Genomic DNA, 57,153 nt, shown 5'->3' on the forward strand with positions numbered 1-57,153 from the left:
CGCGGAGCGGACCGGCGTGCCGGAGCGCCAGCGTAGGCGCGTCCGACAACAGCCACTGGTTAAATACTTGAATGCGCATTGCCGTGCGCATAAACTAAGGCCGGGGACTAAACAGCCACTTGGAGGCTCCGATGGCCGAACTCTACAACGCAGCCGCACCCAAAAAAGCGACGAACCTCTCCATCAATAGCGATCTGCTGCGTAAGACTCGGGAACTAAACATTAACTTGTCTGCTACCCTGGAACGAGCCCTGAAAGAGGAGCTCTCCAAACGCGAAGCCGCACAATGGATTGAAGAAAATCGCGCTGCGATAAAAAGTTACAACAATTTTGTCGAACAACATGGATGCTTCGGCGACGAATTCAGGGAGTTCTGATGGCGCAGTTCGATGTGTACCCCAATCTAAGCAAAACCAGCAAGGTACAATACCTTTACCTTGTCGATATTCAGAGCAGCCTGCTGAGCGAACTGGCAACTCGCATCGTCATCCCTTTAGGAAAACGCTCCGCCTTTGGTGGTGAAGCCATGCAAGGGCTCACGCCGGAAATCAGTTTTGCCGACCAGGAACTGCTGCTGTTAACCCCGCAAATTTCCTCTGTGCCTGAAAAGTATCTCAAGCGCCCCATTGGCTCCCTCTCCCACTTTAGAGACCAGATTGTCGGAGCTCTGGACCTCGCCATCACCGGCCTTTAACGCCCGCCATCACCGGTGGCAAAACCGGAGCGAAGCGGAGGTTTTGGCATCCGGTGCATGGCCTGGTTACACCTCACGTTGGTCAATGAAGCTGACTAAAAACTTCCGGATGTTGCTCAGCAATACGCAGAAGCGCAACCGCAGGGCCCTGCGGCTCACGCCGCCCCTGTTCCCAGTCCTGAAGGGTTCGTATACTCACGCCCATAAGACCGGCAAATGCTGACTGCGACATGTGCAATTTCAACCTGATCACTTTGGGCGGTGAAGGTTCTGAAAGCTCATGCGTTCGCAGGGCCAATTTACCCTTCTTGAATTGTTTGATTTCATTGATACCGTCAAGAATCTCTGCCCCAAGGTTTCTGTCACCCATTTTTGATTGCCTCCGCTATCTGCTTGAGCGTGTGGCCAGGAATACTGGCGCGCTCTGATTTACTGTACAGCGTGAGCATCCATATCTCGTGGTCAGATTTCTTCCAGTAGTAAATGGCTCTGATACCACCGCTCTTTCCCGAACCCGCTGGTGCCCATCGAACTTTACGAACACCTCCCGAACCTTTAATCAGATCCCCTGCATCTGGCTTCTGCAGAAGGTAGGTTTGAAGCCCACGGTATTCCTCATCCGTGAGGTAGTTCGGCAATAACCTGGTGAACGTTGAGGTTTCAATGAATAGCATTGCCAAAATATACGGCGTTGCCGTACTATCGTCAAGGCCGGATCAGTGAGGTGTAATCGGGATAGGGAGGCACCTCACGATGCCCCTCCTCCCACATCACCGGGCATACGGATCACGTACCACGGCGATTCAGTGACTTGATTCAACCCGTTACCGTACTGCCAGTTCCGGCAGTCCATAGCTCCGGAACAACCGGGCCGGTAAGGCTTGCCGCAGTGCCGGCGAATGACTCAGCCGCCACGGGCCGTGGGCTGATTTTGCGGTGTTCCAGGCCAACTTGACCGAGACACCCCGCTTTCTCAGCTCACGATACCCCCTTCTGCCCCATTGCTTCCACACGTAACTTCTCATTCTCCGCCGTATCCACTTGTCCAGGTCCCGCAGCGGGCTCAGTACTTCGGCTGCGTCGAAGTACGCTTTCCAACCAAGCAGGGTCTCTTTCAGATCTGCGATCACCTGGGCCAATGAGTGGCCCCGTGTTCGGCGGCTCAGGTTCCGGATCTGGGTTTTCAGCTTGGTGATGGCTTTGTCAGCCACTTTCAGTCGCTGCCCTTTCCGGCTGAGGGTGAAGCCCAGAAAACTGCGATTCCAAGGCCGATCTACCGCGCTCTTTCGTGTATTCACTGTGAGCCTCAGCGAGTCCTCGATAAAGCGCGTCAGACTCACCATTACCCGTTCTCCTGCGCAGCGACTGCCAACGTAGATCTGGCAATCGTCCGCGTAGCGGGCAAATTTCAGGTTGCGCCGTTCCAGCTCCCAGTCCAGTTCGTCCAGCACCACGTTCGCCAACACCGGAGACAGTGGCCCGCCTTGCGGTACGCCTTCGGGTGTGAGCTCTTTGTGATGGTCAATCTGGACACCTGCCTTCAGGTACCGGTTGATCAACCTGAGCAGCGGCTTGTCCGGCGTATGCCGTTTCAGCCGCGCCATCAAACGGTCGTGGTTTACCCGGTCAAAGAAGGCTTCCAGGTCCAGATCCACTACCCAATTACGGCCTTCCCGAGCGCACTGTTGTCCGTATCGGACCGCTTGATGCGCAGAGCGCCCCGGACGAAAACCGTAGCTGCGGGGATGGAAGCCGAGTTCCCAGTCCTGTTGGATAACTTGAGCAATCGCCTGCTGGATAAAGCGATCCAGCACCGTCGGGATACCCAGAGGTCGGGAACCGCCGTTGGCTTTGGGGATGGTGACCCGCCGAACCGGTTTTGGTCGGTAGGTCTGCTGGAGCAACTGTTGCCGTATCTCTGGCCAGTGTCGGCACAGGTAATCCGGCAGTTCATCCACGGTCATGCCGTCGATGCCCGGCGCTCCCTTGTTACGTCGAACCTGTTTCAGGGCGCGATTGAGGTTGTCCTTGCTCAATACACGCGCCATCCACGGTGAGGGTTGAACGGAGTGCGAGCTTTCCAGATTTCCGGCAACGGGTTCATCCCCTGGTTGCTCCAGGGGCAGCGCAAGCTGCTTTGCGGATGCCATCCCGTTTCCCTGCACGGACACTCGACTCCTGTCTCTGTTCGGGCCTTCGGTTCACGGGCGAACCTACTACGCCCTCGGCTGATTTCTGCCACGCGGTCAGAGGCGATCGCTCGTCTCTCAGTGGGTCCGTCCACACGTGGCAGACCTCCCGGGGTAAGGCACAGAGCTTTCACGGCGTAGACGCCCGATTTATAAAGCACATCCCAGTCGCAGAAGGAGGGCTTCGCGGTCACGTGCCCGCTCGCCCCGGATGTACCACACCTCGTATCGGGTTCCTGTTCGTCGCCCCGCCGCTTTGGATTGGGCTTACTTCCGGCCGGCGCTCCGGAGACCCCACCTCGCGATGACGCCCTTGCCCTTCTCCTAGCCTTCGGCTCTGCGAACACCTGGCAGGAGGACTTTCACCTCCCTAGTTCTGTGCCATGCCCGGCACACACGCCAATATTCAGCGGCGCCCTGACAAGGGCGTCCGGTGGAGGCCCATCAGGGCCGGAGCGAACTGGAATGACTGGTTAGGCATTTGCATGGAGCTTGGCCCTAAGACGTTCTTTCCCAGCTTCACCTAGGCTATCCCAATCGTCGAAGAGCCCGAACCAATACAGCCGTTCGTTCACTGTCATGCCGCCAAGCCCATCGATGGCCTGCTGCTTAAAGGACTGCAAATTAGCCCAGAACCCATCTTGCGCTGCTTGATCGACGAACCAAGTATTACCGTGCCATTTAGCAATTAATTCATAAAGCCGGTTCACATCGGACGAATCTTTCTTCCATTCATCAACCCACTGAGAAAGCTCGGCTTTGAGATCGGCTTCAGGGATAGATGTGACCAGTTCGTCGAGATTCATAAATGCCTAACGCGGAGCGCAGCGGCGGCCCGTCAGGGACGTCCGGCGGCCATCGGCCGCGTACTGACGCGGTTGGTTAGGTGGTGACAACAGCCTGACTCCGACTAAAGGCATAGTCTAGACTACTCAGTGGACGGTTAAACCGCTCTAGAATGTATTTGCTCCACAGCCACTCACCAGCATTACTCGCAACACGGACGTGGCCATTGAAATAGCTCTCTGATAAAAAGTAGACGTTCAGTGAGTCATCATATTCGGACTCATTTTTTGTGCCGAATGTATCCATCAGGAGTGTGCAATACGCTCGTTCTTTGACCGCCACCAAAGCAAAGGTGCACTCGCTATTCTCCAATAACGAGAAAGCGATGCCTATATCCCTACTGCCTAGCTGCTCGACACCGTTCCTGATAACAAGCGTCCGCCCGAAAAGAGCGAAATCATCGTAGGGCAACCATTGAACCGGCTCGTAGATTCCTTTCTGCCTGAGACGAGCGAGGAATTGAGTTTCGGCCTGATCATAGTCGCGCATACAAACCACCTAACGCTAGTGGTAATGGGCGCCAACGGAGCGCAGCGTAGTTGGCGTCCCGTTGACCACCTGGTTAGGAATCACGATGCTCGCCCCTGTCAACAGTACCGAAGTTTGACCGCTTTTCATCAACCTAGATTGTCCGGTTTTCATCAGTTTTCAGTGTCCGGTTTTTGAGCGTCAGTGTCGTCAGAGTCCTCCTGTTGTTGGCTAGTACCGGGAACGAGGCCGGCCTTGCGTTTGTCCTTCAGCCGGTAGCTCTCGCCTTTGATGTTCAGAGTGGTTGAGTGGTGCAGCAGCCGATCCAGTATCGCAGTGGCGATGACCTGATCGCCGAACACCTCGCCCCAGTCCATAAAGCTCTTGTTTGAGGTCAGGATGGTGCTGGCCCGCTCGTAGCGCCGGTTGATCAGGCGGAAGAACAAGCTGGCTTCCTCGCGGGTCATGGGCAGGTAACCGATCTCATCGAGTACCAGCACTTTCGGATACGTCAGTTGTTGGAGTTGCCTATCCAACCGGTTTTCCTGGCGGGCTTTGACCAGCGTGCTCACTAGACGGTCCAAGGTCATGAACAGAACCCGGTGGCCGGCCTCCGCAGCCTTTACGCCGAGGGCGACCGCCAGGTGGGTTTTGCCCACGCCAGGGGGTCCCAGCAGGATCACGTTCTCGTTGCGTTCCACGAACCCAAGGCCGGAGAGTTCTCGCACCAGCTTGCGGTCAATGCTCGGCTGGAAGCTGAAGTCGAACTGCTCCAGGGTTTTGATCCAGGGTAGCCGAGCCTGTTTGAGACGCGTGTCCAGGCCTTTCTGGTGCCGACCACCCCACTCCTGGGCCAGGGCCTGTTCCAGGAATTCCCGGTAGTTCAGGTCCTTCTTGCTGGCATGCTCGCACAGGGTATCCAGAGAGGCTTGCAGGTGGTCCATCTTGAGCCGGTCGAGGAGTTGGTCCAGATTCATTGGAGCACCTCCTCATACACAGCCAGGCTCCGGTGTTGCACCGGCATCACCTCTTGCCACAAGGGCTCGTGGTGTTCAGCCACCGTTTGCCAGCCTTGCTGACGATGGGCCATTCGGTGGCGGGCGACTTCCTGTCCCCGGAGGTCGTAGACGGTGAGTTCACCGTCCAGACTGATGCGGATGTTGACCCGTTGACCACAACACTCGGCCGGTACGCTGTAACGGTTGCCTCGCACATCGATGTAGGCATCCCAGCCCACATGGCGGATGTCGTAATAGCGGGTATCGAAGTCCGTTGCCGGACAAGGGCTGAGTTGATGGCGCTCTTCCTCGAAGCGCTGAGCCGGAGATTGCTGGAACTGGCGTAATGTCCGCTGACTGGCATAGCTGCTCAGCCACTGCTCCAATAACTGATTCAGGTGCGCGTAGCTGTCGAAGCTGCGATACCGCTGGAAGAAGTGGTGCTTCACATAGCCCACCATGCGCTCGGTCTTGCCTTTGGTTCTGGGGCGCTGGGGCCGACAGGCCCGGGCGGCGAAGCCATAGTGATTCGCCAGTTCCAGGAAACCTGCGTTGAACACCACACGACCACCGCTGTCATGCCTGATGACGGCCGCTTTCTGGTTATCTACCAGGACACGCTTGGGTACGCCATCAAAGTACCGGAAAGCCTGTACCAGGGACTCGTAGGTATGCTCCGCGTCCTGGCTGGGTCCAGCCCAGACATGGAAGTGGCGGGAGTACCCGAGGATGTTGACCGCGAAGTTGACAGTGCACAGGCGACCAGCGACCTCAGTCCGGATCTGGCCCCAGTCGTGCTGGAGTTGCTCTCCCGGGATCGTTTCATAGCGCACCGTTTGTTTACTTGCCCTCAGGCTGCGCTTGGGCTGAACGTAGCGACGAATCAGGGTCACACAGCCGTCGTAGCCCCGTTCCTGGAGCAGCTGACGGATGACCTCTGCGTTCCAGACTTCCTGGCCCAGAAGTTCATCAATGTATGGCTTGAAGGGATCCAGCTTGCTGCCACGTGGGGTCTTGGGTTTACCAGTCAATGGTGCCGGCAGGGCCAGGTAACGGCGTACGGTGCGCTCGGAACAGCCAATCTGGTGCGCGATGTCCACGATGTACGCCCCCTGACTGCGAAGTTGTTTTATCATGTGAAAGTCCTCTCGGCTTTGCATGATTCGATTCCTGTTCGGTTTGGTCACCTTCAAGAAAAGATCATGCGGGTCGGGAGGACAATCTACGTTGCTGATTTAAGGTCTTTTAGCAGTACTGTCGACACCCCGTTGACCGGTTTTAGCGATCTCCCCACGACACAGCCGGTAGAGAAAGAATGCGACAGCTGTAGCTAGGCAAGCCCAAACAAGTGGATCCCATCGAAGGTTGGGGTACCTGACTACTTTTTCCGTGCTATCTGGCAGTGGCTCGAACGAGTACACCGCAAAGACATTCATCGAAAATTCATATACCTGATAGGTCGCAACTACAACTGCCAGGGCCGTTCCAATTCCCAGTAAGACGGCCATGACTGATTCCGTTCTCATGTAATTTCCTAACGCCAAAATTCAGCGGCGGCCTTTGCGTAGCGAAGCGGAGAAAAGGCCGTCCGGTGGAGGCCCTTCAGGGCCGGAACGAACTGGAATGACTGGTTAGCGATTTCGCGCGGTCTGAATTGCACCACGAACCCCTACGCCTAAAAGAATTACACCCGTGAGGCAGCTCAGAACTCCAACACTGAACCAAATGCGCTTCATGGTTTGAAAATGCTGTGTCAGCCGCATCGTTTTCTGACTTTCAACCATTGCCTGGTGCGCCCGGGTATTCCACTCTCTAGACTCCGGCTCGAGAGTCAGAACCTCGTCTCTCATTTTTTCACGATCGCAGTCAGAGCCTTCTTTCAGGCATGAATTATATAGCTCTATTTGACGATTAACCCTGCGAGCATATTCGCCATAAGCGAATGCAAACTTTTCAGTCTCAGCCTTGAACTCAATGGCTTGAAGCTCAGCTTCATGGTAGGCCGTCCAAGGCTGATTAAAACCGTAAGCGAGCAACGAAAGGCCTACAGCAATGAGAATTTCGTTTAGATATTTCAATAGTTTCCTATATCGCTAACGCTGAGCTTAGCGGCGGCCTTGTAATGGAGGCGTAGCCGCAATGAAAAGGCCGTCCGGCGGCCATCGGCCGCGTACTACAGCGGCTGGTTATATTTTCTTGATTCGCTGTACAAACTTTCGCCCCACACCGCAACGATGCACGTTGCCATCAGTGACGGGAAGACTGGTCTCCCCATTTTCCTTGGCCACTTTTAACCGTATGCCAAACAACAGTGATCGTGATTCTCTGAGCAAATCCAGAAGAATCTCGGTTCCAATTTGGTGTTTGGGAGCCGGATTTTGGCCGGTAATGGTAGCTTTATTGTTATGCGCAATTACTAGGTTGCGGTACTCCTTAACGTTGATCTTTTGTTTCAATTGCGAAATTTTATTCCGCTGCTCGTGCAACTCCTGATCAATGTGCTCTTCATAATTGCACACCAAGTTGTACAGACTGAGATTTTCGTATGTGGTCCCGGACGACTCAAAGCCTTTACCGTCGAATAACAGGCGTGCAGTTGATAGAACGATGTCGTTGTGAACGGAAAGCTGAATTATCTTTGCAGCTTCCAAGGACAAGCTGCTAATCGCATTAACACCTTCGTTGTTACAGTAAACCTCGTCGTAGAAATGGACTGTCGTGATTAGTCGATCCAATTCAACGATAAACCTATCAAGATCTAGCACTTAATGCTCCCGTTCGGGGAAATATAACGCTCCGCTAATGTGCGCCGCCTGCGGCGTCACCATTGAGCGGCTTGTTAGCAGATTCTGCCTGAAGACGCTCCACCAGCCACACCTTGATGATCGATTGGCGGGTAACGCCAATGCGCGCAGCCTCACGATCCAGCGACTCCACAACCCAAGCCGGGAAATCGACGTTGATTCGCTTCTGTTCCTGATTAACGCGACGAGCAGAGGACAGATCCAGGTCATCAACAATATCTTCCTGACCTTCCTCAAATTTTTTATCGAAGTCTTTAGCTTTCATAGAGCTCAACCTCCTTCTTCCGGGAACGCCTGACTGAAATCAGACGAATACGAGCATCCCTGTAGGTGACGACAGCCGACCAGTGCTTTTCACCAATCTTGCCTACTAGCAAAAACCTCGGCTCATCCTCTGATTTTGCGCGGATCTCCAGCAGGTACGGATCTTTCCACAGCCTTTGGGCAGCAACGAAATCGATACCGTGCTTATCCAGATTAGCCTGGCTTTTGGCATCGTCGAATTCAAATTCATCCATGAGTACAAATTATTCCTTTTTTACTCACGCCGCAAGATCTGAAAGGAGGCTATAGCAACTAACGCGGAGCTTTTCGGCAATTTTGGAACCGCGCAGCGGTGGAAGAATTGTCCGGCAACAGTAGTGGCTCCAGAGACTGAAAACTTTCAGCGCTCGACCTGTAATGTGGGTATGTTCTCACCATCCTCATCCACATAATGAATCGCTTCAGAAACCATTTGATTCCAGAAAACAGACCAGTACCCACTCAAAAACAGCGCCGGCGCGATAAAGACTGCAAGGAATGCGGCAATAAAGAACGAATCTGACCCCACACCAGACTCGAACCGAAGGAAGCTACTGAGCGGAATTGCCACAAATACAATGAGAGAGGCTCGCCGAACAAACGCCAGCTTCACGGATCGAGCCAAAGACAGTTTCTTCCCGAAAATCCCCCGCACCACGGCACCCAGAACATAAAGTACCAGGGAGATTTTCGCCACGACCGAGAGCGCAGCTTGCACGCCACCTACGTCGTTGTCGCCCCGCGGGATTTGGTCGGTACCGAAAACCAACAGTCCACCTTCTTTCATCGGCGAAAAGACATCACCACCCCATTCCACAAAGACTTCCAGAATGACGATGACAGCGTTTTGCGAGAACAGAGCAACGACAAACATACCGAGAGCCATCCAGACAGCGGCGGCCATCGCAGTCATAAAATAGCCTGTGTAGCCAATAAACTGCTTCAACAATATCCGCATAGCTGCTGACTTGGGCACGCTAAACGTGAAGTCAAAACGGAAACTAGCCAAAAGTGCTTCTCCTCGGTGTGCCGGTAATTCACCGCATAACGCTAGTGGTAGTGGGCGACAACGGAGCGCAGCGTAGTTGGCGTCCCGTTGACCACCTGGTTATGCCAATTGCTGCAGCCAATCACAAAACCACTCCGTAGGCATTTTTTCTTCTTCAAAATTTTTTGCCCGAAGTTCCTCAAGTGAATAGGTGTTCGCCAAATATAGGTCCCACTGGGTTTCAACATCAGTGAGCACTGGCATCAAGGACTCAATCTCCGGCTCCGCGTCAACATCAAGGTATTGGCACCAAAATCTGTCGCACCACTCCGCAATTTGTTTGTGGGAGTATGGAGACTTTTCCGGCTCTGCACCCCACCTCAGCATTTTGATCGCGGCTTCCCGCGTAAATGGCATATCTACCGGAGCGCTCAATTCCATATCAGATATCCTCGCCTACGAGGGCATAACGCCGGCCAGCATGCGCGGCTACGGAATGGAGGCGAAGCCGCAATGCAGTAGCCGTCGCCGTGCCTGGCTTGGTTATAAATCAGTTACTCCGGTGCTCATGAGAGCACTATTTCCAGAGAATCCAAACCGCTCATACAGACCGTGCGCATCGCGGGTTTGCAACACCATTTGGGTTCCCTTGGTGGCCGGATGCTCTAGCAAACATTTCATGATCCAGGTCCCCAGCCCGATACCCCGGAACTCAGGCTCAACAACAATATCCGCCACCCAAGTAAACGTAGCACTATCGGTGACTGCCCGCCCAAAACCGATCTGTGTAGGACCCCGGTAAAGACTAAAGCAGATAGAGCCTGCAACCATGCGCTCTACGATTTCTCGCGGACGGCGGCCACCCCAATAGGTTGCCGCAAGCAGGCGGTGGACAACATCCAATTGCACTTTGGATGGGTCATCGGTGATTAGGTAATCGTCCTTGCGCCATTCCATTGATGGCTACTCCCTGATTTATAACGCCAAAATTCAGCGGCGGCCTTTGCGTAGCGAAGCGGAGAAAAGGCCGTCCGGTGGAGGCCCGTCAGGGCCGGAACGTACTGGAATGATTTGTTATGCATTTACCAGTTTACGAGAACATCTTTAACTTTGTGCGTTGCGGCATCAAAACCAACGGCCCAAAAAACTTCATCCTCACTGGCAGAGTATTTCGCCTTCCAAAGGGTAAGCTGGGAACCAGCTCTTCGAAGGCAATCTATAAACTCAACCTCACTCAACTCTCCCAGTTCATGTTGAATGCTTTCGCACGATGAAATGTAGGCATGTTCAGTAATAGTACCGTCGCTCTCTTCGCGAAGTGATGGGGCCGACATTTCCTGCAAGAGAGCAAAACTCTTCCCGTCATGCAGCTCTATTACCTGCTTCGCAAGCTTCCTTTCCATATCTGAAATCATGTTTCCTCCTTAGTGCATAACGCAGAGCGCACCGGTGGCCTTTACAGAGCGGAGCGGCGTAAAGGACATCCGAGTGACGCGTATTGTTATGCACTGTCAAATATCCCGCCGTTGCCCGATACACAGCAGTGCTGTTGGCTCCAAGTCTGAGGGTAACCTCAATGCTTGCTTGACCATTGAATCATCAAACCCAGCCACCAGAACACAACCAACCCCGAGAGCCGTACTCTGGAGATGAACATTTTGAGCTAAAGCCCCAGTTTCCATATAAACATAGCGAGCACCGCGCTTTCCCTGAGGTAACTGAAATTCAAAGTGGCGAACCACATCTCTGAGTTTCGCTGAAACCCCGATGACAACGGCCGCGTCTTTCAACCACGGTTGATCACCAATCCCTAGCTCGTGCATTGCCCCTTCCGGAATACAGCCACCGACTAGCTTCAACGAATGGCTATCAGCGTCATACTCATAAGTACCGGGCTCAAGCTCCGATACCCGCTGCACCACAATTTTTAGATGCAGCGGGTATAACTCACCCGCCGATGGAGTGGATCTTTTCTGTTCGGCACCAGTTACGCCTTGAGCCGACCAAAGCAATTGGGACAAAGCACCTAAAGGTAGCGGTGCCTTCGAATATTTTCTTGAGCTGCGCCGAGACTCAATACAGCCAACCAATGACTCAGAGCTTTGCAATTCCGGTGCAGGTAGCTCGAAAACCATGCATTTACTCCCTATGCATAACGCTAGCGGCAGCGGCGCGACGCAAGGAGCGTCCGTTGGCCGTATTGGTTAGGCTAAGTATTGCTGCGGAATTGATCCAACTCGTCGCGATACGTTATGAAAACATCACGAACTATGGATAGCATCTCATTGAAGCATGCAACCACCTCAACCCAGCTATCTTCAGGAAAACCAAAGCCCTCTCTTGTTACAGCAAATTCAATCGTTTCTAATCCTTCAGACCCTATCGACTGAATCGAGTCAAAGACTTGCCTCTCCGAAAAATGAACATAGCCAGAAGTATACTGATAGACATTTTTCACCCATGGATACTGCTCAGTCATTCGATCGATAAGATATCCATCACGAAGGTTCTTTCCGTCTCTGCACTTAAACTTATTCAAAGGTTTCCCCGCCATGACCTGTTGTGCCACGTCTGAGGGGTTATCGACATACGTGTACGCCAGCAATCGACTTAGCGTATCCAACTGCATTCGGACCATGGCCCTCACACAGGTCATGTTCTTATTATCGACAAGAGTTTTGACCCCCATTGCGAGGCTCATCGAGCGCTTCAGCACACCAATGAAAATCAGGTCGAGGACGTACATGGGACGATTTCCGTGCCCCATTGTCTCTTTGCCCAAGTTTGGAAGATGGGCGATCCATTCCTCCAATTTGCTTAATTCAGACTCGAGTTTCATATCTGCCTAACGCCAGCGCACAACGGCGCCCTTGGAATGGAGGCGCAGCCGCAATGTAAAGGGCGTCCGGCGGCCGCAGGCCGCGAATTGATGCGCCTTGTTAGGCACAGTTACTTTCCTGCAAGCCAAGACCTTATACTCGATACTTGTTTTCGCGCCTCGGCCGCCTCGCTTTCTAACTTAGCAGCCCTCGCATTCTCTGCCTCTATAGTTCTAATGCTAAAAAATACATCAAGGGCTGCACCAACTGCCACAAGAGCACCGCCGATATACATCATGTTCGTTGACATAACATCACTAAACTCGAATCCGCGAAAAGTGACCCCTTCCGCGAACTCAGCGGTTATAGCTACAATCAAAAGCAAATACCCCAGCCACGAAGCCCTTTTTGCCGGGGATTTTTCCGCAAACCTCTCAGAGGCGGCGCTCAGGCTTTCGGCTCCTCGCTGAATCCCATCAATGGCCTTTTCGAGGCGAGCTGCTGCAGTATCGACCTGTTCGTGTAATGAATCCTCTGTTTCAATCTTCATTGGAGCTTCTCCTTGCTTACTGTTTTTTTGCCTAACGCTGAGGTAACCGGCGCCGGAGCGCCAGCGGAGGGAACCAAAAGCGGTACGCTTTTGGCGTCCGGTTGACCGACTGGTTAGAGCCTGATGATCTCAACGTCATTGCTGCCACCGCCCTCGACAACCCACATGCTAGCCATGTTCTGAACATTCTCCAGTGACTCATCCGCGTGGCTGGTCGTTGTTATATGATGCTCTCCGATACGATCAGGATCGGTTACAAACACGTCCATTGCTGACTCCCACTGCTCACAATGCGTTCCCCATGCGCAAAACAGCTCTATGCGCCGATTGAATAGTTCTTCCAACAGCGGCTCGTACTGCTCAGAGTATGGGCTGTTGGTGGCTAGAATAACCTTTCTCGGCTTCATGGTTCGTGAGCTCTAACGCGAGCAGCATGCGCACCCTTGGAATGGAGCCGAAGGCGCAATGGAAAGGGTGTCGCCGTGCCTGCTTTTGTTAACTCATTGTCTCGCCGCTTGCCTAAGCTCCACGGCATCTGAAAATTTTGACTTGAAAGCATTCGCAAGCTTCGAGTTCAAGCCTATTAAAATGGTTGCGCTGCTGTCCCAACAGGCGATTTCGAAATTCGCTCCTTCAAGCTGAGGCCTTGGGTCGGAACCATCCCAGTAATCAGGGTTACCCTCAACATAGGGGACCTCGTGCACCTCGGTCCTGATTCCTCTGGGAAATGCGCTAAACACTGCCCAGATGAACTGAATATTACCCCCTACGATATGAGATTCCAGTTCTTCACCCGAATGCCAACCCTCTTCAAATGGGTAACCGTTGGTCTCTACATCGCTCACGTACCAATCATAATCAGAACACTTGATGCCCAGCGCTTCTAGGACTTCACGCATGTTTGTGAAGAATGTTACTTGGCTCGTTTTTTCTAGGATTAAGTTCATAGGTGATCTACGAGTTAACGCTGAGGTAACCGGCGCCGTAGCGCAGCGGAGGGAACCAAAAGCGGTACGCTTTTGGCGTCCGGTTGACCGACTGGTTAAGGGCCGGTTACCCGTTGTTTTGTTTTGGCAGTCAATACCGAATGCCGGCTCCCGATACCTTGTACCAACTTGACCCATTGCGCCAGGAACCGGAGCACTGAGTGGGCGGGCTTGGTCCGAGGTTAAACCGGATGGCCCCGCGACCTCTACACCAGATTACCGGCCAAAACCGTTGCCCGACTGAGGGCTGTTTTCCGCCTGCGGGCAACCACTGAAACCGAAGCCAAACACCATACCCAAGAACACGACAGCCAGGCCTTTAACGCAGAGCTTTGCGGCAATTTTGGAGCCGCGAAGCGGTGGAAAAATTGTCCGCCAACAGCGTCTTGTTAGGCATTGTTGGGCTCACATAAATCGTGTTCTTTGAATAAAATAGCCAACTTTTCGAAAGATACCTGATAGCGGACATCGCCGTTATCCAACATTGCTCGGACATTATCTATGAAGTCCCATAACACTCGCCTCCAGCTAAAAGAGCTGTGATTCAATGAATCCTGAAGAATCAGCGTAGAGGTCAAAATAGTGTTCGAGATTACCGTGATCTGCGAGGGAAACCTCGGCGATGGCTGAAGCTTTGTAATGGTGTAAAAGTCTTGCTCACCATCATTGGCCATAGGATGGACGTGACTTGAGGCATAGTCGTAGCCGTATTTGTAAAGAAATTCCATTCCCATATCTTTAGCGACATCCTCCGCCCTCGGACGCCGCCACTTAGGCTTGTTTTTTTCGAGGGCTTTGATGCGTGCCTTTTTCTCCTCACTAATTTCATATACCCAGCCGACAGCCTGATCCTTAAAGATGGCATCGCTTTTTACACGGTTTTGGCTCTTAAATTGTTCGAAAAAAGACCAGTCATCGAAAGCTTGAAAGTCGTCATTCACTCCGAGGCTGTGCAAATGAAACATTCTATCGACCAAGGCTCGATGAATAACCCAAGCATTTTGAGTGTCGCCGTTATCCCAAAGAGAAAAAACGCTTTTAAGCGTCATGGCTGAGCGGGCAACGAAATTCCTGATAATTATGTTCTTAGTGTCACAATCGTGTTTGGCGAATGAGAAAAGCAGCATTCCACTGACCGCATAGAGCGCATCTGCGGCAGCTCGGTACACCTCAATGGTTTGAGACTGCTTCTCAGCCATGATTTTGCCTAACGCTGATGGTAACCGGCGCCGGAACGCAGCGGAGGGAACCAAAAGCGGTACGCTTTTGGCGTCCGGTTGACCGACTGGTTAGAGCCTGATGATCTCAACGTCATTGCTGCCACTGCCACCGCCCTCGACAACCCACATGCTAGCCATGTTCTGAACATCTTCCAGTGACTCATCCGAGTGGCTGGTAGTGGTGATATGATGCTCTTCCATACGATCAGTATCCGTTGCAAACAGGTCCATTGCCGACTCCCACTGCTCACAATGCGCTCCCCATGCGCAAAACAACTCTATGCGCCGGTTGAATAAATCTTCCAACAGTGGCTCGTACTGATCAGAGTATGGTCTGTTGGTGGCTAAAATAACCTTTCTGGGCTTCATGGTTTGTCAGCTCTAACGCCCGGCTCACGCGCCGGTTTGGAGCCGCGAAGCGGCGGAAAATCGGTCGCTGTGCAGCCGATTGTTAGAGATTACTGTCATCCCTGTTTAGCTTCCCATGCGGACAGGAGACAACAAACAAAGATGCAACCAACGCTAAAAAGCAAAGCCATCGCCAAAATAAGGAAATTTGGAAGTGTTGGCTCAATCATCACCGCGGGAATCATGAGAAATGCAGAAAAGCCTGCGGCAGAGCGATAGATGCCATGCAATGACTTACTGGCCTCTTTGGCTGCATCTTGAAAACGAGTCCTTGGCGTGGAGTCCTCCAGGCTATCATCGGGCACTTGAAGGACGAGAAACCCGACTGCAGATGGCAACAACAAGAGCCCGATAAAATAGAGCATGAGCGCCCATGACGGATTTAAAGCATCTGCTGCTAGCATTACAGCCTCTATGCTTCCGTACTTTGCGATCAACGCACAAGGCACGCTGCCTACTAAAACAGAGCAGATTACCTCACGGGTGTAGAAACGCTTGATGAATTGCACCTAAAAGACCACCTCTAACGCCAGCCAGCATGCGCGGCTGCGGAATGGAGGCGAAGCCGCAATGCAGTAGGCGTCGCGTGCCTGGCCTTGTTATACCTGACCCAAGACACAATCGATCTCCGTTTCTACGAGCCAGTCCAGATTGATGAAGCGGCTTACTTCAACAAACGTACACGCGGGCCTTATTGCAGAAAATAGCTCACCATGTGCTTTGGCGGCTTCCTCCCAACGAGAAATGTCAGTGAGCATGATGCGAGTTCTGATTATATCTGTCGGTTTTCCTCCAGCCTCTTCAATAGCCCGAATAGACAGTTCCAGGCAATACTTGGTCTGCCCATAAACATCCCCAACGCAGGTAGTTTCACCATTCTCTATGGGTGCCGTGCCGGAGACAGAAATCATGTTTCCAACTCTGCATGCTCTGGAAAACCCAATCGGTTCTTCCAACGGAGACCCTGAACTTACCAGCTTTCTCATATGCTCCTCCTTGAGGTATAACGCAGAGCTTTGCGGCAATTTTGGAGCCGCGCAGCGGTGGAAAAATTGTCCGGCAACAGCGACTTGTTATAAATTTGCTCGATTTTCGCTCCTGATTTTCTTCACCATTCTTTGCATCCGCCAAGGAGCGAGTAACACGTGTAGGTAGCCGAGAAAACAGATTAGAAACCCCAAACCAAAAGTTAAAGACAAGCCTCCAAACGTAAAGGTGCCAAAGTTTTTCAACCCCCTATCAAAATGAACCTCATTGAATCCTGCCTTGATGAACATGTAGCTAATGATCGCACAAGCTATGGTGCCAATGAGACAGAATGCACCTTTAAGGTGAAGCTTTAGCCGAGCTTTTACCATTTATCAGGTTTACCTCAATTTATAACGCCAATATTAAGCGGCCGGTTTGGAGTGCAACGGAAAACCGGTCCGGTGGAGGCCCGCCAGGGCCGGAACGTACTTGAATGACTGGTTAAGTGTTTTTGAAGTTTGACTGCCCTCTGAGTTCTGAACAGCTACGGTATTGGCTAGAGTCGCTACTAGCACTAACAGTGTGGCTATTGATACACCTAACAACCAACGATGCCGTTTTTGCGCCCTTTTGGAAGCGATCAGTTCACAGACATGCCGATGGGCCGAGTTGAAGGTATCTAGGAGGGCTCGATTCTCCATTGGCTCGTACCCGCCCTCTCCATTTTCAGTTTTCGGAAAGTGTCGGGAGAGCATTTTCAGGAAGCTCTTCAGCTCCTTTTCCGAGGCATCCAATAGGTCAGGCGAAAAGGCGTAACAGATGACATCTGCCTGCTGCTTCACCGATCCATCGTACTCATACTTTCTCATGCAACTCCCTTCACACTTAACGCTAGTGGTAATGGGCGCCAACGGAGCGCAGCGTAGTTGGCGTCCCGTTGACCACCTGGTTAGGAATCACGATGCTCGCCCCGTTGACCGGTTTTAGCGATCTCCCCACGACACAGCCGGTAGAGAAAGAATGCGACAGCTGTAGCTAGGCAAGCCCAAACAAGTGGATCCCATCGAAGGTTGGGGTACCTGACTACTTTTTCCGTGCTATCTGGCAGTGGCTCGAACGAGTACACCGCAAAGACATTCATCGAAAATTCATATACCTGATAGGTCGCAACTACAACTGCCAGGGCCGTTCCAATTCCCAGTAAGACGGCCATGACTGATTCCGTTCTCATGTAATTTCCTAACGCGGAGCGCAGCGGCGGCCCGTCAGGGACGTCCGGCGGCCATAGGCCGCGTACTGACGCGAATTGTTATATGCGGCATCAATCACCAAGCTCCTGACCCCAAATATTGAATTTACTAGCAACGGGAGGATCGGGGTGTCGAACCCAGTTATCTGGATCTGCCTCACAGTACAAGATTTCATTTACCCAACGGTAAGAAAAGGTACCGAATGCATCTGCGCACGCAGACTCGTATTTCTCGCTGCTATAGAACGGAGGCAAATGAATCACTAAGGCATAAATAATTGCCAGAATACCCACAAGGGCTAGAGTGCTTTTTATTGACTCAGCAGCGCTATCTTTCAAAGATTATTCTCCAAAAACTGACCGATGGCTGACCATATAACGCTGAAGCACAGCGGCGACCTTGGAGTGGCTACGAAGGAGCCACGGAAAGGGCGTCCGGCGGCCACCGGCCGCGAACTGCTGCGCCTTGTTAAATGGCCCTGGGCACACGGTCCGCTTGAGCCACTGTTTGATTGAGTTGCCGGAGTTTGTTGAGAGAGACTTGAAACTGGCCATTACTCGGGAGCCGTTTACCTTTGAATTGCTCCCAAACAAGGGCTCCTGGCCCGTTATAGATTTCCTCGAATGTGCCGTCACGCAGGATCTGATGATGATCGTATGCTGCGGCTGACTCCGAAACGCAACGGAGTTGGATTGCGTAGCCTTGATCTCAACTTCTAAGCCGGTTTCGGTGACAGCGTCAAAACCTTTGTTGGACGCTGCCTTCAACTCCAAATTGTATGCGTCAGCTACGAGGCATTCACCCAAACTGCCAACCATATGACCATCCGGGGTAAAGTGCCTCCCCGGGAACATGGCTTCCAACTCATTGACCGTTGCATAGAGCTGCTTGACCAAGGCACGGAATTTATCGTGATCGATCATAGACATTTAACGCTTTTGTTCAGCGGCGACCTTTTTGCAGCGAAGCGGAGAAAAGGGCGTCCGGTGGAGGGCCGTCAGGCCCGGAACGAACTGGAACTATTGGTTAGGCCCATGCTCAGCAGTAAGCACAAAGCCACCAACCTTCCCCGCGAGTCTTGGCAGCAATCTACCTAGCCAAGCCTCGTGATCATCCGGATGCTCTTTCTTTACTTCTGTAAACCAAGGCCGCTGTGTGTCGCCGAATTTTTCGATTACTTCTTTGCTGAGGCGTGCTTCCAGTTGGTGAGCACAATTATTCCGGATGTCGTTCAGTTTCCGGATGCCTGCCACAGTTTTTTCGTCAAGAATCTCGAATGACTCGACTAGCAGCAATTTTTGATTAAATGTCAGTCGAGCCTTCGTGAGAAGCTTTTCCGGCTGAGGAAGCCGAGCACGAATAATCCGCTCAAGCCCTTGTTCTATGAACAAATGCGTTCGCAAAAGGGCTGACAGTGGATCTCGAACATCGGCCAGGGATTTTTGAAATTTTTCCTTCTCGACTTTTGCAATTTCCTGAACGTCCAAAGGGGCTTCCTTCTATGCCTAACGCTGAGCGCAGAGGCGCCCTGAACAGGGCGTCCTGCGGCCTTTGGCCGCGTACTGACGCGACTGGTTAGCTGGGGGTAATTGCGATGCCTGTTCCCTGGCTAACAACATGACGGCCTTCTGCGCTGACCTGGCACCGGCAAACGCCGATGCACTTTGATGAAATCACCGCCGTCGATGCGGTGAAAGAACCTGAACCTCAGACTAGCAGATCACAACCGAGTTATCGGCGGATTGCCCCGCACGGCGAACACAGGTGTTGCCAAAAATGCCAATAATCGATTTGGCTGCGATTATGACGCCGCTTTGAAACCCATGGGCACACAGCCAACAAAAAATTACGCCAAACCAAACAGATAACGCCGAAGCACAGCGGCGACCTTGGAGTGGCGACGAAGGAGCCACGGAAAGGGCGTCCGGCGGCCATCGGCCGCGTACTGCTGCGACTTGTTAAAAATTGGTCCAACTCCGAGGGTAGCGCAAACGAAAGATTACCGAAGTAACTTCAGCTAACCTCAAACGGCCAAGTAAAACCAGAGACAAAAAAGCTCCCTGGACGCAAACGATTAGCGCCGCTACCAACAGCAAAACCATTGCACCTGCAAAGAACGCGGTCGGATCGCCAGGTTGGGCAGAGCCAGCAAGATCAATTCCTACCGAAGCGGCTAAGATGGGAACCAAAGCGAAGTACCAGATGCCGATGCCTATCCCTACGCCCAACCCCGTGGCTACATTTGAACATACTCTGTAGTAGGGCTTTAGCCTTGCCGCGTCATGAAAGAATTTCCGTATATGCCCCATACTCTCCCGATTTTTAACGCCCGCCATAAACGGCGCGAGGAACGAGCGTCCGGCGACCGAAGGGAGCGAATTTAATGGCCTGGTTATATGTTGGCATGTTGCAGCTCCAGAATACCGAAAGCCGCTAGCGCCGAGATACCCACGCTGCAACCCAGGCCAAGGATGATAATTTGAATCTGCCATCTCTTGAACGTTGACACCTGATAAACAGATGGCACCAGACATGCAGCTGACAGAGAAACTACCAATGTCAAAAAAATAAAAGGATACTGAATTTTCGTGCCATCGCCATAAACCTGCATTACAAGGGAGACCGCAATGGCCGATAGCGCGATCAATGACAATTCCACACAATGCCAGACGCGCTTCCATTTCCTGCCTTCAGGTTCTCTGTACCACTGGATCTTTTCAGGCAACGTCTTCATGGCTCACTCTGCACATATAACGCTGAGCGCAGAGGCGCCCTGTCAAGGGCGTCCTGCGGCCTTTGGCCGCGTACTGACGCGACTGGTTAGCTGGGGGTAATTGCGATGCCTGTTCCCTGGCTAACAACATGACGGCCTACTGCGCTGCCCTGGCACCGGCAGCCGCCGATGCACTTTGATGAATCCACCACAGTCGATGCGGTGAGCGAACCTGAACTTCAGACTAGCAGATCACAACCGAGTTATTGGCGGATTGCCCCACGCGGCGAACACCGGAGTTGCCAAAAATGCCGATGATCGAGTTGCTGCGATTATGACGCCGCTTTGAAACCAATGGGCACACAGCCAACAAAAAACTACGCCAAACCAAACAGATAACGCCAATGATAAGCGGCGCCCGACTAGGGCGTCCGGTGGACGGCCGCAAGGCCGGGAACGTACTTAATTGACTTGTTAACTTTTCTCACTTGCTATGCAAGATTTAGTTAGCTTGCTAAAACCCATTACGAGTGACAAGAACGCCAGTGAGGCCACAATTTCTATACACGCAACAATCAGATCTAGCGAGTTGAAAACCATGAAATTCTCAGTGTAAGCAGAGAGCACCGAAAATGAGACATACAGCATGAGAGAGATAAATATCTGCTTACTCCCAGGGCGATGGGAACCAACAAAAAGCCTTAAGGAGCAGTAGGAGAAATACAAAAAACCCGCAACAACCAACAGCATCGAAAAGTAGTAAACCACCATTTCGATATCAACACCCACCATATGCCCCCTCTAAGTTAACGCCTGCATAAACGGCGCCCGACTAGGGCGTCCGGTGGAGGCCCATCGGGCCGGAACGAATTTAATGCACTGGTTATGTGATGGTTCACGTTGGCAGACCCTCGAACTTCGGTACCTCCGCCAACTGCTCATCCCAAACGGCTTTGCTGGATGAGAATATGTGCGCCGTTGGCAACATCGTTAATTGAGAATCCAAACACCCTGCGGGGACAACGACTAAACCCGCGACTGTTGAATTCGGCAATGCTGAACCACACAACTTACAAAAGCTCCGGCTATGACGGGTACCTGGAAGCGTAAAGGAAGCCACGGCATCTGCACCCGATTGCCAAACCAATTCAGCAGAATGCGAGAATAAATTTGCCGCATGGGCCGAACCCGTATCTTTTTGGCAATGCCGACAATGGCAGAGGTAGAAGCTATCGAATTCACCTTTGACCTGAAAGCTCACCGTGCCGCACAGACAAGAACCGAAATGATCAGTCATGAGAACCTCTTCCGTGCCCTAGAGGTGAAATGCACATAACGCTGAGGTAACCGGCACCGGAGCGCAGCGGAGGGAACCAAAAGCGGTACGCTTTTGGCGTCCGGTTGACCGCCTGGTTAATCGCCGTTCACCACCATGGTTAAGCCTGGAAACCCAGGCCGCATGCCCTCTCCCGAACAACTTGCACCAACTCAACGGATGCGACAGGGACCAGAACGCAAAAGCCGCCGGCCCGATTACCGTTTAAGACGGACGGCCCCGAGACTGGGGCACGCCATGAATACCAATACCGCAGACTATTTTGGCAACCAAACCCGACAGCGAATTTTCCGGCCTTGGCGATCACCAGCATGAGCGGGCTTTGCACCAAACCTGATGCCAAGGCCTTTGCACCGCACCCGCCAAAAACCCACAAAAGCCGGGCCATTAACGCTGCCAGCATGCGCGGTTACGAAATGGAGGCGAAGCCGCAATGTAGTAGGCGTCGCCGTGCCTGGCCTTGTTATGGCTTGATGAATTTAGATTCTTCGAACCCACAGCCAGAACATTTATAATCTCTTTCCTTAGCGCCCATGTCACCAAACGTCGGATGGGGGCGAGTAGATACAATTTGAAATGTCCTATTATTGCACTTGGGACACGACTCGCCAGTGGCGCTCGTAAGGGAGTCCAATTTTTCTTTCATTTCCGCGTTTTCAGATATCAGATCAGCCATCTTCATCTTGGCATCTGCTAGCTCAAGGTTCAGATCTGCAAGAAGATTCTTGAACTCAGCATCTTCAATATTCTTGCTTATTTCTCTGAGTCTTGTCGCCAAGCTTATAGCGGTGGAGACGGTTGTTACCAGATCTGTCATTTTAGATACCCTCTATCGATTACAGCCATAACGCTTTTGTTCAGCGGCGACCTTTTTGCAGCGAAGCGGAGAAAAGGGCGTCCGGTGGAGGGCCGTAGGCCCGGAACAAACTGAAACAAATTGTTAAAACAGCACTCCCACCAATGTTACGGATTCTTGGAAAAAAGCTGCTTGAACAGTCGCTCTGATGCCTGAAGTCCGTCCTCTGTCAAAACAACTGACTTCGCTTTGTTGACGGGATCAGTGATAAATCCTTTTTCGTGAAGCCTATTCATCGAATCCCAATCAAAAGACTTCCATGCGCGAGCACCATCATGCAACGTCAGGTAGAGCAGAGCCAAAACAGTCTCGTCGATTTTGTTCTCATCGATCTCCACGGTGTCACCCCCACTTATGCTAAATCCCAGCGACCAGTTTAGGAAAGGAACTAAACCTCCGCTATAGCTCTTTCAATACGCGCACTGAAGCGGGTGAGTGCTTCTGAATCCAGCTCAACTTTGAATGCTTGAGTCAAAACGAGGGCAACTGCGTCCCGTACGGGCTTCTTGGCTATTGAGGCCGTGGAGATGATGTCCATAGCCTCGTACCTGTAACCCTCGAGGTCGCTCATTGACGACGTGCTTTCTCCTAGTGGATTCCACTGCTGGAGAATTTCTGCGACAGATTCGATTACATGCTCTTTCATAGTACGATTAGTGACTTTTTAACGCTGAGGTAACCGGCGCCGGAGCGCAGCGGAGGGAACCAAAAGCGGTACGCTTTTGGCGTCCGGTTGACCGCCTTGTTAATGGCCGTTCACCACCGTGGTTGAGTCTGGAATCAAAGGCCGCATGCCCTCTCCCGCACAACTTGCACCAACTCGACGGATGGCGAAAGGAACCAGAACGCAAAAGCCGCCAACCCGATTACCGTTTGAGACGGACGACCCCACAACTGGGGCACGCCATGAATACCAACACCGCTCGCCATTGTGGCAACCAAACCAGACAGCGCATTTTCCGGCCTTGGCGATCACCAGAGTGAGCGGGCTTGGCAGCCAACCCCGGTGCCAAGGCCTTTGCACCGCACCAGCAAAAAACTCACAAGCGCCTGGCCGTTAACGCCAGCCAGCATGCGCGGCTACGGAATGGAGGCGAAGCCGCAATGCAGTAGGCGTCGCGTGCCTGGCCTTGTTATGGGCGGCCAACAAAGGTAACCCTGATAATTCCACCGTCAATATCTTCACCCTCAATGGTCTCGATTGCACGGTGCGCTGTCTGATATACCAAAAAGGCATGGCCCATGCTGGGTACACCTCGTGAGACCCACATTAGGGAAACTTCGGCGTAAAAACTGTAAATGAGTGCCCATTTTTTCCCGAGCCAACCAGTGTTTTGCCTAAGCATGATGAGAGACCTTTTCTGCCTCTGGATGTTTAGGGCAAACTGCTTTTTTCTGGCTGCGGGCATATCGAACGACAAACTTCCGCGACCACTGAGTGCAGCCAGAACTTCAGTGTGAGTTTTCGGAATGTCATCTCTCATACGAGAGCCCCATAACAGCTAATTCAATGACAAAAGACATCTATGCAAAATACGCTTATTACAAGCAACCCCAAACACCAACTTAGTTTTCTCTTTTGTCAACAACAAGTTATCTGGCACCAGCAATACCAGCCGGGAAATATGCGTCAAATGTCGCTGATCCCGCAAGGAGCTCGTTCGCTTATCTGCATTTCACTGATACCAACTCTTCCATATTTTTCAGTGGTTTGTAAGACCGTTATATCAAAAACACGAAATTTTGCGACAGATGTCGTATAGCACCACTTTTCATCGTGCAATTACACCAATCAAAATTTAGAGTACTGTATATCCAAACAGCACGGAGGCTATAAGCATGATTCTGGATGTACCACCAAAGCTACCAGAGAACCCAACCCGCTTCATGGATCAGCTTCGCTCTTTGATTCGAAGCCGGAACCTGGCCTACAAAACCGAACAAACCTATTGCCACTGGATCAAACGGTTTATCCGGTTTCATGGCATGCAACACCCCTCCACCTGCGCCACAAAAGAAGTGGAACAATTTCTCTCTCATCTCGCGGTTCAGCGCAACAGCAGTATTAGTACACAGCGAACAGCGCTGAATGCCATCGTATTTCTTTTTCGTGAATTCCTTCAACAACCTCTGGATGAGTTGTCTTTTGAACTAGCAAGAAAACCTCGGCGACTGCCAACGGTGTTTACGCACGACGAAGCCAAAGCTGTGATAAGCAATCTAGAAGGTGCCTCCCAACTAGTGGCACGCCTGATGTATGGCTCAGGACTCCGGATTAACGAAGTGTTGAGGCTTCGAGTAAAAGATATTGATTTTGGCATGCAGCAGATTATTGTTCGCAGCGGCAAAGGCAATAAGGACAGAACAACCCTGCTCCCGGAGTCATTGCTAAAACCACTGGAATTACAGATCGAGCTCTGCCTTGTACAACACAAGCAAGATTTGGCCAGTGGTCATGGTGAGGTTTACATGCCCTCTGCACTAAATCGCAAGTTTCCGGAGGCGGCCAAGGAACCAGCCTGGCAATACCTGTTTCCAGCTGGCAAGCTATCCAAAGATCCACGTAGCAATACCCTGCGTCGACACCATCTGTTGGATCGCAGTGTTCAAAGAGCCATTGGGGCGGCCATTCGAGAAGCCGGCATCTACAAGCAGGCAAACAGTCACGTCCTACGTCACAGCTTTGCAACCAGGCTGCTTGAAGCCGGCTACGACATTCGCACCATCCAGAAGCTACTCGGCCATTCCGATGTCCGTACCACCGAAATCTACACCCATGTTGTCCGTAAAGGCGGCTTTGGTGTGCGCAGCCCGGTGGACGAGGCCTTTTAATAAAGCTCGTCTGTTCTGGCGGCCATGATGAAATCATTTTTGTGCAAACCGCCGATTTTGTGGGTCCACCAGCGCACGGTGGCTTTGCCCCACTCCAGCAAAATCGCGGGGTGATGGTTTTCAGCCTCCGCCAGGTCCGCCACTTTGTTGGTGAAGGCTTGCGCTTCCACAAAGTTCTTGAAGGTGAAGACCCGGCGTAGCTGCTCCTCGCCGTCCACCATCACATCTTCCCAGTCTGGGATCACGCTCAGCAGTTCCTGCTTCTCCTGGCCGGTCACTTTCGGTGCGTCTGAACGGCAGGCTTCACAGGCATGTTGGCTTAGTTTTGTCATGGCTATTTCTCCTCTTCTGGTTACTGTGTCCAGCGTGGGTGGCGTGAGCGGTTTTATCAAGTGGGTAGTTGAAATTCCGCCCTCACAATAATACTGTATATATAAACAGTATTCAGAGATTTCCCCATGAGTGACCTTCTCAGCAGTCTTCTGCAGGATGCCCGCGTATGGCAGGGCCACAAGCATAGAAAAACTACGCAGCCAGCAGAGCCGACAGGCTATCAGGTTCTGGATAATCAACTGGGCGGCCTGGGTTGGCCCCGGGGCGCGTTGAGCGAATGCCTGCTGGATGCCCTCGGCATTGGTGAGTTGCACCTTGTTTTGCCATTAATGCAGCGCTTGTCTGAGCAGGGCAAGACCGTTTTCTGGCTGAACCCGCCACACACGCCCTATGCCCCTGCCCTGGCCCGGGAAGGCGTGAATCTGGACCATCTGGTGGTGATCAGCACAGACGATCAGGGCGATTTCCTGTGGACACTTGAAAACTGCCTGCGTTCACCGGTAACCGGTTTGGTGCTCGCCTGGCCTGGCAAGCTTGCCAGCCGGGATATCCGGCGGCTACAGCTGGCATCAGAAGCCGGCGGCAATGTGTGCGTGCTGTTCCGTAGCCGCCGGCAGGCGGATCAAAACTCACCTGCGGCTTTGCGCCTGGAACTGGTGCCAGGGGATCACCAGGACCTCAAAGTAAACATCATCAAGCGCCGTGGCAGCTGGCCTGGCCAGCGTTGTTCCCTGGCGTTAGGGCACCGGGCAGACATCACCACTCAGGATTCATCCCGTGTGGTTCAGGGGCCATGGCCCCGCTCGCAAGGGTAAGCTGCATGCTCTGGCTTTACCTGCACTTCCCGCATTTGCTGCTTGACCACATCCACCGGAATCAGCCATCCACAGGAGCCCTGGCGATTGTGGACGGTGCCGGGCATACCGTGGTTCAGGCCTGCCCAAACGCCAGGGATCTTGGTATTGAAGCTGGTATGCGCCTGAAGACTGCCCTGGGCCTGGCACCAGAACTGAGTATCATGCGTACCGAAGCCAGGCAGGAAGCCTGGCTTTTGGAAGACCAGGCGCGCTGGCTATATCGCTATGCAGCACACATTACCCTCTCACCGCCAGACGGTATCTGGGCAGAAGTCAGCAGCCTGCAGAAACTGTATGGCGGTTTGCCTTCTATCTGGCAAACCGTGGAGCAGGCGCTGGCCGAACGTAAACTGAACGCCTGGGTCGCCATTGGCCATACGCCCCTGGCCGCACAATTACTGGCCCGGGCCGGCAAAGGGGAATGCACGGCAGACAAACGCCACATTCTTACATCGGTGGGAAGCCTGCCCTTGCCAGCCACAGGGTTTGATGAAAAGTCCTGCACCCGTTTACAACGCCTGGGGCTGAACACCCTGGCAGAAGTGTTTGCCCTGCCCCCCACAGAGCTGGCCCGGCGACTGTCACCAGAACTGCTGGCCATGGTCCAGAAAATCCAGGGTACCCGGCCAGACCCAAAAGCCCCCTGGCAACCCCCCTACAGCTTCCGGCAAAAAGCCGACTTCATTCACGAAGTGGAGCACACCGAGGGGCTGCTGTTCTCACTACAGCGGATTCTGTCAGAACTGGAAGAAGACCTGTGCTGGCGCCAGCAAGACACGGATACCCTGTTACTGATTCTGCAACACCGGCATCAGCAAGCCACCCGTTTACGCATTCGCACCACCGGGCCAGAACACCGGGCCGAGACGTTTCTGAAACTGATACGCCTGAAGCTGGACCAACACCCCCTGAGCGCACCCGTCACCGGCCTGATTCTGGCAGTCAAACGCTTCACCGGCCGGGAGGCCCCCGTAGGCCGGGATCTGTTGGGCGAAACGGAAGACCTGGACGAAGCCTGGCACACGCTGATCAGCCGCCTGCAGGCACGCCTGGGCGAACAGTCCCTGAAACGGCTTGCGGCCAGGGCTGATCACCGGCCCGAGTGTGCCTGGTCTGCCAGCAATCCGGGCAAACCCGGTAAACCCCGGCCACAGGCTTCAGTGACCCTGCCCCGGCGCCCCTTGTGGCTCCTGAAGGCTCCCCGGCCTCTGGCTCAGCCCCCGGAGACCTGGCATTCCGGCCCGGAGCGCATCAGCGGTGGCTGGTGGGATGGCCAGCGGGTTCACCGGGATTACTACATCGCCCAGTTGCCGGGCGGCGAACTGGCCTGGGTGTTCCGGGACGTTCAGGGTGGCTGGTTCATACACGGATGGTTTGGCTGATGACTACCGGCTACGCAGAGTTGTTCTGCTTCAGCAATTTCACTTTTCTGACCGGGGCTTCACACCCCCACGAGCTGGCCGAACGTGCCCTGGAACTGGGCTACAACGCTATCGCCATCACCGATGCCTGCTCCGTTGCCGGCATTCCCAGAGCCTGGGCTGCTCTGAAAGACAGCCCGGTAAAGCTGATTACCGGCAGCTGGTTTGAACTGGAGGATGCTCCGGCCGGTGCGGCCACGCCCCGCTTCATCCTGCTGGCCCAGTCCCGCAAGGGCTACGGCCAGCTGTGCCAGTTGATCACCACCGGCCGGCGCCGGGCAGAGAAAGGCCAATATCAGCTGTTTACCCGGGATATCGAAACCCAAGAGCTGGATAACTGCCTCTGCCTGTGGCTACCACCGGCATCGTCGGCTGCCAGCTACGAGCAAGCCGAGGCTTGTGGCGAATGGTTGCAACGGTTGTTTGAGCAACGCCTGCGCATTGGCGCAACCCGCACCCTGGAAGCGGGCGAAGAGCAACAGCTGGCTCGTGTACGCAAGCTGGCCGATCAGCTCAAACTTGCCATTGCCGCAACCGGCGAAGTACACATGCATGCCAGGGAGCGCCAGCCCCTGCAAGATGTACTCACGGCACTGCGCCATCACTCCACGGTCGAAAACGCCGGCCACTGCCTGTTCCAGAACGGCGAGCGTTACCTGCGGCCGCTCCCGGTACTGCAACGCCTGTTCCCCCAAGCCTGGCTTCAGGAAACCGTCAACATTGCCAACAGCTGCCGTTTCGAGCCCGGCAGCCTGCGCTATGAATACCCGCCTGACCTTGTACCGAAGGGCGAAACCCCGGCGGCCTACCTCCAACGCCTGACCCGGGACGGCGAACGCCGCCGCTACCCCGAGGGCACGCCTATGAAGGTGCAGGCATTAATCCGCAAAGAGCTGGGTCTGATCTCGGAGCTCAACTATGAGCATTACTTCCTCACCATCCACGACATCGTGGCCTTTGCTCGCGGCCGCGGTATCTTGTGCCAGGGGCGAGGATCGGCCGCCAACTCGGCCGTCTGTTACTGCCTGGGCATCACCGAAGTGAACCCCGCCAAGGTGGAGCTGCTGTTCGAACGTTTCATCTCGAAAGACCGGGACGAGCCACCGGACATCGATGTGGATTTTGAGCACCAACGGCGGGAAGAAGTCATCCAGTACATCTATCAACGTTATGGCCGGGAACGGGCGGCCCTGGCGGCAACGGTTATCCGCTACCGCCCCCGCAGCGCCATCCGCGATGTCGGCAAGGCGCTGGGATTCGATACAGCTCTGGTAGAAAAACTGCTCGATGGCATCGACTGGCGCGACAAGGCCACCAACTGGCGGCAGCAGATTCTGGATAAAGGGCTCACCCGAAACCCGAAAGTAGCAGACCAATTCTTTACCCTGGTCAACACGATACTGGGTTTCCCCCGGCACCTGTCCCAGCATGTGGGTGGGTTTGTGATCAGTGCCGGACCATTGGCTGAATTGGTGCCGGTAGAAAACGCTGCCATGGAAGGTCGTACCGTGATCCAATGGGACAAAGACGACCTGGAAAGCCTGGGATTGATGAAGGTGGATGTACTGGCCCTGGGCATGCTCACCGCCATCCGCAAGGCGCTGGCATTGATCAGCGAGGAAAAGGGCCAAACCTTCACCATCCAGGATGTGCCCCAGGAAGATCCGGCCACCTACGCCATGCTACAAAAAGGCGACAGCATCGGCGTGTTCCAGGTGGAATCCCGGGCCCAGATCAACATGCTCCCGCGTCTGAAACCGGAAACCTATTATGACCTGGTGATCGAAGTCGCCATCGTCCGCCCCGGCCCTATTCAGGGCGACATGGTGCACCCTTACCTACGCCGAAAACACGGCCTGGAAGCGGTGGACTACCCGAACGACGCCGTCCGCCAGGTGCTGGAGCGCACCCTGGGCGTGCCGATCTTCCAGGAGCAGGTCATTAAACTGGCCATGGTGGCGGCAGGCTTCAGCGCCGGCGAAGCCGATAAACTGCGCCGCGCCATGGCCGCCTGGAAACCCCACGGCGACCTCACCCCGTTCCGGGACAAACTGATCAGCGGCATGCTGGAACGGGGGCACGACCCGGATTTTGCCGAGCGGTTATACCAGCAAATCTGCGGTTTCGGCGGCTACGGCTTTCCGGAATCCCATGCCGCCAGCTTCGCCTTGCTGGTGTACGTCTCCGCCTGGATCAAACGCCACCACCCAGCCGCCTTCTACTGCGCCCTACTCAACAGCCAGCCCATGGGGTTCTACACCCCAAGCCAGTTGGTACAGGATGCCCAGCGCCACCAGGTAACCGTGCTGCCACCGGATGTGAACCACAGCGCCTGGGAACATACCCTGCAAGGCAAGGAAAAACACCTGCGCCTCGGCCTCAGAATCATACAGGGCCTGTCGTCCAGCGGTGCCGAACGCATCCACCAGAACCGCCCCGCAAACGGCTACCAAAGCGCCGCCGAACTGCGCACCCGTGCCGGCCTCAACCAGCGCGACATGGAACTCCTCGCCGGCGCCAACGCCATGCCCAGCTTCACCAGCAACCGCCACCAGGCTTACTGGCAGTTACTCGAACACGAAGAACCGGCAGAACTCTTCGCCCACGAAGCCATGGCCGATTACACCCCGGAGCCCTGCCGCCTGCTCCCCGAACCCACCGAAGGCCAGAATGTACTGGCCGACTACAGCAGCCAGGGCCTGACCCTGCAAAGACATCCCCTAGCCCTGCTCCGCGAACAAGGCCACCTGCGCTACTGCCTCACCGCCGACCAACTCAAAACCACCCGCCCCGGCATCCCCGTACAAGTAGCCGGCCTGGTCACCGGCCGCCAACGCCCCGGCACCGCCTCCGGCGTTACCTTCGTCACCCTCGAAGACGAAACCGGCAACGTCAACGTCGTCGTCTGGCTAGACACCGCCCGCCGCCAACGCAAACCGTTACTCACCGCCCGGTTGTTACATGTGAAGGGAATTATCGAAAAAGAGGGGGATATCGTGCACGTGATGGCCGGAAAGCTGTCTGACCTGAGCCACCTGATTAACGCGTTACCGGTTAGTTCCAGAGATTTTCACTGAACAGCCAAAACACCAAAAAGCACATTTTTCGCCATTCTTGATGCTGACAACTCGGAGCTTGGAGGCAGCGGTGGGGTGGGGCCTTCCAAAAATGTGCGGAGCCATGGATGGCGGAGCAGAAGCGCCACAGGGACGTGCCGAAGGAGCGGTTTTTGGAAGGCCCCACCCCACCGCTGCCCGCCCTAAAACTAGCAGGCTAAAAAAAGAAAACCCCGCCGAAGCAGGGTTCTCTCAATACAGCAGTGAACAACAATCAGCCAAGCAGCTTGATCATCACACCCGCTGCCACCGCAGAGCCGATAACACCAGCCACGTTCGGGCCCATAGCGTGCATCAGCAGGAAGTTCTGCGGGTTTGCCTCCAGGCCAACCTTGTTGGATACCCGCGCCGCCATCGGCACCGCAGACACCCCGGCAGAACCGATCAACGGGTTGATCGCTTCCTTGGTCACCTTATTCATCAACTTGGCCATCAAAATACCGGCAGCTGTACCAACCGCAAAGGCCACCATGCCCAGCACCAGGATACCCAGAGTCTGGCCATCCAGGAACTTGTCCGCTACCAGCTTGGCGCCAACAGACAGACCCAGGAAGATGGTCACAATGTTGATCAGCGCGTTCTGGGCCGTGTCGCTCAAACGCTCAACCACGCCACACTCACGCATCAGGTTACCGAAGCAGAACATACCCAGCAGCGGAGCCGCATCCGGCAGGAACAGAACCACCGCGATCAGTACCACGATCGGGAAGATGATCTTCTCTTTCTTGCTCACCGGGCGCAGCTGCGACATCTTGATGGCGCGCTCTTTCTGAGTGGTCAAAGCCTTCATGATCGGCGGCTGGATCATCGGCACCAGCGCCATGTAGGCGTAGGCAGAGACCGCGATAGCACCCAGCAGATGCGGAGCCAGAACGCTTGATACGTAGATCGACGTCGGGCCGTCCGCACCACCAATGATACCGATGGCTGCTGCTTCAAGAATGGTGAACTCCAGAACACCGGTCCAGTCCAGCAGCGCCGCGCCGATCACGGTACCGAAGATACCGAACTGAGCGGCAGCGCCAAGCAGCAGCGTCTTCGGGTTAGCCAGCAGCGGGCCAAAATCGGTCATCGCGCCAACACCCATGAAGATCAGCAGCGGGCCAACGGTAGAACCGATAATCACCATGTAGAAGCTGTGCAGCATCCCGTGGCTGTAACCAAGGCTCTGAGCAATGGAATCCGCGGCACTCACCGTGCCGTAGCCAGCGGACTCATAAGCTTCCTTGAAGGCCGCTTTCACCTCGGGGGTGACAGTCTGGCCAGCCTGATAGGCCACATCCAGAGTGCTCGCCAAAGCCGCATACACTTCCGGCTTCGCAAAATGGATGGCGTTCTCAGCCGCAGACAAAGCAAGCCCTGCCTCCGGAATATTCGCCAAAATGCCGCCGAACCCGATGGGTACCAGAAGCAATGGCTCAAACTTCTTGTTGATCGCAAGATAGAGAAGCACAAGGCCGACGATGATCATCACCAGCTGGCCCGGCTCTATGTTGAACAGGCCACTACCTGTCCACAACGTCAATAACTTTTCCATGGAATGCTGGCCCTTATCCGATTGTCAGCATTTCATCATCAACGGAGACGGCGTCCCCCTCCTTGATGAAGACTTCACCGATGGTACCGGCCTTGGGTGCGCGAACCTCGGTTTCCATTTTCATGGCTTCGAGGATAATCAGCACATCGCCCTCTTCCACGGTGTCACCCGGAGAAACGTGAACCTTCCAGATGTTGCCGCCCAAAGGTGCCACCACAGGCTCGCCCTCACCGGCAGCCGGAGCTGCAGCAGCGGCAGGCGCAGAAGCGCCACCCTGGCCTTCAATCTGGCTGATCTCGCCACCTTCGTTAACAGCAACCACGTACTTCTTGCCGTTAACTTCCACGGTGTAAGTCTCAGGGCCAGCGGCCTTTTTGGCGGGGGCAACGTCATCGGCACTCGGTACCGGCTCAAACGCATCCGGGTTACCGCGGTTTTCCAGGAACTTCAGGCCAATCTGCGGGAACAGGGCGTAGGTCAGAACGTCGTCAACTTCCTGCCCGGCCAGTTTGATGCCCTTCTCTTTGGCGATGTCCTTCAGCTCAGCGGTCAGCTTGTCCATTTCCGGTTCAAGCACATCCGCCGGGCGGCAAGTCATCACTTCCTTGCCATCCAGAACGCGATCCTGCAATTCTTTGTTCATGGGTGCCGGCGCTGCGCCGTACTCACCCTTCAGGATTGCAGCCGTTTCCTTGGAGATGGACTTGTAACGCTCGCCGGTCAGAACATTCAGTACCGCCTGAGTACCGACAATCTGAGAGGTTGGGGTCACCAGCGGGATGAAGCCCAGGTCTTCGCGAACCTTGGGAATTTCTTCCAGAACCTGGTCAAACTTGTCGCTGGCGTTCTGCTCACGCAACTGGTTTTCCATGTTGGTCAGCATGCCGCCCGGAACCTGGGCAATCAGGATACGGGAATCGGTTCCACGGAGGCTGCCTTCAAATTTGGCGTACTTCTTACGCACTTCGCGGAAATAAGCGGCAATTTCTTCCAGCAGGTTCAGGTCCAGGCCGGTGTCACGGTCGGTACCTTCCAGAATGGCCACCACTGCCTCAGTGGGCGAGTGGCCGTAGGTCATACTCATGGAGGAGATCGCCGTATCCACGTTATCAATACCGGCTTCCGCAGCCTTGATAGCGGTGGCGGTAGACATACCGGTGGTGGCGTGGCACTGCATGTGGATCGGGATATCCAGCTCTTTCTTCAGACGACTGACCAGCTCATACGCTACGTAAGGCTTGAGAATGCCCGCCATGTCTTTGATGGCGATGGAATCGGCACCCATATCCGCGACTTCTTTCGCCAGCTCAACCCACATGTCGATGGTGTGCACCGGGCTGGTGGTGTAGGCAATGGTACCCTGGGCATGCTTGCCGGTTTTACGAACCGCCTTGATGGCGCGGTCCATGTTACGAGGATCATTCATCGCGTCGAAAATACGGAATACGTCAACACCGTTTTCGGCCGCACGCTCACAGAAACGGTCAACCACATCATCCGCGTAATGGCGATAGCCCAACAGGTTCTGACCACGCAACAGCATCTGCTGTTGGGTATTGGGCATGGCTTTTTTCAGCTCGCGGATGCGCTCCCATGGGTCTTCGCCCAGGTAACGGATACAGGAATCAAAGGTAGCACCACCCCAGGATTCCAGTGACCAGAAACCGACTTTGTCGAGTTTCTCGGCAATGGGCAGCATGTCATCAAGCCGCATACGGGTGGCAAGCAGGGATTGGTGGGCGTCACGCAGAATTACGTCCGTAATCCCCAGCGGTTTCTTGGTATCAGTCATCGTGTCAGCCTTCTGTTAAAAGGTTCTAATCGTGCAACGGGTCACTTCTTGTGGCGTGCCCGGTATTGTGCAATCGCCTTCTTGATGGCCTCGGCGGTGTCAGGATCAACCGACGCGGGCGCCTTCGGCTTGGCACGTGGCGTTTTGGCCGGGGTTGCCGGCTCTGGCGGCGCAAACCGTCCAATGAGTTTGGACATGAGCAGTGTCGCGAATACCAGAATAACCAGGAATGCGAACACAAAGCCCATACCAGCAATCATCAACTCGACGGCTTGTGACATCAGCTCATTCATATCGAATAGCTACCTGTATTGATTTGTGTGATTTCCCCGCTTCGCCGCCTTCAGCCGTCAGACCAAAGTCTAATGGCTGGAACGAACAAATCGGGAGGCAAAATCCTGCGTAATTTACCGTTTTCATTGATCAGGAGCAACCTGAAGTAAACATTTCTATAGGGACTTTCCGAGCTTCCTGGCCTGATCTGACACTCACCCGACCGGTCTTCAACAACCGGAATCAAGCATAACGAACCCTGATTTTGCGGCCTTTGACCTTACCTTTCTCAAGCCGGGCCAAAGCTTTATCTGCCCAGGCTTCATCAACGGCCACAAAACACTGGAAATCGAACAGATCTATTTTTCCCACTGCCGTACCCGGAATACCCGCATCCCCGGTCAAGGCGCCCAGCACGTCGCCCGGGCGCACTTTGTCTTTTCGGCCACCGGCCAGGCACAGGGTTTTCATTGCAGGGCGTACCGGGCGTAATGTTTGCGCCAGCAGACTTTCGGAATCACCCCAGACAACAGACTCCCCCCGAGCAGCTTCAAGCCGCGAGACTTTATGGCCCTGGCTGGGCGCGCACAGAGTAATCGCGTGCCCCTGTTCACCGGCACGCCCGGTACGGCCAATGCGATGGGTGTGTACTTCCGGGTCGCGGGCAGGCTCCGCATTGATCACCAGGGGCAACGCTTTGATATCCAGACCACGAGCAGCCACATCGGTGGCGACCATGACCGTGCAGCTCTGATTGGCGAATTTGACCAACGTGCTGTCCCTGTCTTTCTGCTCGAGATCCCCATGCAGTGACATAGCAGCAAAGCCGAGCGCCTCAAGCGCCTGCGCCAGCTCGTCGCAATCCCGCTTGGTCGTGCAGAAAACCAGAGAAGATACTGGCTGATACTCAGACAACAAGGCTGCCACTGCCCGAACTTTCTGGTCTGGCGATATTTCGTAGAACACCTCTGAAATACTGCTGGTAGCCTCTTCTGCCTCGATCCTGACATCCACTGGCTCAACCTGGAAGCGCTCGCTCATGGCCCGGATCGGTTCTGGCCAGGTTGCGGAAAACAGGAGGGTTTGCCGGGCTTTCGGTGTTTGCTCAAGAATGGACAACACCACCTCTTCAAACCCCATATCCAGCATTCGGTCTGCTTCGTCCAACACCAGCGTGTTCACGCGGTCCAGGGTCAGCGTGCCCTTGCGCAGGTGGTCATCAACCCTGCCCGGCGTGCCCACCACGATATGGGCGCCATGGCTGAGCGAGCCGATCTGGGGCCCTATGGGAACACCCCCACAAAGCGTGAGTACTTTTACGTTGTCTTGCGCCCGCGCCAGCTCTCTCAGAGCCTTGGCCACCTGATCAGCCAGCTCCCGGGTCGGGCACAGCACCAACGCCTGCACCGCAAACTGCTTTGGCTTCAGGCGCTCCACCAGTGGAATGCCGAAAGCAGCCGTTTTGCCACTGCCTGTCTGCGCCATGGCAATCACATCCTTGCCGGCCAGGGCTGGCGGCAATGCCTTGACCTGTATGCCAGTTGGCTGCTCAAAACCCAACCGCTGCAGATTTGCCTGCATGGCCTGAGAAAGCCCCAGCTCTTTAAAAGAAGACATAGAAAAATCCACGAGGTAAATGTTTGTGGGTTATTGCGGGAATAACGTCGGCGTATACTAGAGGTTCATAATATGCAGTTTATCACGAATCCACGGAGTCACTGATGGCGTCTTTGCAGGAACAACTACTCAAGGCCGGGCTGGCCGACGAAAAGAAAGCCAAAAGCATACGAAACGAAAAACGCAAGCAACGCAAGCAGCAACCCAAAGGTGCGGTCCAGGTGAATGAAGCCGAGGAACGCGCTCGCCAGGCTCGCCTTGAAAAGGCCGAGCGTGACCGCCAGCTGAACCTGGAACGGCAAAAGGAGGCGGAAAAGAAAGCTATTCAGGCACAGATCCGACAGCTGATTGAAACCAACCGACTGGATCGCAGCCGGGGCGAAACGTCTTACCAGTTTGTCGACGGAAAGAAGATCAAGAAAATCCTGGTGGATGACACCATGGTCGACCAGCTCTCCCGCGGCCGGCTTGCGATTGTGGCAATTGACGACAACTACGAAGTGGTCCCAGACAAAGTAGCCCGTAAGATTATGGAGCGAGACGAAACCGCCGTGATTTCGATGCACGATCGCAAGCAGGATGATGCCGGAGAGGACGACCCTTACGCAGGGTATGAGATTCCGGATGATTTGATGTGGTAACAGAAATAAAAAACCCCGCTCAAAGCGGGGTTTTTTATTTAATATGGCGCGGCTGGGAGGATTAGGCGGGCCTTCGGCCCTTCCCCTTCGGGGCCGCCGTCGCGTTGCTCCGGCGTTCCTTACCCCACTTCGTGGGGTTCGGTCGAACCTCTATCGGTTCAAATCCTCCCAGCCATACAACGCAAAACGCCCCAGCTGTGGGGTGCACAAACTGAGGCGTTTTGACTTTAATATGGCGCGGCTGGGAGGATTCGAACCTCCGACCGCCTGGTTCGTAGCCAGGTACTCTATCCAGCTGAGCTACAGCCGCTTAAAACAGGTTTGCGATAGTGGCGCGGCTGGGAGGATTCGAACCTCCGACCGCCTGGTTCGTAGCCAGGTACTCTATCCAGCTGAGCTACAGCCGCGCATCTTTCGCATTGGTTGAATGCTGATTCAACCTGTTCTCGTTTCCCAAAAGGAAATGGCGGAGAGGGAGGGATTCGAACCCTCGGTACGATTGCTCGTACGGTTCCTTAGCAGGGAACTGGTTTCAGCCACTCACCCACCTCTCCTTGAGAACGGGGCGTATACTACCATAATTTTTCTGTTTTCATAGGGTTGACACGAGTTTTTTCTACTCGATTTTCCCCACCATCAAAAAAGCCGCTCAGGTTTCCCGTGAGCGGCTTTTTATTGATCAACGATTGCCCGGTTCCGGCTCGTCTGAGCCTTTTTCGGACTGAATCCGCTGATAGATTTCTTCACGGTGAACCGCGACGTCTTTGGGCGCGTTAACACCGATACGTACCTGGTTCCCCTTCACTCCCAGAACGGTAACGGTAATCTCGTCACCGATCATCAGAGTTTCGCCAACACGGCGGGTCAAAATCAACATATCCCTTTCTCCCTATTCCAAACCAACCTGTTCCGACAACAGAATGTTGTACTTATAGCTTTTATAAAGAGATCACCGATCATACTAAAGACGCAATAATACTTATACCCCTTCGCATCTCGATAGCTATTATCAATGACTCAAAAAGGCGCGCTTGCGAGCATCCTGCTGTTAAGCGCCCTCGTCCACCCCGGCCTGATCCAGCTCGAATGCACTGTGCAGTGCACGAACCGCCAGCTCGAGATACTTCTCATCGATCACCACCGAAATCTTGATTTCCGAGGTGGAGATCATCTGAATATTAATACCTTCTTTGGACAGCGCCTCAAACATTTTAGTTGCCACGCCAGCATGCGAGCGCATGCCTACGCCCACAATGCTCACTTTCGCAATCTTGCTGTCGCCACCCACTTCGCCAGCGCCAATTTCGCTGGAGATACCACGCAGAACTTCCTGGGCCCGTTTGAAGTCGTTACGGTGAACAGTGAAGGTGAACGCGGTTTTATTATCTTCGCCCACGTTCTGCACAATCATGTCCACTTCAATATTGGCATCGCTGACCGGCTTCAGAATCCGCAGGGCGCTGCCCGGGGTATCGGGTACACCGGAAATGGTCAGTTTGGCTTCATCACGATTGAAAGCAATGCCGGAAACAACCGGTTGTTCCATGGCGTTCTCATCCTCAAAAGTAATCAGGGTGCCCTCACCTTCCTGGAAGCTGGAAAGCACTCTTAATGGAACATTGTATTTACCTGCAAATTCGACGGCGCGAATCTGGAGCACTTTCGAGCCCAGGCTGGCCATCTCGAGCATTTCTTCAAATGTAATACGATCGAGCCGGCGAGCGCTGTCTACCACCCGCGGGTCGGTTGTATAAACACCGTCCACATCCGTGTAGATCTGACACTCGTCAGCCTTCAGGGCAGCCGCCAGTGCCACCGCGGTAGTGTCTGAACCACCGCGACCGAGCGTAGTGATGTTGCCGTGCTCATCAATACCCTGGAAGCCCGCAACAACCACTACCCGGCCGGCTTCCAGATCTTCACGCATGCGCTGCTCATCAATCTGCTTGATCCGCGCCTTGGTGTGACTGCTATCCGTCAGGATCCGCACCTGTGAGCCGGTGTAAGACCGGGCATCACAGCCACGCTTCTGCAGCGCCATAGACAACAACGCGATGGTCACCTGCTCACCGGTAGACACCAGTACGTCCATTTCCCGGGGTACCGGATCTTCCATAATGTCGTTGGCCAGGGCGATCAGCCGGTTGGTTTCTCCGCTCATGGCCGAGACCACAACCACCACATCGTGCCCGTCTTTACGGAACTGACACACTTTGTCAGCCACCGCCTCAATCCGCTCGGTTGTACCAACGGACGTACCACCAAATTTCTGAACCAACAGAGCCATGTTTTGCCAAACTCCGAACCGGGGACTCAAAGCGGAACACCGATTGCCCGCCCATCAAATAAAGCGGGCGGAATTATAAACCTCCGCCCGCGTCCAAAAACAGTTGCTTAACCGATATTTTGTTCAACCCAGGCCGGAACACCTGCCAGGGCATCCGCCAGCTTGGACGGGTCGTTACCGCCACCCTGTGCCATATCCGGGCGGCCACCACCTTTACCGTCCACTTGCGCCGCCAGATGCTTCATCAGATCACCCGCTTTAATACGACCAGTGGCAGACTTGGTAACCCCGGCAACCAGGGTAACCTTGCCGTCGTCAACAGTGGCCAGAACCACCACACCTTCGCCCAGCTTATTCTTCAACTGGTCGGCGGTTTCCATCAGCGCCTTGCGATCAGCACCTTCCAGCTCTGCCGCGACGACTTTTAGTCCCGCCACCTCTACAGCATTTCCAGCAAGATCACTGCCTGCGGAACTGGCGAGCTTGGCTTTCAGAGTATCAACGTTTTTTTCAAGCTGGCGGTTGCGGTCGAGGACCTGCTGAACCTTGTCCACGACGGTCTCACGGGTGCCTTTAACCAGGCGGGCCGTTTCGCGCAGGGTTCGTTCAGTGGCGTCCAGCCATTCCAACGCGCCAAACCCGGTCACCGCCTCAATGCGGCGAACACCGGAGGAGATACCGCTCTCCGAGGTAATCCTGAACAGACCAATATCACCGGTGCGAGACACGTGAGTGCCACCACAAAGCTCAACGGAGTAGCTGTCGATCCCCATGCTCAACACGCGCACCACATCGCCATACTTCTCACCGAACAGAGCCATGGCACCTTTCTCTTTGGCGGACTCCATGTCGGTCACGTCAACCTGAACCGGCGTATTCTCCAGAACCTGTTCGTTTACCTGACGCTCAATCTCTTTCAACTGTTCCGGTGTAACGGCTTCAAAATGGGAAAAATCGAAACGCAATTTGTCCGGGTCAACCAGTGAGCCCTTCTGGGTGACATGCTCCCCCAGAACCTTGCGCAGCGCTGCGTGCAGGAGGTGCGTGGCGGAATGGTTGCGTTTGGTGCGCTCACGGCGGGCGTGATCAATGCGGGCGTCTACCTCTAGGCCCGGGAACAACTCGCCCTCTACCAGTGTGCCCACGTGCAGGTGGTTGTCGCCTTCCTTGCGGGTATCGGTTACCTGGAAGCGACCACCGCTCCAGGTCAGCAGGCCGGTGTCACCCACCTGGCCGCCGGATTCCGCATAGAACGGCGTGCGCTCCAGCACCACCACACACTCGTCTCCAGCCTCGGCGGTTTTCTCTTCACCGTTGACCAGAACCGTACGGATGCGCTCATGGCCGTCAATATGGTCGTAGCCGGTGAACTCGGTCTTGCCGTCAATGGTGATGCCGGCGGCGTTATAATCGATGCCGAACTTGCTAGCCGCACGGGCACGGTCACGCTGTGCGTCCATGGCCTTTTCGTAGCCTTCGTAGTCCAGGGTCAAGCCACGCTCACGGGCGATGTCGTTGGTCAGGTCTACCGGGAAACCGTAGGTGTCGTACAACGTAAACACGGTTTCACCAGGAATTTCCGTACCCTTCAGTTCGGCAATGTCCTGCTCAAGCAATCGCAGGCCTTTATCCAGAGTCTTGGCAAACTGCTCCTCTTCCTGCAGCAGCACCTTCTCGATCTGCTTGCGGCTGCTGACCAGTTGCGGGTAGGCCTCGCCCATCAATTCCACCAGGGCGCCAGTCAGTTTGTAGAAGAACGGCTGGGTTGCGCCCAGCTTGTTACCGTGGCGGGCTGCACGGCGGATGATCCGGCGCAGCACAAAACCACGACCTTCGTTTGACGGCATCACACCATCGGCAATCAGGAAGGCACAGGAGCGAATATGGTCCGCCACCACTCGCAGAGACGCTTCGGTGGTCGCCGCACCGCCCAGAATCTCGGAAGCCGCCTTGAGCAAATCCTGGAACAGGTCAATCTCATAGTTGCTGTGAACGCCCTGCAGCACAGCCGCAATCCGCTCCAGCCCCATGCCTGTGTCTACCGAAGGCTTGGGCAGGTTCAACATCTCGCCATCGGCGGTGCGGTTGTATTGCATGAACACCACGTTCCAGATCTCGATGTAGCGGTCGCCGTCTTCTTCGGGGCTTCCGGGAGGTCCGCCCGCCACATCCGGGCCGTGGTCGTAGAAAATTTCGGTGCAAGGACCACAAGGGCCAGTATCGCCCATCTGCCAGAAGTTGTCGGAAGCGTAGCGGCCGCCTTTGTTGTCACCAATGCGAATAATCCGCTCAGCCGGAACACCTACTTCTTTGTTCCAGATATCAAAGGCTTCGTCGTCTTCCGCGTACACAGTTACCCAGAGCTTTTCCTGGGGCAGGTTCAGGTGCTGCTCACCGGTCAGGAAGGTCCAGGCAAAATTGATGGCTTCACGCTTGAAGTAATCGCCAAAGCTGAAGTTACCCAGCATTTCGAAGAACGTGTGGTGGCGGGCGGTGTAGCCAACGTTTTCCAGGTCGTTGTGTTTACCACCGGCGCGCACACACTTCTGGGATGAGGTCGCCCGGGTGTAGTCGCGTTCTTCCCGGCCAAGGAAGGCATCCTTGAACTGGTTCATGCCAGCGTTGGTAAACAGCAGTGTGGGATCGCCTGCCGGCACCAGTGAACTGCTCGGCACAATGGTGTGACCCTGCTGCTTGAAATATTCCAGAAACGCCTGTCGCAACTCTGCGGTTTTCATAGACCTTTGATACCTTTCGACCTTTAACACCTTGCCTGAAACCCGCCGGAATAGCCGGCAAGTCCGCGATTGAAATACGAATACTTACATGCGTGTGCAAATCCGCTACTCTAGCACACGCCGAGAACAGGAAAAACGTGAAACCTCACAGGAGACTCCATGCCCCGACGCTTTCATAACGCCGAGGAACTTTTACCGCCAGCCACCGCACTGAAGCGAGCCCTGGCCATTATCTACGATGGATTGATCAGTATCGCCGTGCTGCTGGTAGCCACCTGGGCTTACACCATGATTGCAGGCTGGATAACCGGCTGGGAACAGTACGAACAGATGGCCGAGGCAGGCGAACTCGAGGGCGGCCCGGGCCTCACCTTCACCCTGTTCCTGGTGCTCTACCTGTTCTTCGCCTATTTCTGGACCCGTATCGGCCAAACCCTGGGCATGCAGGTGTGGCGCATTCGAATCGAGAACCTGGATGGCACGTCCGTCAGTTGGACCCAGGCCTTGCTCCGTTATGGCAGCGCTGCGGCAGTCATCGTGTTGACCATGATCGCCGCCTACTACGTAGGCTCCCTTACGCTCCTGCTCACCGTGCCCGCTGTGATTGCCCTGTTCTACCCGATCAACGGTTTGTCGCTGACCGATCGCGCATCCAACAGCGTGGTTGTGGCTGTGCCCGCACCAGACAAATCAAAAACCGCCAAAAACAAAAAGTAATGCGCCCGGGCCGGCCATCTCAGCCGGCCCGCCGCATCAACACGGCCCCCACCAAAGCGTTCACCAGAATCGGCACCAGTACCGCCAAGAGCGGATTAAACCCGTATACCATGCTCATGGGCCCCAACAAATCCTGCATGTACTTGAACAACAGGCCCACCAGCAGGCCGGTGAACACGCGGAACCCCATGGTCACAGAGCGCAACGGGCCGAAGATGAAGGAAATGGCCACCAACACCATCACCGCCGTACCCAGCGGCATCAACGCCTTTTTCCAGAACGCAAGCCAATAACGGGCAGCCGTCAACCCCTGCTCTCCCAGATAGGTGGCATAAGTGTACAGGCCGGCCATGGAAAGATTTTCTGGTTTGACGATCAACACACTCAGCACTTCCGGAGACAGCCCGGTCTCCCAGCGCAAAACGGCATGCTCATTGCGAAGGGTGCGTTCTTCCTCAATGCGCGTGGACACCACCTTCTCCAGCAACCAGTGATCGCCCTGGAAAATCGCCCTTTCTGCAAAGCTGGACACCTCCAGCTGCCGGTCGTCTCCAAAACGGAACAAAGATACGCCGTGCAATACGCCGTTTGGTTGAACGGCATTCAGGTGCATAAACGTGTTCCCCTCCCGGTGCCAGACACCATGGGCCGACGCGACATTCCTGCTCGCCCCCAGAGCCACCGCTTTGTCGCTCTGCGCCATGCGCTCCGTGGTCGGCGCAACGTATTCACCGATGGCCAGCCCCAGCACCACAACAACCAGGGCCGGCTTCATCGCCGACCAGACAATCCGGCGAATGGAAACACCGGCAGCCCGGATAACCGTCAGCTCCGAAGAACTGGCCATGGCACCCAACCCAACCAGGCACCCCATGAAAGCACCCAGCGGCAGGTAATCGTAAATTCGCCTTGGCAAGGTCAGAAATACATACCAGAGCGCCTGCAGGGTCTGGTAATCGTTGCGGGTATCGTCCAGTTCCGCAATAAAGGCGAAGATCACGTCCAGTGACAACACCACCATCATTACCAGGAACATCGCACCGCCCACGGTGCGCATGACGTAGCCATCAATTCTACGCATGGGCACGGGCCTCCTTTTCCAGGCGCCGCTTATAAAGCCAGGCTGGGCCAAACTGCAACCAAAGCCCGAGCGCCAGGAAAATCACATGCACCCATAACATGCCTATCCACTCCGGCACCTTGCCATCCGCCAGGGCGTCCCGCGCAACGATCAGCAACCCGAGGTAGGTGATATAAACCAGCATCGCCGGTAGTAGATGGAAGAAACGGCCCTGGCGGGGGTTGACCCGACTCAACCGAACCGCCAGCAGGGTCACGATGGGTACAATCAATGGCAGTGAAAAACGCCAATGCAACAGCGCTCGGTCTTCCGGATCGTCCGATTGCCAAAGCGCCTTCGTGCTGATGCCTTCCTCCAGTTCCCGGCTACCTGCCTCACCGCCCATCACCTTCAGGCCATAAGCCTCAAACCGGGTAACGTTGTAATCCAGGTTACCCGGCCGCCCCTGAAAACGCCCGCCATTCTCCAGAATCAGAAACCGACTGCCGGTTTCCTGGTCAATCAGCTGAGAGCCAGACTCGGCGGTAATCAAGGTTACACCTTGGCCATCTCGGTCGTACTCAGCAATAAACACTCCCTGGAGCTGTCGCTTGTCATCGCTCAAAGCCTCGGTATAGGTGACCCGGCTACCGGATGTAAAATCCTGGAAACGCCCCGGCGCCAGCATCTCGAACTCTGTGGCGGTGCGCGCTTCGTTGAAGATAGCCTCCACCTGCTTCATACCCCACGGCGACACATAAAGGCTCATGCTGGCCACAACCAGCATCACCGGTAAACAGCCAATCAGGGTCTTCGCCAGCAACTGCCTGTCGCTGACACCGCAGGCAAACAACACCGTCATTTCACTTTCAAGGTACATCCGCCCGTAAGCCAGCAGAATGCCGATAAACAACCCCAGAGGCAGAATCAGCTCCAGGAATCCCGGAAAGCGGTAGGCCATGATGGAAAACAGAACGCCGGCGGGAATCTCGCCTTCTGCGGCATTGCCCAGGTACTTGATAAAGCGCCCACTCATAAACACCAGCAACAGGATGCCGGAAACGGCAACCATGCTGACCATGATCTGGCGAATGAGGTAACGGAAAACGATGTTCAAATCAGTCTCTCTGGCAGCGCCGAAGCGTGAGATGGTCGATAACGGAAACTGCGGGTATTCTATGTAACCTTGGCGATGAATGACAGTATAAGCCTGATACGATAAAGCCATCGTAACGATACAAGCCTGCCGCTTGATTAATAGAGCTTTTGCCCCAATCCTATTGGCATCGGATGAATAACGCCTACCACATTCAACAAAGCACAACCTGACAACGGGAGTTGCCATGAATTTCAGCCTGAGCAGCAAAGCCATCACCGCCACCAAAACCGATTGCCTGGTTATCGCGGTGCCTGAGAAGGGCGAGTGGCCGGAAACCACAAAAGCAGCAGACGAAGCACTGGGAGGGCTGATCAAGCAACTTGAAAAAGCAGGCGACCTGACTGGCAAGAACGCGTCTGTAAACACCCTGCCCCTGGTCGACCAACCATGGCAGCGTGTGGTTGTGGTCGGCACCGGCAAAGACAGCGACCGCACGCCAGCCAACTTTCGCAAGGCACTGATCGCCATGATGGGCGCCCTGAAAGACGGCCCATCCAAAAGCGCACTGATCTGCCTGGCCGACACCAGCCTGCAGGGCGAGGACGCCGTCAGCTCCGAAGAAGCCCGCCTGAACCTGATCGGGCGTATTCTGGAAGACCAGCTCTACACCTTCACCGAGTTCAAGAGTGAAAAGCCAGCTGCCCGTAAACTCAAAAAGGTGGTGGTGCAGGCCTCCGGTTCCGCCAAAGCCTTGAAAGACGCCTTCAACCAGGGCCTGGCGACCGGGCGCGGCATGAACTACACCAAAGATCTGGGCAACACCCCACCCAACATCTGCCATCCGGTCTGGCTGGCCGAGCAGGCCAAGAACATGGCCAAGGAATACGACTGCATCAAGACCGAAGTGCTTGATGAAAAGCAGATGGAAAAGCTGGGCATGAACACCATCCTGGCCGTGGGCAAAGGCTCCAAACAGCCCCCGCGCCTGATCGTGATGGAATACCGTGGCGGCAAAGCCAAAGACAAACCCTACGTATTGGTGGGTAAAGGCATCACCTTCGACACCGGTGGCATCAGCCTCAAGCCCGGCGAAGGCATGGATGAAATGAAATACGACATGGGCGGTTCCGCCAGCGTATTCGGCACCATGAAAGTGCTGGCCGAAACCAAACCCAAGATCAACGTGGTTGCCGTAATCGCCGCTGCCGAAAACATGCCGGACGGCGGCGCCTCCCGCCCCGGCGACATTGTCACCACCCTGAGCGGCATGACCGTTGAAATCCTCAACACCGACGCCGAAGGCCGCCTGGTGCTGTGCGACGCCCTCACCTACGTGAAAAAATTCGACCCGGAAGCCGTAGTCGACATGGCCACCCTCACCGGCGCCTGCATCATTGCTTTGGGTAACCAGGCCACCGGCCTGCTGTCCAATAACGACGAACTGGCGCACGAACTGCTGGCCGCTGGCGAGCGCACCGGCGACCGCGCCTGGCGCCTGCCGCTGTGGGACGAATACCAGAGCCAGCTCGACAGCAACTTTGCCGACATGGCTAACATCGGTGGCCGCCCCGCCGGCACCATCACCGCCGCCTGCTTCCTCAGCCGCTTCGCCAAAGACTACCGCTGGGCACACCTGGATATCGCCGGCACCGCCTGGAACTCCGGCAAAGCCAAAGGCGCCACCGGCCGCCCGGTCCCCCTGCTTGTCGACTACCTGATGACCCATGCAGGATAACCAGCCAACCCCACCGGAACCCGGCAGCCCAGCTGCCGGCCCCTCCGGCCAGGACGACCAGAACCAGCGCTACTGGTTCCACATCCTCGCCCAGAACACCCCAGCCGCCCGCAACCTCCACGCCGCCAAACTCGTGGACAAAGCCTGGCAGCAGGGCGACCGCGTATGCATCCTCTGCGACACCGAAGACCAGGCCCAAGACCTCGACGACCTGCTGTGGAACCACGCCCCCGATGCCTTCATCCCCCACAGCATCGCCCAAGACCCAACCACCCCCTGCCCCGACCCAGTAGGCATCCTGCTCTACCCACCGGCCGCTGTAGACTGGGATACCGTCATCGTCCTGTCCGCCAACCTGCCAGACGATGCCACTCAATATAGCCGCCTGGCCCTGGTCGCCCACAACGACCCGGCCGTATTGAACCAGGCTCGCGGACACTACAAGCAACTGCGGGCAATGGGGATTGAAGCGCGGGTACACGACTTGCGAAAGCGTTAATTGTTCTTTTAGCCCCATACACTCATGGCTAACACGGACAAAAAGCAGATTTGGGAACTAATGGAAGCAAAGAGTTGAGGGGCGGACAGCACAAGGTCAGATCTGTGGGGTTGGGGGTAGGCTTTCCAAAAATCTCGTAGGCCATGGATGGCCGAAGCGAAGCGCCACAGGGATGTGCCGCAAGGAGCGTTTTTTGGAAAGCCTACCCACAACCCCACACGGCACCAAATCAGCAGGCTAGGTTTCACAGAGGTTCGCCGCATCAACAGCGACCATGTATAATCGGCCAATTCAAAATTTCCCTATGTGAATCAACCAAAACGGTCACTGCATAATCCCATGGAAAAAACCTACCAGCCAGAAAACATCGAGCGCCAGTGGTACGAAAACTGGGAATCCAAAGGCTATTTCCGCCCCAGCGGCGAAGGCGACTCCTACAGCATCGCCATCCCGCCACCCAACGTGACCGGCAGCCTGCACATGGGCCATGCGTTCCAGCACACCATCATGGACACCCTCACCCGCTTCAAACGCATGCAGGGCCGTAACGCACTGTGGACCGTCGGCACCGACCACGCCGGCATCGCCACCCAGATGGTCGTCGAGCGCAAACTGGCCGCAGAAGAAGACAAAACCCGCCACGACCTGGGCCGGGAAGAATTCATCAAGCGCATCTGGGACTGGAAAGAACACTCCGGCGGCACCATCACCCGCCAGATCCGCCGCCTCGGCAACTCCGTCGACTGGGACAACGAACGCTTCACCATGGACGACGGCTTCTACAAAGCCGTGCAGGAAGTGTTTATCCGCCTGTACGACGAAGGCCTGGTGTACCGCGGCAAACGGCTGGTGAATTGGGACCCGAAACTGCACACCGCCATCTCCGACCTTGAAGTAGAGAACAAGGAAGAAAAAGGCTACTTCTGGCACCTGCGCTACCCACTGGCGGATGGCCAGAAAACCCAGGACGGCAAAGACTACGTGATCGTGGCCACCACGCGCCCAGAAACCATGCTGGGCGACACCGCCGTGGCCGTCCACCCGGACGACGAACGCTACCAGCACCTGATCGGCCAGCACGTACTGTTGCCGCTGGTAAACCGCCGCATCCCCATCGTGGCCGACCACCACGCGGACCCGGAAAAAGGCTCCGGCTGCGTGAAGATCACCCCGGCCCACGACTTCAACGACTACGCCGTAGGCAAGCGCAACAACCTGCCAATGATCAACGTCCTGACCCAGGATGCCAACATCCGCGATGTGGCCGAAGTCTTCAATGCCGACGGCACCGAGAATTCCGAAATCAACAGCGCCCTGCCGGCCGCCTACGCCGGCCTCAGCCGGGAAGCGGCCCGCAAGCAGATTGTCGCCGACATGGAACTGGCGGGCCTGGTCGAGAAGATCGAAGACCACGTACTGAGCGTGCCCCGCGGCGATCGCTCCGGCCTGATCATTGAACCGATGCTGACCGACCAGTGGTTTGCCGATGCCAAGACCCTGGCCAAACCGGCTATTGAAGCGGTGGAAGATGGCCGCATCCAGTTCGTGCCCAAACAGTACGAAAACATGTACTTCGCCTGGATGCGCGACATCCAGGACTGGTGTATCTCCCGTCAGCTCTGGTGGGGCCACCGGATTCCGGCCTGGTATGACGCCGACGGCAATATTTACGTAGGCCGGAGCGAGGCTGAGGTGCGCAGCAAGCACCAGCTTTCGGACACACTGGAACTCAAGCAGGACGACGATGTACTCGACACCTGGTTTAGCTCCGCCCTGTGGACTTTCGGCACCCTGGGCTGGCCGGAAATCACCGAACGCCTGAAAACCTTCCACCCCACCGACGTGCTGGTGACCGGTTTCGACATCATCTTCTTCTGGGTTGCCCGGATGATCATGATGACCATGCACTTCATGAAGAACGAAGACGGCACCCCACAGGTACCCTTTAAAACCGTTTACGTGACCGGCCTGATCCGGGACGAGCACGGCGACAAGATGTCCAAGTCCAAGGGCAACGTGATCGACCCGCTGGATATGATCGACGGCATTAGCCTGCCGGATCTGCTGGAAAAACGTACCGGCAACCTGATGCAGCCGAAGCTGGCCGAGAAAATCGGCAAGCGCACCGAGAAAGAATTCCCGGAAGGTATCGCGGCCCATGGCACCGACGCCCTGCGCTTTACCCTGGCGGCCATGGCCACCACCGGCCGAGACATCAACTGGGACATGAAGCGCCTGGAAGGCTACCGCAACTTCTGTAACAAACTGTGGAACGCTGCCCGCTACGTACTGATGAACACCGAAGGCGAAGACTGCGGCGTGAACGACGAGCCGGTGGAGCTGTCCCTGGCCGACCGCTGGATCATCAGCCAGCTGCAGCACTGCGAGCAGGAAGTGATCCGCCACCTGGACCAGTACCGCTTCGACCTGGCCGCCTACGCCCTGTACGAGTTCATCTGGAACGAATACTGTGACTGGTACCTGGAACTGTCCAAGCCGGCCCTGAGCGACGACAACGCCAGTGCCGAGGCCAAGCGCGGCACCCGCCGCACCCTGGTTCGCGTGCTGGAAGCTGTACTTCGCCTGGCACACCCGATGATGCCGTTCATCACCGAGGAAATCTGGCAGCGCATTGCCCCGCTGACCGGCAAACAGGGCGACAGCATCATGCTGCAGCCGTACCCGCAGCCGGATACCAGCAAGCAGGATGCCGCCGTGGCCGCCGATATCGAATGGCTCAAGGGCGTGATCGTGGCCGTACGCAACATCCGTGGCGAGATGAACATCTCCCCGGCCAAACAGGTTCCGGTGCTGCTGAAAGGCGGCAATGCTGATGATGAACGCCGCCTGAACGACAACCGCCAATTCCTGATGTCCCTGGCCAAGCTGGAGAAACTGGAATGGTTTGAAGGCGACAAGGCCCCCATGAGCGCCACCCAGCTGGTGGGCGAAATGGAAGTGCTGGTGCCCATGGCCGGCCTGATTGACAAGGATGCCGAACTCAAGCGCCTGGACAAGGAACTGGAACGCCTGAACAAGGAAATCGGCCGCCTGGAAGGCAAGCTGAATAACGAGAAGTTTACCGCCAAGGCCCCGGCTGAAGTGGTCGAGAAAGAGCAGGAGAAGCTGAAGGATGCGCAAGGCAGCCTGCAACGGCTCAGCGCACAACGGGCTGAAATCGAGGCCATGTAAGGCCATGATTGCCATCCTCGGCGCCGGCTCTCTGGGCCGGCTCTGGGCCGCAACGCTACCTGCCGGGCAGGTAGCGTTTGTGCCCCGCCCGGGCCAGGCGCCCGAACCCGCCCGCTACCGTTTTCAACCCCTCGTAGGCGAATCCTTCAGCGTCACTGTTCCCTGGCTGCAGCGCGGTCAGTCACCTGAATTGTTGTTGGTGACCACCAAAGCCGGCGATACCCTCGAAGCCCTCAAAGCTGCCCTGCCCTCTATTGCCAGTTCGACACCCATTGTGTTGTTCCAGAACGGCCTGGGCAGCCAACAGCAGGTTGCCGCAACCTGGCCGCAACGCCCGGTGCTGGCAGCCTCCACCACCGAAGGCGCCAACCGGCCCGAGCAAGGCCTGACCGTTCACGCGGGCTGCGGCGCTACCTGGGTAGGTGCTTTAAACCCTACCGGGCAACCCCTGGTGAACCGGGTTGCGCAGCAGCTTGCCGAGAGCCGCCTTGAGGTTCACCCTGAACAGGACATACTTGGCCGACTCTGGCAGAAACTGGTAATCAATGCCGGCATCAACGCCTTTACCGCCGTACTGGATTGCCCCAACGGCGAGATACTGGAGCGACCGTTTTACCAACGGTGGATTACCCCCTTGTGCAGGGAAATCAGCCACCTGCTGGCTGCCGTCGGGCAACCGGAACACACGCCGGAAGCCCTGCGCGAAAGCATTGAGGCGGTCGCCCGCAGAACCGCCACCAACACCTCCTCCATGCGCGCGGATGTGCTGGCAGGTCGCCCCACGGAAATCGACTTCATCAACGGTTACCTGGCCAGGCTTGGCCAACTGCACGGCATTGCAACACCGGTGAACCAAATGCTCACCGAACGGGTACAACAACTGAACTGATCACTTATTCAGGGAGCAAACACATGGGCAACCGCCTGTCGAAAATCTACACTCGCACCGGTGACGACGGCTCTACCGGGCTGGCCGATGGCAACCGCATCGCCAAGAATGCCCAGCGCGTGGAAGCCATGGGCATGGCGGATGAACTCAACTGCCACATCGGAGTGTTGATTGAAACGCTACCAGCCGGTGACGGCCTGATCGAGACGTTCCGGCGGATTCAGCACCACCTGTTTGATCTTGGCGGCGAGTTCGCAATTCCTGGCAGCAAGGTCATCAGCGACGACCACATTGATTGGCTGGAACAGACCCTGGATGAGCATAATGCCGACTTGCCGCCATTGAAGAACTTCATTCTGCCCGGAGGTTGCCCTGCCGCCGCACAATGCCATCTGGCCCGGGCCGTTTGCCGTCGCGCAGAGCGCGTGGTGGTAGCGCTGGGCCACGAAGATTCCATCAATACTGCGTCCCGCCACTATCTGAACCGGCTGTCTGACCTGCTGTTTGTCATTGCCCGCGTGCTGGCCCGCCGGGATGGCAGCCAGGAAATTCTCTGGGAACAAAAAAAATCCGGCCTCTGAGGGCCGGATTTTTCTGATCAAAGGCACCTGCCTTATACCTTGAACGCCTCTACCAGCCGCTGAAGCGATGCCGTCAACTCAGACATCTGGCGGGACGACGCAAGCGTCTCCTCGGCGTTGGAAGCGGTGCTCTGCCCCAACTCGCCGATACGCTCCACGTTGGCGTTGACGTTCTTGGCCACCGCAGACTGCTCTTCTGCAGCCTGGGCAATCTGGTGGCTCATATCCACAATCTCAGAGATGCCCGAAGCAATGCGGTCCAGCGCTTCTGTCACCTCACCGGATTTCTGAACCGTTTGCTCCGTGGCATCGTGGCTGGAGGTCATGGCCGAGACCGCTTCCTTAACGCCACCCTGCAGGCGGGAGATCATGCCTTCAATCTCTTCGGTCGATTTGTGGGTGCGCTGAGACAGTGAGCGCACCTCATCAGCCACCACCGCAAAACCGCGCCCCTGTTCACCGGCCCGGGCCGCTTCAATGGCAGCGTTCAGCGCTAACAGGTTGGTCTGCTCGGCGATGGCCTTGATCTCCACCAACACCTGGCTGATGTTGTCGCTGTCTGAACTGACCCGATTGATTACCTCTACCGCACCGGCGATTTCTGCCGCAAGACGGTTAATGGTTTGCACGGTAGCCGCCACAACCTGTCGGCCCGTCTCGGTATCACGCTCTGCACTACCGGCGCTGTCCGCTACCCGGTGGGCACTTTCAGTCACCTCGTTGACCGCCTCCACCATCTGCCCCATGGCTTCGTTGATCTGGCCGGTCTCTTCCATCTGGCGGGCCACCGCTTCACTGTTGGCTGCGGCAGTCTCGTTAACCCTCACCGCCTGACTGTCAACATCATTCGTGGTCCCGCTGACAGAGCGGATCAGTTCGGCAATCCGGTCTGTCATGTTATTGAATTCGGTGGTCAGCTCGCCCAGCTCATCACGATTGTTCAGCTGGATGTGCGCCGTCATGTCACCAGCGGCGACGCTGCGAGCCGCCTCACTGAACCGGTTGATGGCGGTTCTCACTGACATAAAGAAGCCAACGTATAGGTACACCACCAGAAGCATCACGCCGATCAGGGCACCTACAATCAACCTGCGCTGACCGGTCTCCCGCTGCAGGCGCTGTTCAAGGTTGCCGGAAACCACATTGAAAATGCTGTCATTGAGTGAATCGTAGTAGTCCAGCTGGTTGGAGACGGTGGCATCAAATTCCTGCCAGGGCTGCTCCAGGCGCATCGGGGTGATGATGTTCAGGTCCAGCTGCTCGCGCAGCGCCATCAGGCTTTCATCAACCCGCGTCACAGTGCCACCGGCTCTGCCTGACAGCTTGGGCGAGGTCTCAACCGCAACCGACAAGGCAGGCGACAGCAGGGAACTGCGGTTGGTCAGCTGGTCATAGATTTCATTCAGAATTTCACTCAGGTTATAACCCACCTGGCCATCCACCAGGGCAAAGATACCGTAAGATCGGGCCCTTCCAACAACCGTCCTCGCCTCAGGCAGCGCATTGCGCACCAGCCCAAGCAACAACAGATTCTCCCGGGAGGCATCCTGTCCCAGCCCCGAAATTTCAATAGTCGCCGGCAACAGCGCCAGCACCTTCTGGACAAACTCGTGGTAGTACTTGAACTGAGGGTCGATGTTGCCCTGGTAATTGTCATCCTGCTTCAGTTGTTCCCACTCCGCCTGCAGGGCCAGAACCTGATCCTTCCAGGAGCCAGAGGAATCGAACGAGCGGTTGTCCCCCACAAGGTCGGAAAACAGGCCATCAATCTGCTCCGCCGCCGCACCCGCCTTGCCCAGGAGTTCGTCTTCATCCTTCAGGACACCCGGTGCCTGATAGTCACGATAAGCCATAGACGCAGACAATAGCTGGTCTACCTTGCGAAGATCGGCAAGACCCTCGATACCGCGGGTCATGGTTTGAACGGATTGATTGAGGCTGGAAATAACCAACCACGACAGGACAATGATTGGGCCCAGGAACAAGATGCTGATTAGGCTGAACTTGTAGACCATGGGCAGCCGATTCATCAGGCTAACAGCTGGATTGATCAAATATTTCACGGTGCCCTCTCGCTGATTCTAATAACTGAATCTTTATTCTTTGTTTGATTATCGCCCAAGGTCGGAAAAACTTAATCACCTTTAAGTGTTATTCTGTAATGTTTTATGACACTCCTCAGACCACCCCGGCAATGACCAGCAATGCGGCAACGCAGATCCACACCAGCATGCTTCGGTTCAACAATCCCCGTATGGCCGCCAGGCTACGCCCGCCAAAACTTGTCCACTCGTCCGGGTGCAACCGCGCGAACTGGGCGGGATCAAGCGCATAACCGGTTAACGACCCGTTTGCGGAAATCATGAGGACTTCCGAGGTTTTTCTTCCAAAACCGGGCAGGACTTTCTTCGCTTCCCTCGACCAGCCCGCGAGATCACCGGCCAGCCCCAGCGTGCAGGACAGCAGGCGTGCAGGAATCCAGCTGGCCAGATTAGCCAGGGTGCGGAATCGGGCGCGGGCCGCTTGCTGCGGCCATTGCTCAGACAACGCCACCAGGCCACGGGCAACCAGGGCTGCACCTATTCCACCCACCACATACCAGAAAACCACCAGGAAGAACCGCTCGAAAACCCCGATCACCAGAGCCTTGGATAACGACAGATGCATGGCCTCTGGTGACAGCGCAGCGCCCCGCTCTTCCGGTGGCAACCGGTTCTGGATATGTCGCCAGGCAGCCTGCATGTCGCCCCGGCTCCAGGCTTCCGAATAGTCACGTAACTGGTGCCGCCAACCCGGCGCTCCCATCAGCAACACTAGCACGATCAGCTCCAGCGGATAGGCCGCCAGCCTGAACCCATACCATTCCAGCAGACACACAACGCCCACCAACGCCAGGCCGGGCAGCAGAACCCAGATCAGCCCGGAGGTAATGGCATCCTCCTTACCGGCCTGGATTTTCGCGCCCCGGTGAAACCAGACACGCCAAAGCACGTCGCCATCAAGCCGGTTCCGGCTATCCAGCTGACGCCGAATAAGGTAGGCCAAAAGAAACACGACAAACACCATTCAGGCGATCTCCTCATGGGCCAACAGCTGCGAAAAATACCGCCAGTCGAACGCTGGACCAGGGTCAGTCTTCCGGCCAGGCGCAATATCGCTGTGGCCGGTAATGCGCTCGGCGCTGATTTTGGGCCAGGCCATCATGGTCAACCGCGCCAAGTCTGCGAGTGTCCGGTACTGTTCGGGCGTATAGGGAATATCGTCTGCCCCCTCCAGTTCGATACCGATAGAGAAATCGTTGCACTCTTCCTGGCCGTCGAAACAGGACCGGCCGGCATGCCACGCCCGGTCCAAACAACTGACAAACTGCACAACGGAACCATCACGACGTACCAGGGCATGAGCGGAGACCTGCATGGCGGCGATGGTTTCAAAATAGGGATGGGCGGCTGGGTCAAGCCGGTTACAGAAAAAGTCTTCAATCTCCGTTCCCCCGAATTGCCCGGGAGGCAGGCTGATGTTGTGAACCACCAGCAGGGAAATGGCAGAGCCCTCTGGCCTTGCGCCAAAATTCGGCGAGGGCACCCATCGGCTGCCAGGGTAACGGCCGGTCAGCCTTAACTGTTCAGCCTGGCTGGAGAGGGAGTCGTTGTTATGCTTGCAGTCTTGATTGAAAGGGTCAGAGATTGGCAAGGCGTATCCACTGTCGCTTTATGATGTTCAATCGATTGAATCACAAAGCGACGGTGGATGCTATGGATGGAACGGTGCGGATTCGCGCCTTCAATCCTTTCGACTATGGCGGAGGTTATCGATGATGGATTCCAGCGCCCGGTCAAAAATCAGGCCGTCGTCGAGAAGCGTAATAACGCCTTCCTGCAGCGCCACCGCCAGATCATCCCGATGGTACTCTGCCACCTTGGCGCCGCTGCGATTGACAAAAATGTACTTGCCGGTTGCCTTGATGAAGGCCGCCAGTTTGCAGCGCACACGGGTATCATCGCGCACCATCTCGATCCACGAGCCAACCCGGAGCTGATCCGCCCGGGCCAGCCATTCCGCCGCAACAACCGGAGCAGACGGCGTTTCTTCAGCAGCCACCGGCGCTTCCGTTGCCGGCTGCGCGTCACTCTGAACGCTCTCCGCCACGACCGGTTCGATTTCAGGCTGCGCGACTTGCTCTGGGGCACCGGCATCCACCTGAGGTTCCGGAGGCGCCAGCATTTGTTCCGGCTGATCCAGCTCCTCTTCGGCCATGGCATGGTCTTCTGGCACCTTCTGGGCGTCGCTGACCGGTGCCGTTACCAGTTTCTGGAAAACATCAACGTGAGCCAGCTCCAGGTCACGAATGGCAGCGTCGGTTGAGAACGGGTCCCAGGAAATTTCCTGCAAAGCACTGCGAAGGTCCTCGACCACCTCCGGTATTGCCCGAAGCAGCTCAGAGCGGGTTTCATCCGATACCGGCCTTGGGTCCACACTCCAGATCAGGCGCTCGGTGACCGCGCAGGCGGATTGCCACTGCTCGCTTTCTTCGCCCTGACGCAGTACCACCCATTGCAGGTAACGAGTCCAGGGCTCGCTGAGAATCTGCATCACCGCAGCTGGTATATCACGGCCGGCTGTTTCTTCCTGAATGAGCTTGGTGGCCGCCTGGCTTGCACGTTCCTGGCGAGCCCGACCTTCCTCAGCGTCCCGAAGACGCTGCTCAACCAGCTCACGACGGCGCCGGTCCAGATCCATAAAGTGGCCGAAATCCTTAAGCAACTCCTCGAACAATTCGACATTGTCGGTGAACTCATTCAGGACACGATCAACCACTTCTTCAATTTTTTCCCGGAGCGGGTCCCGCATGCCCTGGCGCTTTTCGGACCAGCCTATCGCCGACAGTGCGAGTTCATTCAACAATTTGCGAACCGGATGACCGCCACGATTGAAGAAATTACGATCGCTCAGGGCAACCTTCAGGACCGGAATCTGCAAACGCCCGATCAGCGCCTTCATCACCGGATGCAATTGCCGATCTTCCAGTATGAAATCGAACAGCATTGATACGAGATTGACCACATCGCCGTCAACCTGGCCCAACGTCGCTTTCTTGCCGCCGGGCTCCTGCAGGACCGAGACAATCTGCTGGCGCAATGGCACCACTTCTACCCCGGATACCTGGGTGAGAGAACCTTGCAGATCACTGAGCCGGGCCATCAACCCGCCAGTATCAAGTGTCACGCCACCCGCGGGCAGACTGCCTGTGGCGGAAGATGTCTCTCCCTGATGCAGCAACGCACTCAATTCCGAAAACGTGGGAAAACTGGCAGCACCACTCCCCCCCTGCTCGGCACCTGCCTGTCCTGGCGACAAAGCCGGGGCTCCAGCCTGTGGCACCGGCCTCTTTGGCTGGGGCGACGAACCGCCGACAGGTGCCCGGCGCATATCGGGCAACACGCCTTCGGCTATCAGAGTTTTATTGGCCTGGTCATACAGGGCTGCGAGTTTGTCCACCAGCAGGCGCTCAAAAAGCTTGAGCACAACCAGCTTGGCAC

At 55.6% G+C, this 57,153-nt stretch carries 59 protein-coding genes, 3 tRNA genes and 1 pseudogene (1 of these 63 only partly in view); 13 read left to right on the forward strand and 50 right to left on the reverse strand.

Annotation, left to right across the window (positions count from 1 at the left end):
• Positions 1-131: 131 nt before the first annotated feature.
• Both FIV08_RS11165 and FIV08_RS11170 read left to right on the forward strand, forming a co-directional pair.
• Entirely contained in the window at positions 132-377 is a 246-nt protein-coding gene (locus FIV08_RS11165; RefSeq protein ID WP_152438351.1) for a type II toxin-antitoxin system CcdA family antitoxin, read from the forward strand.
• Positions 377-694 (forward strand): CcdB family protein, encoded by a 318-nt coding sequence (locus FIV08_RS11170; RefSeq protein ID WP_152438352.1) that lies wholly within the window; start codon positions 377-379, stop codon positions 692-694. Before FIV08_RS11165 ends, FIV08_RS11170 begins: the two co-directional genes overlap by 1 nt.
• Positions 695-776: 82 nt before the next feature.
• Here the strand turns inward: FIV08_RS11170 and FIV08_RS11175 are convergent, their stop codons facing one another.
• From FIV08_RS11175 to FIV08_RS11325, 33 genes and pseudogenes are all read right to left on the reverse strand, one after another.
• Positions 777-1,064: a helix-turn-helix domain-containing protein gene (locus FIV08_RS11175; RefSeq protein ID WP_152438353.1), complete on the reverse strand. Its 288-nt coding sequence runs from the start codon at positions 1,062-1,064 to the stop codon at positions 777-779.
• Positions 1,057-1,368 (reverse strand): type II toxin-antitoxin system RelE/ParE family toxin, encoded by a 312-nt coding sequence (locus FIV08_RS11180; RefSeq protein WP_152439646.1) that lies wholly within the window; start codon positions 1,366-1,368, stop codon positions 1,057-1,059. The genes FIV08_RS11175 and FIV08_RS11180 overlap by 8 nt, the downstream gene beginning before the upstream one ends.
• A 150-nt stretch (positions 1,369-1,518) precedes the next feature.
• On the reverse strand, positions 1,519-2,844 hold the full coding sequence (ltrA, locus tag FIV08_RS11185; RefSeq protein WP_152438354.1) for a group II intron reverse transcriptase/maturase: 1,326 nt from the start codon (positions 2,842-2,844) through the stop codon (positions 1,519-1,521).
• Between the two features lie 512 nt (positions 2,845-3,356).
• Positions 3,357-3,689, reverse strand: coding sequence for a hypothetical protein (locus FIV08_RS11190; protein WP_152438355.1), 333 nt, complete (start codon positions 3,687-3,689; stop codon positions 3,357-3,359).
• A 76-nt stretch (positions 3,690-3,765) separates the two neighbouring features.
• A complete protein-coding gene (locus FIV08_RS11195; RefSeq protein WP_152438356.1) occupies positions 3,766-4,218 on the reverse strand; it encodes a hypothetical protein in 453 nt (150 codons plus the stop codon).
• Positions 4,219-4,370: 152 nt separating this feature from the next.
• Positions 4,371-5,174, reverse strand: a complete 804-nt coding sequence (istB, locus tag FIV08_RS11200; RefSeq protein WP_152438357.1) for an IS21-like element helper ATPase IstB — start codon at positions 5,172-5,174, stop codon at positions 4,371-4,373.
• Positions 5,171-6,355 (reverse strand): IS21 family transposase, encoded by a 1,185-nt coding sequence (gene istA / locus FIV08_RS11205; RefSeq protein WP_152438358.1) that lies wholly within the window; start codon positions 6,353-6,355, stop codon positions 5,171-5,173. The genes istB and istA overlap by 4 nt, the downstream gene beginning before the upstream one ends.
• A gap of 471 nt (positions 6,356-6,826) precedes the next feature.
• Entirely contained in the window at positions 6,827-7,273 is a 447-nt protein-coding gene (locus FIV08_RS11210) for a hypothetical protein (protein WP_152438359.1), read from the reverse strand.
• Positions 7,274-7,381: 108 nt separating this feature from the next.
• Positions 7,382-7,960 carry a hypothetical protein gene (locus tag FIV08_RS11215; RefSeq protein ID WP_152438360.1) on the reverse strand — a complete coding sequence of 193 codons (579 nt, stop codon included), beginning with the start codon at positions 7,958-7,960 and terminating at the stop codon, positions 7,382-7,384.
• Positions 7,961-7,994: 34 nt separating this feature from the next.
• A complete protein-coding gene (gene brnA, locus FIV08_RS11220; protein ID WP_074396173.1) occupies positions 7,995-8,264 on the reverse strand; it encodes a type II toxin-antitoxin system BrnA family antitoxin in 270 nt (89 codons plus the stop codon).
• Positions 8,254-8,517 (reverse strand): BrnT family toxin, encoded by a 264-nt coding sequence (locus FIV08_RS11225; RefSeq protein WP_152438361.1) that lies wholly within the window; start codon positions 8,515-8,517, stop codon positions 8,254-8,256. Before FIV08_RS11225 ends, brnA begins: the two co-directional genes overlap by 11 nt.
• 146 nt (positions 8,518-8,663) lie before the next feature.
• On the reverse strand, positions 8,664-9,311 hold the full coding sequence (locus FIV08_RS11230; protein ID WP_152438362.1) for a hypothetical protein: 648 nt from the start codon (positions 9,309-9,311) through the stop codon (positions 8,664-8,666).
• Between the two features lie 99 nt (positions 9,312-9,410).
• Positions 9,411-9,731: a hypothetical protein gene (locus FIV08_RS11235; RefSeq protein WP_216646144.1), complete on the reverse strand. Its 321-nt coding sequence runs from the start codon at positions 9,729-9,731 to the stop codon at positions 9,411-9,413.
• A gap of 102 nt (positions 9,732-9,833) precedes the next feature.
• The gene (locus FIV08_RS11240) at positions 9,834-10,247 is read right to left on the reverse strand and encodes a GNAT family N-acetyltransferase (protein ID WP_152438363.1); all 414 of its coding nucleotides are present in this window, start codon (positions 10,245-10,247) and stop codon (positions 9,834-9,836) included.
• 125 nt (positions 10,248-10,372) lie between these two features.
• Entirely contained in the window at positions 10,373-10,705 is a 333-nt protein-coding gene (locus FIV08_RS11245; RefSeq protein WP_152438364.1) for a hypothetical protein, read from the reverse strand.
• Between the two features lie 96 nt (positions 10,706-10,801).
• Positions 10,802-11,425, reverse strand: a complete 624-nt coding sequence (locus FIV08_RS11250) for a SagB/ThcOx family dehydrogenase (protein WP_152438365.1) — start codon at positions 11,423-11,425, stop codon at positions 10,802-10,804.
• A gap of 74 nt (positions 11,426-11,499) precedes the next feature.
• Positions 11,500-12,129, reverse strand: coding sequence for a hypothetical protein (locus FIV08_RS11255; protein ID WP_152438366.1), 630 nt, complete (start codon positions 12,127-12,129; stop codon positions 11,500-11,502).
• 110 nt (positions 12,130-12,239) lie between these two features.
• Positions 12,240-12,659 (reverse strand): hypothetical protein, encoded by a 420-nt coding sequence (locus tag FIV08_RS11260; RefSeq protein WP_152438367.1) that lies wholly within the window; start codon positions 12,657-12,659, stop codon positions 12,240-12,242.
• Positions 12,660-12,772: 113 nt separating this feature from the next.
• Positions 12,773-12,928, reverse strand: coding sequence for a hypothetical protein (locus FIV08_RS19720; RefSeq protein ID WP_172972271.1), 156 nt, complete (start codon positions 12,926-12,928; stop codon positions 12,773-12,775).
• Positions 12,929-13,159: 231 nt separating this feature from the next.
• Complete coding sequence (locus FIV08_RS11265) at positions 13,160-13,606, reverse strand: hypothetical protein (protein WP_152438368.1); 447 nt, start codon at positions 13,604-13,606, stop codon at positions 13,160-13,162.
• 428 nt (positions 13,607-14,034) lie between these two features.
• Positions 14,035-14,844 (reverse strand): DUF5677 domain-containing protein, encoded by an 810-nt coding sequence (locus tag FIV08_RS11270; protein ID WP_152438369.1) that lies wholly within the window; start codon positions 14,842-14,844, stop codon positions 14,035-14,037.
• Between the two features lie 90 nt (positions 14,845-14,934).
• Positions 14,935-15,096, reverse strand: a complete 162-nt coding sequence (locus FIV08_RS19725; RefSeq protein ID WP_172972272.1) for a hypothetical protein — start codon at positions 15,094-15,096, stop codon at positions 14,935-14,937.
• Positions 15,097-15,329: 233 nt separating this feature from the next.
• On the reverse strand, positions 15,330-15,782 hold the full coding sequence (locus FIV08_RS11275; protein ID WP_152438370.1) for a hypothetical protein: 453 nt from the start codon (positions 15,780-15,782) through the stop codon (positions 15,330-15,332).
• Positions 15,783-15,872: 90 nt separating this feature from the next.
• The gene (locus FIV08_RS11280; RefSeq protein WP_146801514.1) at positions 15,873-16,259 is read right to left on the reverse strand and encodes a RidA family protein; all 387 of its coding nucleotides are present in this window, start codon (positions 16,257-16,259) and stop codon (positions 15,873-15,875) included.
• Positions 16,260-16,664: 405 nt separating this feature from the next.
• Positions 16,665-17,111 carry a hypothetical protein gene (locus tag FIV08_RS11285; protein ID WP_152438371.1) on the reverse strand — a complete coding sequence of 149 codons (447 nt, stop codon included), beginning with the start codon at positions 17,109-17,111 and terminating at the stop codon, positions 16,665-16,667.
• Between the two features lie 452 nt (positions 17,112-17,563).
• A complete protein-coding gene (locus tag FIV08_RS11290; RefSeq protein WP_152438372.1) occupies positions 17,564-17,830 on the reverse strand; it encodes a hypothetical protein in 267 nt (88 codons plus the stop codon).
• A gap of 130 nt (positions 17,831-17,960) precedes the next feature.
• Positions 17,961-18,421, reverse strand: a pseudogene (locus FIV08_RS11295) (DUF6998 domain-containing protein).
• Between the two features lie 90 nt (positions 18,422-18,511).
• Positions 18,512-18,979 carry a hypothetical protein gene (locus tag FIV08_RS11300; protein ID WP_152438373.1) on the reverse strand — a complete coding sequence of 156 codons (468 nt, stop codon included), beginning with the start codon at positions 18,977-18,979 and terminating at the stop codon, positions 18,512-18,514.
• 905 nt (positions 18,980-19,884) lie between these two features.
• Complete coding sequence (locus FIV08_RS11305) at positions 19,885-20,226, reverse strand: hypothetical protein (RefSeq protein WP_152438177.1); 342 nt, start codon at positions 20,224-20,226, stop codon at positions 19,885-19,887.
• A gap of 874 nt (positions 20,227-21,100) precedes the next feature.
• A complete protein-coding gene (locus FIV08_RS11310; protein ID WP_152438374.1) occupies positions 21,101-21,502 on the reverse strand; it encodes a GFA family protein in 402 nt (133 codons plus the stop codon).
• 502 nt (positions 21,503-22,004) lie between these two features.
• Entirely contained in the window at positions 22,005-22,358 is a 354-nt protein-coding gene (locus FIV08_RS11315) for a hypothetical protein (RefSeq protein WP_072678507.1), read from the reverse strand.
• 146 nt (positions 22,359-22,504) lie between these two features.
• Complete coding sequence (locus tag FIV08_RS11320) at positions 22,505-22,735, reverse strand: DUF6429 family protein (RefSeq protein ID WP_152438375.1); 231 nt, start codon at positions 22,733-22,735, stop codon at positions 22,505-22,507.
• Between the two features lie 50 nt (positions 22,736-22,785).
• Positions 22,786-22,968 (reverse strand): hypothetical protein, encoded by a 183-nt coding sequence (locus FIV08_RS11325; RefSeq protein ID WP_152438376.1) that lies wholly within the window; start codon positions 22,966-22,968, stop codon positions 22,786-22,788.
• 1,268 nt (positions 22,969-24,236) lie between these two features.
• Here FIV08_RS11325 and FIV08_RS11330 point away from each other — a divergent pair.
• The gene (locus FIV08_RS11330; protein WP_152438377.1) at positions 24,237-25,229 is read left to right on the forward strand and encodes an integron integrase; all 993 of its coding nucleotides are present in this window, start codon (positions 24,237-24,239) and stop codon (positions 25,227-25,229) included.
• Here FIV08_RS11330 and FIV08_RS11335 read toward each other — a convergent pair.
• The gene (locus FIV08_RS11335; RefSeq protein WP_061332708.1) at positions 25,226-25,561 is read right to left on the reverse strand and encodes a 4a-hydroxytetrahydrobiopterin dehydratase; all 336 of its coding nucleotides are present in this window, start codon (positions 25,559-25,561) and stop codon (positions 25,226-25,228) included. The genes FIV08_RS11330 and FIV08_RS11335 overlap by 4 nt on opposite strands.
• 126 nt (positions 25,562-25,687) lie before the next feature.
• Between FIV08_RS11335 and imuA the strand changes: the two genes are divergently transcribed.
• The 3 genes from imuA to FIV08_RS11350 are packed head-to-tail and all read left to right on the forward strand — an operon-like array spanning position 25,688 to position 30,917.
• Positions 25,688-26,377 carry a translesion DNA synthesis-associated protein ImuA gene (gene imuA, locus FIV08_RS11340; RefSeq protein WP_152438378.1) on the forward strand — a complete coding sequence of 230 codons (690 nt, stop codon included), beginning with the start codon at positions 25,688-25,690 and terminating at the stop codon, positions 26,375-26,377.
• Positions 26,378-26,382: 5 nt separating this feature from the next.
• Complete coding sequence (locus FIV08_RS11345) at positions 26,383-27,801, forward strand: Y-family DNA polymerase (RefSeq protein ID WP_152438379.1); 1,419 nt, start codon at positions 26,383-26,385, stop codon at positions 27,799-27,801.
• Complete coding sequence (locus FIV08_RS11350) at positions 27,801-30,917, forward strand: error-prone DNA polymerase (RefSeq protein ID WP_152438380.1); 3,117 nt, start codon at positions 27,801-27,803, stop codon at positions 30,915-30,917. Before FIV08_RS11345 ends, FIV08_RS11350 begins: the two co-directional genes overlap by 1 nt.
• 253 nt (positions 30,918-31,170) lie before the next feature.
• Here FIV08_RS11350 and FIV08_RS11355 read toward each other — a convergent pair whose 3' ends face one another.
• From FIV08_RS11355 to dbpA, 4 genes are all read right to left on the reverse strand, one after another.
• Positions 31,171-32,493: a sodium ion-translocating decarboxylase subunit beta gene (locus FIV08_RS11355; RefSeq protein ID WP_058090296.1), complete on the reverse strand. Its 1,323-nt coding sequence runs from the start codon at positions 32,491-32,493 to the stop codon at positions 31,171-31,173.
• A gap of 13 nt (positions 32,494-32,506) precedes the next feature.
• Positions 32,507-34,285 carry a sodium-extruding oxaloacetate decarboxylase subunit alpha gene (gene oadA, locus FIV08_RS11360; protein WP_152438381.1) on the reverse strand — a complete coding sequence of 593 codons (1,779 nt, stop codon included), beginning with the start codon at positions 34,283-34,285 and terminating at the stop codon, positions 32,507-32,509.
• 41 nt (positions 34,286-34,326) lie between these two features.
• Complete coding sequence (locus tag FIV08_RS11365) at positions 34,327-34,578, reverse strand: OadG family protein (protein ID WP_138435533.1); 252 nt, start codon at positions 34,576-34,578, stop codon at positions 34,327-34,329.
• A gap of 223 nt (positions 34,579-34,801) precedes the next feature.
• Positions 34,802-36,175 (reverse strand): ATP-dependent RNA helicase DbpA, encoded by a 1,374-nt coding sequence (gene dbpA, locus FIV08_RS11370; protein WP_152438382.1) that lies wholly within the window; start codon positions 36,173-36,175, stop codon positions 34,802-34,804.
• 104 nt (positions 36,176-36,279) lie between these two features.
• Here dbpA and FIV08_RS11375 point away from each other — a divergent pair, with 104 nt between their 5' ends.
• On the forward strand, positions 36,280-36,816 hold the full coding sequence (locus tag FIV08_RS11375; protein WP_152438383.1) for a DUF2058 domain-containing protein: 537 nt from the start codon (positions 36,280-36,282) through the stop codon (positions 36,814-36,816).
• 233 nt (positions 36,817-37,049) lie between these two features.
• Here the strand turns inward: FIV08_RS11375 and FIV08_RS11380 are convergent.
• The 6 genes from FIV08_RS11380 to alaS all read right to left on the reverse strand — a co-directional run bounded on the left by FIV08_RS11380 (position 37,050) and on the right by alaS (position 41,841).
• A tRNA-Arg gene (locus FIV08_RS11380) sits at positions 37,050-37,126 on the reverse strand.
• 20 nt (positions 37,127-37,146) lie between these two features.
• A tRNA-Arg gene (locus tag FIV08_RS11385) sits at positions 37,147-37,223 on the reverse strand.
• Between the two features lie 57 nt (positions 37,224-37,280).
• Positions 37,281-37,370 (reverse strand) — tRNA-Ser (locus FIV08_RS11390).
• Between the two features lie 125 nt (positions 37,371-37,495).
• Positions 37,496-37,693 (reverse strand): carbon storage regulator CsrA, encoded by a 198-nt coding sequence (gene csrA / locus FIV08_RS11395; protein ID WP_022989559.1) that lies wholly within the window; start codon positions 37,691-37,693, stop codon positions 37,496-37,498.
• Positions 37,694-37,864: 171 nt separating this feature from the next.
• The gene (locus tag FIV08_RS11400; protein WP_152438384.1) at positions 37,865-39,103 is read right to left on the reverse strand and encodes an aspartate kinase; all 1,239 of its coding nucleotides are present in this window, start codon (positions 39,101-39,103) and stop codon (positions 37,865-37,867) included.
• 107 nt (positions 39,104-39,210) lie between these two features.
• Positions 39,211-41,841: an alanine--tRNA ligase gene (alaS, locus tag FIV08_RS11405; RefSeq protein ID WP_152438385.1), complete on the reverse strand. Its 2,631-nt coding sequence runs from the start codon at positions 41,839-41,841 to the stop codon at positions 39,211-39,213.
• Between the two features lie 159 nt (positions 41,842-42,000).
• On the opposite strand from alaS, the gene FIV08_RS11410 reads away from it, so the two are divergent.
• Positions 42,001-42,558, forward strand: coding sequence for an RDD family protein (locus FIV08_RS11410; RefSeq protein WP_058090304.1), 558 nt, complete (start codon positions 42,001-42,003; stop codon positions 42,556-42,558).
• 19 nt (positions 42,559-42,577) lie between these two features.
• On the opposite strand, the gene lptG is transcribed toward FIV08_RS11410, so the two are convergent.
• Positions 42,578-43,639, reverse strand: a complete 1,062-nt coding sequence (gene lptG, locus FIV08_RS11415; protein ID WP_061332697.1) for an LPS export ABC transporter permease LptG — start codon at positions 43,637-43,639, stop codon at positions 42,578-42,580.
• Positions 43,632-44,735 carry an LPS export ABC transporter permease LptF gene (gene lptF, locus FIV08_RS11420; protein ID WP_172972273.1) on the reverse strand — a complete coding sequence of 368 codons (1,104 nt, stop codon included), beginning with the start codon at positions 44,733-44,735 and terminating at the stop codon, positions 43,632-43,634. The genes lptG and lptF overlap by 8 nt, the downstream gene beginning before the upstream one ends.
• A gap of 226 nt (positions 44,736-44,961) precedes the next feature.
• On the opposite strand from lptF, the gene FIV08_RS11425 reads away from it, so the two are divergent.
• From FIV08_RS11425 to FIV08_RS11445, 5 genes are all read left to right on the forward strand, one after another.
• Positions 44,962-46,452: a leucyl aminopeptidase gene (locus FIV08_RS11425; RefSeq protein ID WP_152438387.1), complete on the forward strand. Its 1,491-nt coding sequence runs from the start codon at positions 44,962-44,964 to the stop codon at positions 46,450-46,452.
• Positions 46,442-46,951 (forward strand): DNA polymerase III subunit chi, encoded by a 510-nt coding sequence (locus tag FIV08_RS11430; protein WP_152438388.1) that lies wholly within the window; start codon positions 46,442-46,444, stop codon positions 46,949-46,951. Before FIV08_RS11425 ends, FIV08_RS11430 begins: the two co-directional genes overlap by 11 nt.
• A 339-nt stretch (positions 46,952-47,290) precedes the next feature.
• Complete coding sequence (locus tag FIV08_RS11435; protein WP_152438389.1) at positions 47,291-50,143, forward strand: valine--tRNA ligase; 2,853 nt, start codon at positions 47,291-47,293, stop codon at positions 50,141-50,143.
• A 4-nt stretch (positions 50,144-50,147) separates the two neighbouring features.
• Positions 50,148-51,032 (forward strand): ketopantoate reductase family protein, encoded by an 885-nt coding sequence (locus FIV08_RS11440; protein ID WP_152438390.1) that lies wholly within the window; start codon positions 50,148-50,150, stop codon positions 51,030-51,032.
• A 23-nt stretch (positions 51,033-51,055) separates the two neighbouring features.
• A complete protein-coding gene (locus FIV08_RS11445; RefSeq protein WP_061332692.1) occupies positions 51,056-51,613 on the forward strand; it encodes a cob(I)yrinic acid a,c-diamide adenosyltransferase in 558 nt (185 codons plus the stop codon).
• A gap of 32 nt (positions 51,614-51,645) precedes the next feature.
• On the opposite strand, the gene FIV08_RS11450 is transcribed toward FIV08_RS11445, so the two are convergent.
• The 4 genes from FIV08_RS11450 to FIV08_RS11465 all read right to left on the reverse strand — a co-directional run.
• The gene (locus FIV08_RS11450) at positions 51,646-53,676 is read right to left on the reverse strand and encodes a methyl-accepting chemotaxis protein (protein WP_152438391.1); all 2,031 of its coding nucleotides are present in this window, start codon (positions 53,674-53,676) and stop codon (positions 51,646-51,648) included.
• Positions 53,677-53,791: 115 nt separating this feature from the next.
• Positions 53,792-54,679 carry a regulatory signaling modulator protein AmpE gene (ampE, locus tag FIV08_RS11455; protein WP_152438392.1) on the reverse strand — a complete coding sequence of 296 codons (888 nt, stop codon included), beginning with the start codon at positions 54,677-54,679 and terminating at the stop codon, positions 53,792-53,794.
• Positions 54,680-55,300 (reverse strand): 1,6-anhydro-N-acetylmuramyl-L-alanine amidase AmpD, encoded by a 621-nt coding sequence (gene ampD / locus FIV08_RS11460; RefSeq protein ID WP_152439648.1) that lies wholly within the window; start codon positions 55,298-55,300, stop codon positions 54,680-54,682.
• A 96-nt stretch (positions 55,301-55,396) separates the two neighbouring features.
• Positions 55,397-57,153, reverse strand: partial view of a DUF1631 domain-containing protein gene (locus FIV08_RS11465; protein ID WP_152438393.1) — the 3' portion only. It continues 565 nt past the right edge of the window; the window shows 1,757 of its 2,322 coding nt (coding positions 566-2,322); the start codon falls outside the window, past its right edge; its stop codon occupies positions 55,397-55,399.

This window comes from Marinobacter sp. THAF197a (genome assembly GCF_009363275.1).
Taxonomy (GTDB): Bacteria; Pseudomonadota; Gammaproteobacteria; order Pseudomonadales; family Oleiphilaceae; genus Marinobacter.

Excerpts from the sequence above, each read along its gene's own strand:
- FIV08_RS11260 (WP_152438367.1), bottom strand. The coding sequence starts at position 12,659 with ATGAAGATTGAAACAGAGGATTCATTACACGAACAGGTCGATACTGCA.
- FIV08_RS11410 (WP_058090304.1), top strand. The coding sequence starts at position 42,001 with ATGCCCCGACGCTTTCATAACGCCGAGGAACTTTTACCGCCAGCCACC.
- ampE (WP_152438392.1), bottom strand. The coding sequence starts at position 54,679 with ATGGTGTTTGTCGTGTTTCTTTTGGCCTACCTTATTCGGCGTCAGCTG.
- FIV08_RS11400 (WP_152438384.1), bottom strand. The coding sequence starts at position 39,103 with ATGGCTCTGTTGGTTCAGAAATTTGGTGGTACGTCCGTTGGTACAACC.
- FIV08_RS11245 (WP_152438364.1), bottom strand. The coding sequence starts at position 10,705 with ATGATTTCAGATATGGAAAGGAAGCTTGCGAAGCAGGTAATAGAGCTG.
- FIV08_RS11170 (WP_152438352.1), top strand. The coding sequence starts at position 377 with ATGGCGCAGTTCGATGTGTACCCCAATCTAAGCAAAACCAGCAAGGTA.
- FIV08_RS11285 (WP_152438371.1), bottom strand. The coding sequence starts at position 17,111 with ATGAGAAAGTATGAGTACGATGGATCGGTGAAGCAGCAGGCAGATGTC.
- FIV08_RS11175 (WP_152438353.1), bottom strand. The coding sequence starts at position 1,064 with ATGGGTGACAGAAACCTTGGGGCAGAGATTCTTGACGGTATCAATGAA.
- FIV08_RS11430 (WP_152438388.1), top strand. The coding sequence starts at position 46,442 with ATGCAGGATAACCAGCCAACCCCACCGGAACCCGGCAGCCCAGCTGCC.
- oadA (WP_152438381.1), bottom strand. The coding sequence starts at position 34,285 with ATGACTGATACCAAGAAACCGCTGGGGATTACGGACGTAATTCTGCGT.
- brnA (WP_074396173.1), bottom strand. The coding sequence starts at position 8,264 with ATGAAAGCTAAAGACTTCGATAAAAAATTTGAGGAAGGTCAGGAAGAT.
- FIV08_RS11270 (WP_152438369.1), bottom strand. The coding sequence starts at position 14,844 with ATGGCTGAGAAGCAGTCTCAAACCATTGAGGTGTACCGAGCTGCCGCA.
- FIV08_RS11250 (WP_152438365.1), bottom strand. The coding sequence starts at position 11,425 with ATGGTTTTCGAGCTACCTGCACCGGAATTGCAAAGCTCTGAGTCATTG.
- FIV08_RS11305 (WP_152438177.1), bottom strand. The coding sequence starts at position 20,226 with ATGAAGACGTTGCCTGAAAAGATCCAGTGGTACAGAGAACCTGAAGGC.
- lptG (WP_061332697.1), bottom strand. The coding sequence starts at position 43,639 with ATGCGTAGAATTGATGGCTACGTCATGCGCACCGTGGGCGGTGCGATG.
- FIV08_RS11235 (WP_216646144.1), bottom strand. The coding sequence starts at position 9,731 with ATGGAATTGAGCGCTCCGGTAGATATGCCATTTACGCGGGAAGCCGCG.
- FIV08_RS11315 (WP_072678507.1), bottom strand. The coding sequence starts at position 22,358 with ATGACAGATCTGGTAACAACCGTCTCCACCGCTATAAGCTTGGCGACA.
- FIV08_RS11335 (WP_061332708.1), bottom strand. The coding sequence starts at position 25,561 with ATGACAAAACTAAGCCAACATGCCTGTGAAGCCTGCCGTTCAGACGCA.
- FIV08_RS11265 (WP_152438368.1), bottom strand. The coding sequence starts at position 13,606 with ATGAACTTAATCCTAGAAAAAACGAGCCAAGTAACATTCTTCACAAAC.
- imuA (WP_152438378.1), top strand. The coding sequence starts at position 25,688 with ATGAGTGACCTTCTCAGCAGTCTTCTGCAGGATGCCCGCGTATGGCAG.
- alaS (WP_152438385.1), bottom strand. The coding sequence starts at position 41,841 with ATGAAAACCGCAGAGTTGCGACAGGCGTTTCTGGAATATTTCAAGCAG.
- FIV08_RS11355 (WP_058090296.1), bottom strand. The coding sequence starts at position 32,493 with ATGGAAAAGTTATTGACGTTGTGGACAGGTAGTGGCCTGTTCAACATA.
- ltrA (WP_152438354.1), bottom strand. The coding sequence starts at position 2,844 with ATGGCATCCGCAAAGCAGCTTGCGCTGCCCCTGGAGCAACCAGGGGAT.
- FIV08_RS19720 (WP_172972271.1), bottom strand. The coding sequence starts at position 12,928 with ATGGACGTGTTTGTAACCGATCCTGATCGTATCGGAGAGCATCATATA.
- istB (WP_152438357.1), bottom strand. The coding sequence starts at position 5,174 with ATGAATCTGGACCAACTCCTCGACCGGCTCAAGATGGACCACCTGCAA.
- FIV08_RS11350 (WP_152438380.1), top strand. The coding sequence starts at position 27,801 with ATGACTACCGGCTACGCAGAGTTGTTCTGCTTCAGCAATTTCACTTTT.
- FIV08_RS11375 (WP_152438383.1), top strand. The coding sequence starts at position 36,280 with ATGGCGTCTTTGCAGGAACAACTACTCAAGGCCGGGCTGGCCGACGAA.
- FIV08_RS11190 (WP_152438355.1), bottom strand. The coding sequence starts at position 3,689 with ATGAATCTCGACGAACTGGTCACATCTATCCCTGAAGCCGATCTCAAA.
- csrA (WP_022989559.1), bottom strand. The coding sequence starts at position 37,693 with ATGTTGATTTTGACCCGCCGTGTTGGCGAAACTCTGATGATCGGTGAC.
- FIV08_RS11240 (WP_152438363.1), bottom strand. The coding sequence starts at position 10,247 with ATGGAATGGCGCAAGGACGATTACCTAATCACCGATGACCCATCCAAA.
- FIV08_RS11280 (WP_146801514.1), bottom strand. The coding sequence starts at position 16,259 with ATGAGAAAGCTGGTAAGTTCAGGGTCTCCGTTGGAAGAACCGATTGGG.
- FIV08_RS11445 (WP_061332692.1), top strand. The coding sequence starts at position 51,056 with ATGGGCAACCGCCTGTCGAAAATCTACACTCGCACCGGTGACGACGGC.
- FIV08_RS11225 (WP_152438361.1), bottom strand. The coding sequence starts at position 8,517 with ATGGATGAATTTGAATTCGACGATGCCAAAAGCCAGGCTAATCTGGAT.
- FIV08_RS11330 (WP_152438377.1), top strand. The coding sequence starts at position 24,237 with ATGATTCTGGATGTACCACCAAAGCTACCAGAGAACCCAACCCGCTTC.
- FIV08_RS11310 (WP_152438374.1), bottom strand. The coding sequence starts at position 21,502 with ATGACTGATCATTTCGGTTCTTGTCTGTGCGGCACGGTGAGCTTTCAG.
- FIV08_RS11425 (WP_152438387.1), top strand. The coding sequence starts at position 44,962 with ATGAATTTCAGCCTGAGCAGCAAAGCCATCACCGCCACCAAAACCGAT.
- FIV08_RS11165 (WP_152438351.1), top strand. The coding sequence starts at position 132 with ATGGCCGAACTCTACAACGCAGCCGCACCCAAAAAAGCGACGAACCTC.
- FIV08_RS19725 (WP_172972272.1), bottom strand. The coding sequence starts at position 15,096 with ATGGACCTGTTTGCAACGGATACTGATCGTATGGAAGAGCATCATATC.
- FIV08_RS11325 (WP_152438376.1), bottom strand. The coding sequence starts at position 22,968 with ATGAGCGACCTCGAGGGTTACAGGTACGAGGCTATGGACATCATCTCC.
- FIV08_RS11440 (WP_152438390.1), top strand. The coding sequence starts at position 50,148 with ATGATTGCCATCCTCGGCGCCGGCTCTCTGGGCCGGCTCTGGGCCGCA.
- FIV08_RS11345 (WP_152438379.1), top strand. The coding sequence starts at position 26,383 with ATGCTCTGGCTTTACCTGCACTTCCCGCATTTGCTGCTTGACCACATC.
- FIV08_RS11195 (WP_152438356.1), bottom strand. The coding sequence starts at position 4,218 with ATGCGCGACTATGATCAGGCCGAAACTCAATTCCTCGCTCGTCTCAGG.
- FIV08_RS11435 (WP_152438389.1), top strand. The coding sequence starts at position 47,291 with ATGGAAAAAACCTACCAGCCAGAAAACATCGAGCGCCAGTGGTACGAA.
- istA (WP_152438358.1), bottom strand. The coding sequence starts at position 6,355 with ATGCAAAGCCGAGAGGACTTTCACATGATAAAACAACTTCGCAGTCAG.
- FIV08_RS11255 (WP_152438366.1), bottom strand. The coding sequence starts at position 12,129 with ATGAAACTCGAGTCTGAATTAAGCAAATTGGAGGAATGGATCGCCCAT.
- dbpA (WP_152438382.1), bottom strand. The coding sequence starts at position 36,175 with ATGTCTTCTTTTAAAGAGCTGGGGCTTTCTCAGGCCATGCAGGCAAAT.
- FIV08_RS11180 (WP_152439646.1), bottom strand. The coding sequence starts at position 1,368 with ATGCTATTCATTGAAACCTCAACGTTCACCAGGTTATTGCCGAACTAC.
- FIV08_RS11365 (WP_138435533.1), bottom strand. The coding sequence starts at position 34,578 with ATGAATGAGCTGATGTCACAAGCCGTCGAGTTGATGATTGCTGGTATG.